The following is a 57,671-nucleotide window of genomic DNA, read 5'->3' as shown; positions in this document are numbered from 1 at the left end:
TTGCAGACGGGTTGTGTAAAAGACCTGCTGGACAGGGAGCCGGCTACAGAACTGGGTACCGGCGCTTTCTGGAAATCAGAGGCAGATGCGACGTATGCCCTGATGGGCGCTTACGCAGATATCCGCCCGCTGTTTGACCGTGACTATTACTTCGACGGACAAGCAGAATACCTGCGCGTTAGAGGTACCAGTACCGCCAGTGGTAACCTGCAGAAAGGAGATGCGTATAACGGTGGTGATTATAGTCCGTCGGGATATGGCGACAACTTCGACAAAATGTATGAACGCCTGTATGGCGGTGTACACCGTGCTAATTATGTTATCGAAAACGTCCGTAAGATGTTGCCTGCTGCCAGTGGTACCGCGCTGATACAACTGGAACGCATTGTTGGCGAAGCGAGTCTGTTGAGGGCCATGGTGTATTTCCGGCTGATCTCGATGTGGGGAGATGTGCCCTATATTGATCATGTCATTTTTGACAATGCGGAGGTAGCCAACCTTACGCGTACGCCTATTAGCGAGGTAAAAGATTCCATTATAGCTGACCTGACCTATGCCTTTGAAAAACTCCCGGTGAAGGCCCCCGAGATTGGCCGTGCCTCCAAACCGGCGGCACTGGCCTTCCGGGGCAAAGTACAATTGTACTGGGCCTGCTGGAATACCTACGGATGGCCTGAACTGGATACTTTCCAGCCGGATGCGGCCCAGGGTACAGATGCATACAGAGCAGCGGCGGCTGACTTAAAGAAGGTCATCAATGATTATGGCCTGAACCTCTTCAGAGGCGGTGAACCGGGTGAGTGTGACGTATTGGGGAAAGCAGATAAACTGCCGAACTACTATTACCTGTTTACGCCGGTGGCGAATGGAGATCCTGAAATGATCATGGCTTTCAGTCATGGAGGCACCGGTACGAACCAGGGAGAAGAACTGATGCGCGATATCGCTGGTCGTTCTCATGAAGGTTCACAATGCTGGGTATCCCCCCGTTATGAGATCGCAGATCGTTATCAGTCGACGATCACAGGTGATTTCGCAGATAAGATGATCCCTATGAATCCAGCGAATAATGCTGCTGCCAGGACTACCTTGAATTCAGCTGTCAATCCACAGACTTATACCAACCGCGATTATCGTATGAAGTCTTCTATCATGTGGGACTATGAGATCAGTGTGGGCATGATCTCATTGAAATCAACCGGGTGGGTACCTTTTATCTACCGTACCTGGAATCAGCCGGTAACGATCGATGGGGCGAGTTATATCACCTATAATACGGATGGTTGTAATTCCGGTTATGTATTGCGCAAGTTCCTGCGAAATACTGCCGGACTGGGACGTAGCGACGGTACCTATAATTACCCGGTAATGCGGTTGGCCGATGTATTCCTGATGTATGCAGAGGCGACGAATGCAGTGGATGGTCCGCAGGGAGATGCCATCGCACTGCTGAACAGGATACGGCATAGAGGTAATCTGCCGCCATTGGCTGCGGACAAAACGGCCAGTAAAGAAGCATTCTTTAATGCGATCGAGCAGGAGCGTATCGTAGAACTGTTTGGCGAAGGCCACCGTGCTTTTGACCTGCGCCGATGGAGAGCGATCGAACGGGTATGGAACCCGCCTTATGGTAACGGCGTATGGCGTATCGATACTTATGGCGCACAGATGACGCGTTACTTCCAGAATGTATCGGAAAGGGAATACCAGCAATGTTACATCTTCCGCATTCCGCCGGGAGAGCGTAACAGAAATCCTAATCTTACACAAAACACACCATGGCTCTAACTTTTCAATCCACAACAATGAAATACTGTTTAACAATCCTATTACTCCTGACTATAGGCAGCTGGATGGGCTGCCGCAAAGAAGCGCCTGTTGATGAAGATGGGCTGCTGATCACTAGCCGTGCGGAGTGTTATGTCAGCAATTTTGAATTACTGGGCGCCGATTTTCAGACGGTGCGTACCAAAAATGCGGTGATAGATACGATAGCCTGTACAGTGGATGTGACAGTCTTTTATGGCACAGACCTGAAACATTTGTATCCGCAGTTTACGCTAGTGACGGATGCGAAGCTGGATCCAAAGATCACCGGGTTTACTGATTTTTCAGACCTGGGGAATCCGAAGACTTACAGCGTGATATCGGGTAACAGACAGGTAAGAAAGACTTATAAGGTAAATGTTACCGTACAGCCCAGATAGTATTTACACTTAAACACTACACAAATGAAAAGTTATATCATGTCATTACTGGGGCTGTGTCTGCTGATGACCGCCTGTAAGGACAAGCAATATGCCATCCCGGAAGCAAAGAATGAGCTGCAGAACGATTGTATCAAGCGTACGCTGGGACCGAATGTGGCGGGACTGAATATTGAATTTGCATACGCGATCGCGTTGCCGGCGGCAAGAGGAAAGATTGTGTCCGCACAGGTGGAAGCCTCTATTGCGGGGGAAGCAGCTACCTACCTGGAACACCGGTCTTATTATACCAATGGCAGCGGGGAAGATGTCGGTGTACAGATAGGCGATCCTGCTGTTAATGAAGGCAACGCCACAAAAGTGACTTTTACCAAAGACACTAATGCGGTGACACTCCGTTATTTCTATGTGATTCCGAAGTCGGCACAGGGCAAGGAAGTCCGCTTTACCTTCTCTGCAAAAAGCAGTAACGGAGAAACCATCTCCTATGCCATGGGACCTTACAAAATCTCTAAAATGGATATGGTGCTGGACCTGCCGGTGAAGAATGCGGAAGCATGTTTTATTTCTGTGGCAGATATGGCCGTGTATACCGAAAAGGATGTTCCTGCGAATGCAGACAAGATCGACCTGGTATATCTTTATCGTTCCATTACTGGGATTTCTTTTAATCATGCCCTGGTATCACCAGGAGCGAATGCGGAATATCTCCCGGATGTAACGATGCCACCAGGATTGAACAGGGTGACAAAGATCCGGAAGACCTGGAATTTGCGGGATTTTCACCTGGCGCGGCTGCAATATGGGGTGTATATCGATGACCTGGATTTCGAGCAGCTGGATATGACAGGATCTCCTGATTATGTTATCAATCTGAAATCGGAGGCAGGCGCCTGGGTGGAGACGGCAGACAGGAAGTATCGTGCTTATATTTACATGAATAAAGTGGAGGATAGTAAGAAGAGCGCGACTATCAGTATGAAACGTTATACCCTTAAATAATAAAGTCGTTATGAAAATGCCTGTTTTTTATGCCGGGACCTTGTTGCTGCTGGGGATGATCATCTGCCTGTATACAGCAGCGGCACAGTTGCCCCCACAAACCTATCTGCTCAAAGGGCAGCAGTTGCTGGATGCGAAAGAGAAGATTGCAAAGAAAGACCCCGCCATGCAGCAGGCTTTGGCTGCCTTGCTGAAAATAGCAGACCAGTCGCTGGAGAATGGCCCTTACTCGGTTGTCTACAAAACCAAAGTGCCGCCCAGTGGTAACAAACACGACTATATGAGCGTAGGGCCTTACTGGTGGCCTGATTCTACCAAGGCCAACGGATTGCCCTATATCCGTAAGGATGGGCAGGTCAATCCGGAACGGTATGCCATTAAAGATGACGAGTACCAGAATGCCATTTCACGCGACGTATATTACCTCGGACTCGCCTGGTTTTATACCGGGAAGGAGCAATATGCGAAACATGCGGCTGGTCTGCTCCGGACCTGGTTCCTTGACACGGCCACGAGTATGCATCCGCACCTGAATTATAGTCAGGCGATACCGGGCATTACGGATGGCAGGGGCATAGGACTGATCGATACCCATAATGTGACCATGCTGCTGGATGGTATTCAGTTGCTGAAAGCGTCAAAGGCCCTTTTGGCAGCAGAATACAAAAGAATACAAGACTGGTACCGGGCATTCCTGCAATGGATGCGTACGAGTCCGATCGGACAGGATGAAGCAGATGAAGGGAATAACCACGGTACCTGGTATGATGTACAGCAGGTAGCGATCGCTTTATTTACCGAACAGCCGGCGCTGGCCAGACAGATACTGGAACAGCAGACGAAAAAGCGGATAGAGGTACAGCTGGAAACAGATGGCCGTCAGCCGAAAGAGCTGGCCCGGACCTTATCCTGGAACTATTCCCTTTTTAACCTGCGGGCCTTCTTTGAACTGGCCCTGCTGGCAGAAAATGTACAGGTGGACCTCTGGCATTATGAGACGCCGGCGGGTAAAAGTCTGCAGAGCGCCTACCGCTGGCTACTGCCGTTTGCTACCGGGGCCAGCCAGTGGGCTTATCAGCAGATCAAGCCCAAACATGACGAGGAATTCCTGGAACTATCGGAGGTGGCTGCCCGAAAGTACCCGGATCTGGACCTCAGCGCCCTGAAAGTGCAGCACAAAGACTACCAAAATGACTTATTATTGCTGACGCACTGGGCGTACTAAAAAAACAGCGTTATGAAAAGATGGATTGTTTTAACCTGTATGCTGGCAGTCTGTTATTGCAGACTGTCGGCCCAGCATCTCTTAAGTGGTCACTATACGCAGGCTGAACTGGCAGCTAAGCTGATCCCGCAGGCACAATGGATGCCGTTTCCGCGCACAACAGACAGGGAGGGCTGGGAAAAGGCAGATACTGCTATCGGAGAGGCGGTCATTAAAAAGGCGGAGAGCTATATGGACTATGACTGGCCTTCTATCCCCGCTACCAAATCCCTGCTGATCATCCGTACGGGCAACCGTAGTGAATACCAGGATATTGCCAATAAAAGAAGGGAAGTGCTGGGTACTTTGCTGATGGCAGAACTCTATGAGAATGAAGGACGTTTTATCGACCCTATTATCAATGGCGTCTGGTCTGTTTGTGAAGAGTCCTTTTGGGGCGTACCTGCACATTTACCGGGTTCTTTTAAAGGACTGATGGATGTGTCGCAGCCATTCGTAGAGCTATTCTCCGCAGAAACAGCCACATTGCTGGCCTGGGTGGATTATTTCCTTGGGCCACAGCTGGATGCGGCCTCTCCACAAATCAGAAAACGGATCTACTATGAGACGAACAAACGCATCTTTGAACCGCTGATGAATAAACCCCATGGCTGGATGCACGCTACCGCAAATGGCAGGAGACCTAATAACTGGAATCCCTGGATCTGTTCCAACTGGCTGAATGCCGTGTTGTTGCTGGAGAAGGATGATAGTAAAAGAATCACCGCCGTTGACAAGATACTGGGTGTACTGGATGAATTCCTGGACCCTTATCCTGCGGATGGTGGTTGCGATGAAGGACCGGGCTACTGGGGCGCAGCAGCGGCCTCTTTATATGATAATGTGGCGATGCTGAACCTGGCGACCAACAATGCTTTTGACTATGTATATAATGATAAGAAAGTAGGGGAAATGGGTAAGTTTATTTACCGTGCCCAGATCAGTGAACGTTACTTCCTGGACTTTGCAGACGCTGATCCGCAACCCAGGATGGCGGCAGGTATGATCTATCGTTTCGGAAAGGATATTAAGGATCCTGCGATGATGCGTTTTGGCGCATGGTACCTGAAAGATGAGAACCAGGCCGCTGTAGGTGGTTATCATTTCTTCCGGCACCTGTTTGCCATCTTTATGCAGGATGAATTCAGACAGGCGGAAAAGGGACTGGCTTTACCAGCAGATGTATGGTGGCCGGATCTGCAAGTAATGGTAGCAAGAGATAAGGAAGGAAGTACAAATGGCTTCTTTGTGGCGGCAAAAGGTGGTAACAATGACGAAAGCCATAACCATAATGATATAGGCAACTATGTGGTGTATTATGATGGGTTACCGGTATTGATTGATATCGGGCGGGGGACCTATACGGCCAAGACGTTCAGCAGTAAACGCTATGACATCTGGTATAATCGTTCTGACTATCACAATGTGCCCAGCGTAAACGGGTATCAGCAGTCGGCCGGACCACAGTTCAAAGCCACGGAAGTCATGTATAAGCGGAGTCTGACTTCGGCGAGTATGATGATGAATATCAGCGCTTCCTATCCGGAGGCGGCAGGTATCGAGAGATGGCAGCGTAATATCCGGCTGGCCAGGGGGAAGCAGGTGTATATAGATGATGTTTTACAGCTGAAGAAAAACGGTATTGTTACGGAACACCTGATGACCTGTTATCCGGTGGAGGTATTGAAACCCGGCGTACTGGTTATTCATAGAAAAGAAGGGAATGTACAGAAGGATTTCTATCTGCGTTATCCGGCGGATGAGCTGGAGGCCAGTATAGAAAAGGTGCCCTTGCTGACAGAGGAAGATGGCGGTGTAAAACAGAAGTGGGGAGAGAATATTTACCGGATCAATCTGAATGGCGCCAGTATTAAGGCAAAGACGAAGCTGGGTTTTACGATAGGGTTACAATAAGCACATTTTTTTGTATGGAGATTATCTCATTGAGATCCATGGATGGTTTATTTAAGATCTTAGATTAGCAAATGAATATTATCAGACCTTGAATATAGAAACTTTTCTGATCGAAAATAATTTTAGCGTTTCGATGGAATAAACAGTTAGGTTTAATAACAAATGCCCCCGACGATCAGGGGCAAAAAAAAGCCGGCAGGTTTTGGTGAAATATAGACATATTTCACGTGCCCCACCGGGTTGCATTAATTCACTATGACTACTTGTTATGATTACACTCTTTACTTATTTATTTACCAATTATTCCGGCTAATTTCTCGGATAATTGTGTCCCTTTGATATTCCTTGCAACAATATTGCCTGATGCATCGATTAATACGTTTTGCGGAACAGCATTTATATTATAAAGTTCAGCGACTTCATTTCTCAGGAACTTCAGATCGGATACATTGTAACCGCTCATTTTGTCATCTGCTATTGCCTGTAACCATTGCTCTTTACGTTCGTCGAGAGAGACATTGATCACTACCAGGTCTTTCTGGTTGTAAGGCTTCACGATCTGTTTCAGTTCCTGGTTGTCCATTCTGGAGGTAGCTGACCAGCTGGCCCAGAAGTTCAGAATAACTACTTTTCCTTTGAAAGAAGACAGGGTGATTCTGTTACCATCGGAATCTTTCTGTCCGAAGTCAGGAGCCGGTGCACCGATAGCGGTACGTTTGGATGCCTGTATCTTCTTTTCGAAAGCTTTACCTTTTGAAGAGGCTCTTGTTTTCTCGTTCAGTGCGTTGAACATCGGTTCAATCTCACGGAAGTCGACAAAGTTACCAGCATATTCTTCCAGGAGGTCCAGGTTGATATACATATCATTGTGCTGCTGGATGAATTCTTTCATGCGCTGTTTCCGGTATGCCATTGCAGCACGGAAATGCTCCATATAAGCTCTCTTTGCAGCCAATCCTTTATCTGTTACGTCATTCTGAAGCGTGTTGGAAGATTCTGCGGTCAGTAATGACAGCTTTTCTTCTGCATCTTCCATGAACTTCAGATATACATCATAGTCATCCTGTGACTTCGATCCATTCGAAGTGAAATTAGCAATGCTTTCATCAGATGTCACCCACACAATTGATCCTGGTTCTACATACAGGTGTGCAATGTCACTTGCATTAAAAAAAGTCTGTGGTTCGCCGCTTCTGCTTACTGTCAGCAAAGCGTTCGTCGGATAGGCAACAGGTTTGTCGAACGCAAAATTCCCATTCTCTACATCGGCAGAATCGTAAACAGTCTTACCATCATAAGTATAGCCGATATATACTTTCGCTGGTGCTTTTAATCTTCCTAGTTTTCCCTTGATCTGAAACGATTGCGACATCGCTGGCATCGCCATGCAGCAGGCCGCGAGAACCGTTAAGCATCTGTTCATCTGTTTTACCTTTATTATTGGTTACACGAATTATCTAAAGTCTATCCAAAATTTAAACGCGAACTATCTTGAATGAACCTCTGCATATAAGACAACTTTTAAATCACGATATGCGTACAAGGGTTAAAAATTTTTTTAAAGTATATGATTTGGGATTTTGCTCTCCCAGATATTAAATGTATCCGAAATGCAGTGTGTAGTTATGTCTAATTGATTTATTTTATGTGTGTTATGAAAAGCATGAAGACGAGGTAGAAGACAGAAAGGAATTTTTAGGGCGAAACCACATTTCTCGTAATTAACTGGTTATCAGCTTTAAAAAATTTTAGAAATATTTTTCTAAGCCGCTGGTTTCAGGCGCGCGGATCTTAATAAATTAAAATTGGTTTTAAATATAAAAAATTGTTAAATTGTATCAAGAACGCGAACCATTTTTAATTATCTAAAGCATCTATCCCTATGAACAAGCGTGCATTATACCTTGTACTGACGGTATTTTTTGTAATGACATCTCTGGGTCATCTCATCGCCAGCCCGGAGAACGGCAAAAAAGGATTTACAGAAATCGGTCATCAGACAGACGGTAACTACTACTACACTTTTTATGCAGATCTTTCCAAAGATCCCAATGCAATAGCTTATATACAGGTGCAAAAAAATTCCACCGGAGAAATACTGCAACTTGATAACTTTAAAGGCAAGGTGCTTTTCGGTAAACCGCTATTCAGCATCCAGGAGAAAGCAACTGTATCCTTTTACGACGGTTCCAAACTGATTTCAAAAGATCTTACCGGTGTGATCGAAGGAGGTGTTAAGCCCTGATCACTTTTCCGCGGGCATATATACTGTCTTGAGCTCTGTTAAACGATAACAGGGCTCAGGGTATTTTCAGGCATTACCGCTACGGCGGTAACGGATTGTCATGGCTTGTTATGAGTATTGCTGCTACTGTTGTAAACATGCAGTAATCAAATTATTGATCGTGTAGTACGAATAGTATCCGGTGCTGATTGGTTGCCGGTGCAGGAGATCGTCTGCGGAAAGCGTAATAGAGTTTGTGAGTAGAACAGCTCAAAAGCGATCATAATCAATGCATGAAGGGTTGAAAAATATAACATAATTCGACCAAACAAAAAAAAGTTAAATGCATTGGGATTTTCGTAATCTGCCGAACCAAATTCGACGTTATAACAGAACGGCTTCTGAGAAACCCCGCTTAAGAGAAAAAATGTATCTGACACCCAGTAGTTGACCTCCGTGACAGGGAACCACAACGAACATTTATCTGTTAAGTTAACAGAAAGGAATTCACACGTATCGACCAAAACTGAAAAACAGGCCATGACTCTGTAGCTTTTTTAACTATCATATCTAAATCGCACAAGCTATGCTTCTACCCAAAACCGGCTTGCTTGTATTGCTGTTCTTATGCAGTACACTGGCCTTATTCGCGCAGCAAAACATCTCTGGTAAGATCAAAGATGCTGTGAGCGGGAAGCCCATTCCCGGCGTCACAGTCAGAATACAGGGCACTAACAGAGGAACTATCTCGGATGCCACCGGCGTCTATTCTTTGTCCGTTCCCTCCGGAAACGCCACCTTACTCGTAACCTTTACAGGTTACAAGACACAGACCATTAAAGTAAGTCCGGGCGCCAATGTTGGTGATATCACCATGGAAGAGGACTTCGCAAAACTGGATGAAATTGTGGTAACAGGTCTCGCTACCAGCGTAAAACGTAGTAACCTGGCTAATACCGTGGTAACCATCAATGCCAATCAACTGGCCGGTACCGCTCCGGCACAGACCTTTGACGCCGCCCTGAGCGGTAAGGTGCCTGGCGCCCTGATCACCGCTAACTCCGGTGCGCCGGGTGGAGGTATCTCCGTTAAAATGAGAGGTATCACTTCCGTATTTGGTAACTCCCAGCCCCTCTACGTAGTAGACGGTATCTTCTTCAATAACAGCAGTATCCCTGCTGGTTTGAATGATGTTACCGGCGCCGCTACAGCGGGTAACCCCAACAACCAGGATAATCCTTCCAGCCGTATCGCTGACCTGAACCCCGCAGATATTGAGAATATAGAAATCCTCAAAGGCGCCTCCGCTGCCGCATTGTATGGTGCGAAAGCAGCAGCTGGTGTGGTCATCGTAACGACTAAAAAAGGTCGTGCCGGTAAAACAAAAGTGAGCGTCAACCAGGAAACCGGCTTTGCCAAAGTAAGACACCTTATGGGCGTTCGTACTTTTGATGCAGAAAAAGCAGCTGATCTTGCCGGTGCAGCCAGTAACACTGATCCGGTTGTACAACAACGCCGTCAGGCATACAGAGACCAGTTCAATGCCGCCGCCGCAGCTGGTAAGATCTATGACTACGAAAAAGAAATGTATGGCGAAACCGGTCTGATACTCAATACCGGTCTCTCTATCAGTGGCGGTAATGAAAAAACGACATTCTATATGTCCGGTAACCGCAGACAGGAACATGGTATCGTGAAGAATACCGGCTATTTCAACAACTCCGCCCGACTGAATATTGATCATAAACTGTCAGATCGTATCTCCCTGGGTGTTACGATGAGTTATATTCACTCTGATGCAGACAGGGGACTGACCAATAACGATAACAACGGTGTCACCTACGGTGTCGCCCTGTCATCTACACCTACTTTCGTGGACCTGTTCCCGAATGCATTAGGTGAATATCCGCGTAATCCTTTTGCGGCTTCCAATCCGCTGGAAACACGCGATAAAATGACCAATAATGAGGTGACCAACCGTTTTGTAGGTGGTGCTAACCTGGAGGTGCGTTTACAGCAAAGCGAGCATTCTTCGACTAAGTTTATTGGTCGTGGTGGTGTGGACTATTTCAACTATAAGACCGCTGCCTTATTCCCCCGCGATCTTCAGTTTGAAGAAAATGCCCTGCAGGGACACTCCATCCAGGGTAATACCAATAACACCAATACAAACCTCGGTGGTTTCCTGACCAATACATTTACACCGAATGAAAATATAGGTCTTACCAGTACCCTGGGCGCTACCCTGGAAACCGGTTACATGGATAACATCGTCACTGCGGCTACTAACCTGGTATCCGGACAAAGCAACCTGGACGCCAGTGCCAATACTACCACCCGTCAGTTCAGACAGAAATACCGCGATAACGGTATCTTCCTGCAGGAAGACCTCTCTTTACTGGATGCGATCACCTTGAGTGGTGGTGTGCGTTTTGACCGTTCTACCAATAACGGCGACTATAAGAAATACTATGTATTCCCTAAAGGCGCTGTTTCCTGGAACATTGCCCGTATGAAATTCTGGGATGTGAAAAGTATCCAGAGTCTGAAACTGCGTGCCGCCTATGGTCAGTCAGGTAACGTACCGCCTTACGGCAGTAAGTTCACCGCCATGTTGGGTAGCAATATCGGTGGATTACCAGGTGTACTCGTAGACAACCTGCTGGGTAACTCAGATATCAAACCGGAACGTCAGTCAGAGTTTGAAGCAGGTCTGGATCTGAGTGTGCTGGACGGTCGTGTTACCCTGGAAGCAACCTATTACAATAAACAGATCCAGGACGTATTACTGCGCCATGCATTACCTGGTTCTTCCGGTTATGCGAATGAGTGGAAGAACAGTGGCGACCTGAGAAACAAGGGTATTGAGCTGGGGCTGACAGTGATTCCTGTCAACACCAAAACAGTGAAATGGAGCTCTACTATCAACTGGTGGCGTAACCGCTCCAGAGTAACCAAATTGCTGATCCCTCCATATGCGATCGGTGCGTTTGGTAACTCACTGGGTACTTTCTACCTGGAAGAAAACGAGCCGGCTACGCAGATCAAAGGAACTGTGGGTAGCGAACTGAAACTGATCGGTAACTCTGAGCCGAAATTCCAGATGAGTTTCTTCGATGAACTGACCATCCTGAAAAATATCTCTATCCGCTTCCTGATACACTGGAAGAAAGGCGGAGATAATATCAACCTGACGCAGTTGCTGACTGACCTCGGTCAGACTTCATTTGACTATGACGATATCCTCCATGGACAGAAAGCAGGCATGTACCGTACAGGTGCAGGCGATGCGTCTATCTATGTACAGGATGCCTCTTATGTACGTATCCGTGAGATCGGTGTTTATTACAACGTGCCGCTGCGGAATACCAATATCATCAAAGGCATTCGTCTGGGTGTGTCAGCCAATAATTTTTTCACCTGGACAAGTTATGTAGGATATGATCCGGAAGTGTCCAACTTCGGTAGTAACACGATTACGACCTCTACCAGCCGCGGTAGTAACGGTCTGTCTACCGGTGTGGACGTAACGCCTTTCCCTGCTTCCAAAAGAGGTAGTTTCCATATAGGCGTTGATTTCTGATCATTTTTCCATCTGTTAAAAATTATTTCATATGAAGAATTATTGCTCAATTATAACTGCCGCTCTTGTACTCTTCCTGATGGGCGCTTGCCAGAAGGGACCGATCGACAGTCTGAATACGCCGGTCGTAGGTACTATCTCCGGCAATCCTACCAGGAGCGATCTGTTTAACCTGGTAACCGGTATTGAATCAGGGATGCGTATCAACTATGCAGGGTATCTCGACGGCGTTGGCGTAATAGGCCGTGAGATCTATCGTTTCTCCGGTTCGGAACCTCGCTATACAACTGACCTTTTAGGCGGTGGTAGCAGGATACTGGACAATAACACCTTTTATCTGACAAATCCGTGGGGTTCCCGTTACCAGGTAATGAGACAGTGTTTCATCCTGCTGGATGCCACCAGGAATGCACGTCCTGAAATAGCTTCAGACGTACAGAAGAAAGCATTTTCCGGTTTTGCGAAAACCGTTATCGGCTATCAGCTGCTGCTGAATATCAATATGACTGATTCCAGCGGCGCCCGCATTCCCGTGCCGAATGGTGCGGCTCTCGGCGCTGTCATTACAGATCCGGCAATCGTACTGGATTCCGTACTGAAGTTCCTGGACGAGGGACAGACTGACCTGACCGGATCAAGTGTTATGTTTCCTTTGTCAGATGGATTTGCTGGTTTTAAAGATGCGGCGGGACTGTTGAAATTCAACCGTGCATTAGCGGCCAGGGTCCATATTTACAGAAAGGAATGGGGAGAGGCGCTGACTGCCCTGAACGGCTCTTTCTTTGATCTGAACGGTGCGTTGAATACAGGCGTGTTCCATTACTTTTCTACCAATGGCGGCGACATTGCAAATACGATGTACCTGGCGCCGAACACCAATGGTGAGGTGAGGGTGTCACATCCGTCTTATGCGGCCAATATCGTGTCTGGTGATGACCGTCTGGCAAAAACAGCCCTGCGTAATTCACCCATCAGCCAGAATGGTCTGACAGGTACACGCGACGTGGTGATCTGGAGTTCGCTGAACGCACCGATCAGTATTATCCGCAATGAGGAACTGATCCTGATCTATGCGGAAGCCAAGATACAGAGTGGTTCTTTACCGGACGCCATTGTGGCGCTGAACCGTATCAGGTCACTACATAACATGACGCCTTATGCAGGTGGGATCACACCTGCTGCCCTGATTACAGAATTACTGTATCAGCGCCGTTACTCTTTATTTATGGAAGGACATCGCTGGGTTGACCTGCGACGCTATAACTTACTCGGGACCCTGCCCAAAGACAGGCCTGATGATGATGTGTGGACGCGGTACCCATTGCCGCAGAATGAGAGCAATCTTTGATGTTTTGTTTAGTCAAAAAGGGTACTCGCAAGAGTACCCTTTTATATTTCGGAAATAAAGAAATGACAATTCTTATTTCGGATAATTGGTCGTGATATGATATTTGTCTTCCATATCCCATAGTCTGGCGCCGCCTTTGATGCCATCCTTGTTGGTAAAAATATGGATGTTATCGTCCAGCGGAAAAGTCAGTTCGTCGGCACTGCCGCCACCTATATACAAACGATCGTAATTAAACACCGTTTTAAGGATCTGTAGTACCTTTTCCATCCTCTTGTTCCACTTCTCCTTACCTTCTTCTTCCAGGGCCTTATTACCGATGTATTCGTCGTAATCATGCTCTTTGGTGACAGGATGGTGTGCCAGCTCCAGATGCGGCAACAGGTAACCGTCGATCAGCAGGGCGGTACCGAACCCCGTACCCAGGGTTACTGCCAGTTCATAGCCTTTGCCGGAAACGACACCCAGTCCCAGCTGGTCTGCATCATTGACCAGGCGGACGGGTTTCTTAAGCAGGTCGGCGATCTGTTGACCAAGGTCGATATCCTTCCAGTTGGGATTCCCCAGGTTGGGGGCGGTATATACAATACCGTTGCGCACATAACCGGGAAAACCGACGGAGATCTTGTCATAAGCCGGCATGTCTTTTACCAGCGCGCTGATCGTTTCTAAAACGTCTTTGGGCTTCGCGCCCTTGGGAGTAGGCAGTCTTTTATAGTCCATCTGCCATTCGCCTTTGCTGTTGAGGATAGTGCCTTTGATATGGGAACCACCAACATCTATAGCCAGTATGTGATCGGATGATGCCATTGTGTTGCGTTTGTTTGGTGATGCCCGTATTGTCACAAATACTGGGCCTGTCTTTTGCTACTCATGGTTAAGCGACGGAAAATCATTATATTAACTAAAAGAAAATGCAATATGACAACAAACAAGCAAACCGTGACCCGTTATATGGAAGGGTTCAGGAAAAAAGATCATGAGATGGTCATGTCCTGTCTGACAGATGATGTGCTCTGGGAGATGCCGGGATTTTACCAGCTGGCAGGTAAAGGTGCTTTTGACAGGGAGATGGAGGATGATGCTTTTGAACCGGATCCGGAGATCTTCGTAACAAGACTGATTGAGGAGGACAATATTGTGGTAGCGGAAGGGAAGGTACTGTCAAAAAGAAAAGACGGCAGCACGCTGGAGGCAGCCTTTTGTGATGTGTTTCATATGGAGGACGGGAAGATCAGACAGCTGACCAATTACCTGATGGAGAAGAAACAGGAACTGGCTGCTGATCATTAAAATAGGTATCATTTATTCGTTGTAAAAGTCCACTTTTTACAGACCTTATCTTATTGTTTTTAACACGGGATTAACCGGGGAAAAATCCCCTTTTAACAGCGCATTAACTAATTTAACATCCTTTATCCTTATCATTGTGCCCGTTATCTCAGTAGAGAAATTTCATGTAAATCATTAAAAGCACCTCCTGTGTAGCAACCCCGGTGTTTTATCATGTGATTTTTGCTATTGAACAATTTGTGTGTATCCCTTATTTATGGTACCCCTTCTATTTCTGTGTTAAAAATCCACTTCATGAGTAAGTATGCTATTGCTTTACTATCGCTGTTATTGATTGCCGTAATCATTGTGGGCTGTGGTGGCGGTGATCCTCCAAAAGGCAAAAATGAACCACATCAGGCGAAGAAGAAAATAGTTAAAATCAATTTTTTTATGGAAACATCCGGCAGTATGGCCGGTTACTTACAGGGCTCAACTGATTTCAGAAAGCGCATTCCTAACCTGCTGGTAAACATCGAGGGAAAAGTAGATTCCGGAAAGCTGAAACTACATAACTATTATATAGCGGATTCTATCGTTCCCTTTAGTGGTAGCACACAGCAATTTATTAATGCCATTTCAACAGGGCATCCTACAAAGAGCAAAAGTTCGGAAATGCACAAGATCTTTGAAATGATCGCGCAGCATACTGATTCCAATGATATCTCCATCTTTGTGTCGGATTGTATATTGTCTTACCCGGACGCGGTACTGCGTCAGAAAGGCAATGAAAATATCAACAGGGACAATGCCGAAGGGGAACTGAAGGCGACCATGACAAAGTCTTTCCTTGATCTCAAGCAGCATAAGCACATGTGTGCAATGGTATATGGTTTTAATTCCAGCTTCGTCGGGAACTATTATACTTATCAGAATAAAGTCATTCCCATAAAGGGGAATGTATCCCGTCCCTACTATATGTGGGTGATTGGCAACAGGGAACTGCTTTCGCATTTCAATAACCAGCTGAATGACCTGGAAAGCCTGCAACCTTACACGATGGCGATGGATTTTGGTCTGTTCGGAGAGCCCGTAAAAGGAGGGAATATTCTCTTTAATTATCTGAGAGAGGGCGATTGGGCTGTAGGTGAGGATGGTCTTAAAGACGTAAGCGCGTCGGCTAAAAAACCTTGTGTGTTTGCCATCGCGACAGACCTGTCTTCTTTGCCGGCATATGCAAAAGATACCACTTATCTCAGGCAGCATCTGAAGAAGCAGGCCGATAACCTGGATTATAGTATTGAAAAGATCCTCCTCGCAAAGAATATCGACATCGGAAAACTCAAGAAGTCGGAGCGCGCCGGGGTGCAGAAAGGAACGCACGTCTTTGTATTAAGAATCAATAACGTTTACCAGTCGGGTAATGTTACGCTTCATCTTCCCTTACAATATGATACCTCTTACAGGGCCTTATCGATCATGGATGATTCAAAAGTTACGGACATCGACGGCAAAACATTTGCACTGCAACATTTAATTGACGGTGTCAGAGAAGCATACCAAAACAACAACCAGGACTATATTGATATTTCCATACCCATAAAAAAATAATCTGTCATGTTTAGTTTATTGTACGAGCTACTTGGTGGTAAGAATAGTAACCCCGTCTATGCAACAACCATCTTTCCATCCGTAGGTCTTTTTACCATTATTTTGTCTGTCATATTTGCACTTATATTTTACCTGCTGCTGGGTCGATGGAGACCTGTATGGGATAAACAGAAACACTGGCTGATCACGATGGTCTTACTGGCCCTGATCGCCTCCGGACTGGCTTATAGTCAGGCGAGAAACGGTACGGAGGATGATGCGGACGCTTATATGTTCGCTTTCTCCATGATCAATGCCCTGTATGCAGTGGTCTATTTTGTACTCCTTTCGCTGCTTTTTAAACGCGCGTCCATATTCGCTAAAAGAACTCCATTTTAATACCTGTATAAACTGTCGTATATGACAAGGAACATATTTGTTTTCGGTGTTGGCGGCACCGGAGCCAGGGTACTGCGCTCCCTGACTATGCTGCTGGCATCGGGTGTGAAGCTGAATAATACGAATAAAATCATTCCCATCATCATAGATGTGGATGCAAAGAATGCGGATACCTCCCGTACTTTGAAAGCGCTTGAGTCGTATAAACTGATCCGTACAAAAGGTTATGGTGACCGTGAAGATACCCGCGAAGGTTTCTTCAACGCCAACCTGAATACCCTGAGTTCCATCAAACCGGAAAGCGGGACTACAGAGCGACTGGAAGACTCTTTCCAGTTACAGTTTGACAACCTGGAGACCTCTTTCATCAAATACATCGATCCTGACGAAGAACTGGTCGGGGATATCAATATGGACTTCCTGGAGGCGCTGTATGATAACACGCCTGCCGGTCACCCGGACTATAGCCATACAGAACTGAATCTGCGCCTGGATATGGGCTTCAAAGGCAATCCCAATATCGGCTGTGTGGTATTTAACAATCTGGCCTCCACCAAGGAGTTCAAGTTTGTCATGAAAAGCATTGGGGAGCATGACAGGATCTTTATCATCAGTTCCATTTTCGGTGGTACCGGATCTTCCGGTTTTCCACAACTGGTCAGACTTTTGCAGGAAGAAGAACGCCTGCGGAATAATGTATTTGGCGCACTGACCGTGATGCCGTATTACAAGGTATCGGATGATAAAAAGAGCGCGATTAACTCTGACCGTTTTGACTCTAAAACAGAGGCAGCCCTGACCTATTACTCCAAATACCTGAAGGGAAAGATCAACTGTTTTTACCAGCTATGGGACCATCCCCTGAAACAATACGAAAACAAGGAGGGAGGAGAAGAACAGAAGAACAATGCCCATCTGCTCGAACTATTGGGCGCTACGGCAATCGTCGATTTTGTGAACAGGTCAGATGATTCGTTTAACGCACGTGATAAAACGGAGTATTACGACTTCGGTATTAAACAGGAAGACCAGGTCATAGATGTGCGTCATTTCTTCGATAAAACAAGGTCGACCATCATGGAGCCGCTGACCCTGTTTACATATGCAAAAAAGCTATTTCTGGAAGTGATTCCACGGTTCAGCAATGAATCTTTCTACAAGGAGCTGGAACTGGGAACGAGAATGAAGAATGATATCTTCTTTCAGCACCTGAATACCTTCTTCCGCGAACATTATATGTCCTGGCTGAAAGAAATGATGGACAATGAGCGCAAATTTCAGCCTTTCAACGTAGGGGAAGACCTTGACTTCAATTCCATGGTAAGAGGGAAACCCATTGAAGTGGTGAAGATTCTCGGTATCGTAAAGAATGGCGGTATCACAGAGTCGTTTTTGAAAACTAAGTTTGGCGTGATCGAAGACGAACTGAAGAAAAGCATCCCCGACACAGAAAAGGAGAAACGTTTCCTGAAGCTGATGAACAGGGTAGCCGCCGAGTGTTTTTCTAAACTGGAATCCCTGCCATCCATGAACTAAATTGAGCTATTATGACGCCGCATATCTTTAGAAAATATAAGGGATATAACCCTAACGAAATTAAATGCTGGACGCCCAGTACCGGTATCAATACCGAAAGTTTTGAAGTAGAGAATATTACGGCCTCCAAGGGATCTTCCAAGGCAGGCACCGCTATTCCTTCTCCACTCGCGAGAATGGAGCTGTTTGACACGGCTTTTAATATCCTCGCTGCTGATAATATCAGTCTTGAAGGCAACACCATCTACCACCAGCTGGTATCCGACTGCCTGGATGTCCTGCAGCTTATTTTCAGCAGTCGTCCGGAGGATATCGGTCCTGGTAAAAAGATCTGGTTCAAGGAATGGCTGGTAACGGAGAACATAGACAAGCTGAAGCAAAAAGGGGAGAAACATCCAAATTACCTGCTGGGTAAGTCCCTGGAACAGATCTTCTTTGATAAAGACAACGGCGCCTTCACCAACACCGGCAGCATTTTTCTTATTTTTTATGAGAATACGTTGCTGGGCGGGACTTCTCCCTTAACCCTGTTCTTTACCAGTCCTAACTGGAGCCGTAAGATCAGGGACGGTGCCATCATCAATATCCCACAGAGTGCTGACGGAGACGTCTTTTTTGATAAGGATACCCGTGCCTTGCACCTGCGGGATGAAGAGTTTGTGACTTATCTCTTCACATTATGCAGACAGCAACCGGAAGCCTTCAGGAAAGCAGCTGGTTTGAGGAAATATATTAATAAGGCAGTTGCCGGCAGTAAGCGTTTTTCGCATCTTTTACAGCAGGACAGGATCATCAGTCCGTCTGCTGTGCTGGATGACGAATACAGTACGATTATGACGAATATTGATAACAAACACCTGACTATCGGTGGATTGCATTATCATCGTCTGAAAGAAGGAAAGGAGCAGGAAAAAGTACAGAAATACAGCGACTTTATCATCAATGCGACTGTTGACAAATACAACAGGCAGTTCAACGAAAAGAATGAGGAAGTACAGGTCTATCCGCCACTGGTACTGATCAATGGAATGAACATCAGCGGGGACTATCTGGAACAAAACATACCCTGGAATCCCAGTACGATCATCCGTGATCTGTATCATCGTTCCATACCGCTGTATGAACGTAAATTGCCACAGGGTAGTGGTACCGCTGTGAGCTATCCTTTTATCACTACAGAAGATCTGCTGGAGGATTACCTGCTGGAAGTTCCTTTCAATATAAATAATAACAGGTTTTTCTCTGGTTTCCGGGGTGATTTCAAATACCTGCTTCCCATCAAGAAAGCGTATTTCAACTTCTTTACCTTTTCGGATCTGAAGAATGCGCTGACTATTACCGTGACGAGTGGGGTGGTAAAGGTGACGCTGAAAATACCGATCAAAAATAAGAAAGGCGCTAAAGAGATCCTTTTTGTAAAGGAGTATGCCAAACCCAAAGGAACGATTGTAGAGTGTCGTATGGGGCTTGGTATTTATCCTTTCTACAAGGTGGAAAGCGATGCGCCCGCGTTAAAGGCTTTAAAGAATTATGATGTCCTGCTGGCTAACCGTATAGAGCAGGAGGGACCGGAACGCGTATCCCTGCATTTCTATACCTACAATACGCTTAGTCATGCCCGCAATGAACTGCCGCAGAAGATGCTGCCGAGGTCTGTTTTTGATAAAGGAGGAGCAACGGCCAGTTCCAAATACTACAAATTAAAAGACTCCTTCGATTATATCGAATTGTCTTATAAAGACCTTTCCGGTATTAACTGTGAGGGCCTGATTATCCCTGATTTTGAGAACAGGATCATCAGTCTGAACCAGCATAAGGCTTACACCTTTGCGATAGATTTTGGTACCTCTAATACGCATGTGTCCTATATGGATAATGCCACCGAGTTGCCGCAGCCTTTTACGATTGAGGAGGCAGATCAGCAGATGGTACTCCTGAATGCACCGGGTAATGATTCGCATCCGGGTGTACGTTTTGCTTTTTATGGACAGTTCCCGGCAATAGACCAGACTTTAAGACGCGAATTCCTGCCGGCCGTCATCACGGAGAAGGGGCGTAGTCCTGTTTCTTTCCCTTTTAAGACTGCCACCTGTGAAATTAGCAGTTTTGCGAAAGAAGACGATTCTAAATACGATCTTTTTAGCCATATTAATATCGGTTATTACATTGATCAGGAGGAAACCCAGGGAGATGTGATTTACACGACCAATCTGAAATGGCTATTGGAAAATAATGATGGCCATGCGAATAAGAACAGAGTGAAGTTCTTTCTGAAACAGTTGTTTGCACAGATCAAGATAAAAACGGTATTGAACAATGGCGATCTGGGTAAGATGCAATTGGGCTGGTCGTTGCCATCGAGTATGAATAAGGGTAACAAACTGAAACTGAGGAATCTGATGGAGGCTGCTTTCAATGAGGTTTTTGATGGGAGTGGAGCGCTGTTATTGCCTGCTATACCGGAGTCTGTAGCGCCTTATTTCTTCCTGACCAAAACTGAAAATGCCCTGCACGATATGGCCAATATTGTCAACGTGGATATCGGTGGCGGTACGACAGACGTGATGATGTTCATGGAGTCATCCGGTCAGCGGAGCGACAAGTATATCAGTACGTCTTTCCGTTTTGCAGGAAATGACCTATGGGGAAGCGGATTTAATGGCAAGTTGAAAGATAATGGATTTATCACCAATTACTTTGAATACCAGCGTGCCAATAATATCTATCCACCAAATGAGGCGCGGTTTCTGACGAAAGCAAAAGAAGATGGCACCCTGCGTTCAGATGACCTGGTCAGCTTATTATTCAGATATGATCAGGAGTTCCGTTTCAGTGATTCTATCGCTACTGGCCGGCCGGATATGCTGACGGTGCTGTATTTACACTATAGCGCTATCGTCTATCATATCATAGAGATTATGGAACTGAAAGGATATCCATTACCAAGATATCTGTCTTTTACCGGGAAGGGAAGCCAGTATATTTCCCTGTTGTGCGGCGGAGGTAAAGAAGAGCTGGCAGAATTCACGCGCCTGCTGATCAATACTTATTCCGACAAGCAGTTACAGCGTTCATTTGAGGTGATATTAAACGCCAATCCCAAGGAGGTGACTGCCAATGGTTCTATCCTATATGCAAGGGCCGATAAGTCAGAAACGGAGCGGTATAGTAGTCTGGCGGAGTTTGTACATCCCGGCTTTAATCCGCTGAAAGAAGCTGCTTTTGCAGAGAAAGTGAGAACGACAGAAAAAGGTGCTTTCCAGCTGCTCGATGTACAGAATATTGCCAGTCCATTGAATGTAGCCGTGTTGGAAAATCTCAATAATTTCCTGGAGAAAACCCTGAACAACCGTGTTGTGATCGATTTCCTGGGTGAGTTCAATATCAAAAATCTCAAAGAAACGTATGAACTGCTGCGCTGGAACGGTGATATCGATAATGGAGAAGGGCTGATCTATGATAGTTACAGGAAGGTACTGAATGACCTGCGTTCACGCGATAAGGAAGAGCCGCTGCCGCAATCACTTTTCTTCTTTGCATTCAAAGAGTCCTTGTACAGATTGTCTAAACAAATTGTTGCTAAAAAATCCGCCTGACATGAAGAGATACTTATTCATCCTACCCCTGTTTATTTGTAGCATAGTGTTGGCACAGACCCCGCATGGTCCTGTCAGTACAATGAAGTTTAATATTATCAAACGTACAGTGGAGTTTTTGTCCACTGATACGGTAAGTTTCAAAGGTATCACTGTAAATACCTGTGATGGGTGTGCTAATTATGAGGCCCTTAAGAAGTTTGCCGTAAAAATGACCAAGGTCGATAGCCTGATTGACAAATGGGTGAAAATTGAAGTCGGCCCTGATAAGGCTGAGATGATAAAATTCAGTGAGACTGTGCTGAATAATATTTCTACCGGAAATGCCCGGAGAGAAAACCGCCGGAAGTTACCTGGGTTTAAAGAATATCAGAAAGCAGTAGCAGATATTATCGCCGGCAATGTTACCACGCCGCCAGCTCCGATACCGGATACCCAGGAACCGGTTATGACAACGACACCTCCAACTGCTCGTCAAAGTGACGCCCGTCAGGTAGGGGCAGCTCCGGCAGCAGAGGCACCGGCAGAAGAATCAGCAGACGATCTGACAGCGATATCCATTAGAAATGAAACTGAAAAACTCCCCTGGGTCTTTATTGGGGGCACAATTCTGGGCATATTACTGGCATTATATTTTTATGCTGCGCTGTTGAAGGAGAAGAAGAAGAAAGAGGACCTGAAGAAACTATTTGAGAAGCAAAAGGACAAGGCTACCGCACTTGAAGCCGAGAAAAATAAGTTGTGGGAAGATGTAAAAGCCCTGGATAACAAGTTACGCGAGGCACAGGATAAATTCATCAAACTGGAGGAAAGCCAGGCTACTGAACGTAAACAGTATCAGCAGAAAGTCAGGGAAGCCCGGGATACGCCGGCTGAAACACCACCGCCTGCAATCAATGTGTCAAAGGAGTTTGTACCTATTGTAAAATATGCGCGCTACGCAGATAAAATCGATGGTTTTTCTGCTGAGGAATTGCTGGATAAAGATGATAATGAGACCATTTTTGAGATTACAATCACTTCTCCGGCTACTGGCGCGTTCCGCGTCAGCAATAACAGACAGGCGCAGCGCTATGCCTTGTCCAATGCCTCCTTCTTCTTTGGTAAGACGTGTCAGTATGAGGCTTTTCCTGTAGCTGACAGCGTGATTGTAACGGATAAACCGGGTGAACTGGTCCTGAGTGGTGACAAATGGATGATTCGTCATCCGGCAAAGATCCGCTTCAATTAGTGCTGTAAAAATTGTTATTATGAGAACACCAGACGAACTGGAAGAATATATCAGAAAGCTGCTGGTCAGGAATAACCTGGATATCAATATCAATCAGCATCCTGAACTGATCAGTGCAGGCAGGGATCTGGGATATGATACCGGAGAACTGGCGGCAGTAGTAGGACGTGTGTATGAAAGTACAGACTGGCGTCCCTACAAACTGATCGAAGATCAGGTGATCAATAGTTCTTCTTTTTCACAGGGCCGGTTTTTTAATGAACATGCCCGTCCCATCGTGGAAAAAGTAAAGGACGACTTGTCGGCTGGCGAAGCGATTGCATATATCATTCATATCATCAGTAATCAACCTAATCCTTTTAGTCCGAGACTGCATCCTGCGCCTGATACAGGTTCTTTCCGGGATCCCTGGATGACGGACGATGCATGGGACATTTATAAAAAGCAGCAGGTAGTCGAATGGTGCGGCGTAGAGGTCATCACACTGGAACAACTGGGAGAAGTATGTTTCAGCAAACGGGAAGATACCTTGCAGCTGATCCAGAACAAACTGTATCTGCCGCCGACTATTATGTTGCTGACAAGAAGTGCGGCCCGTACACAGCCTTTTGAAAAGATCTTTGACGATATAAAGGATGTGGAGAAACGCTACCTCACCATTATCTATCGTCTCTATAATGAACTGCCTTTCCGCTTCAGAGGGGCTATGTATAAAACGCTGGCAGATCTGATGACGGAAGCCTGTCAGTCGTATGAGCTGCTTGGCCAGTTACACGATGTTTATTCCAAAGGATACATACATATCTGGCAGCAGGAGGCGCAAACAGCGCTCGCCGGACACTTACCCTCAAACTTGGGTAAAAACGGCTTCCTGGAACTCCTGTATACGGTTAATCCGCAATATCCTTTCTATCTCAACGGACAGCGATATGATTCACCGACACACCTGGTGACTGTCGCCAGAACCAGTGGGGCCGTCTGGAAAGATATTTTCCAGGCCATTGACCATAGAGAACTGCATGTCTGGCTGGAGAAACTGGGACAAGAGCCGTGGTGTAAAGGTATTGATCAGCAGAATACCGCTATTTCGGACTCCGGTTTTTATAACGACGAGGAAAGAAAGCTGGCGTCTGTACAGGCATTTATCAACCTGGTGGACGAAACAGCTACTTTGCCTGTTATCGTAGCTGCGCCAAAGGAATTGTCTTTTATCAATTCAGAAGCCAGTCATGTGATTGAATCAAACCTTCGTTTACAACTATCCACTGACGGATTTGTAAAGGCAAGTCTGCGGCTGGAACCTGCTATTCCAGGTGTCAGTCTGGACCGGACGACGGTCAAGTTCTATGGACTGGTAGACAACAAACAGACGGATATCAAACTGACCATCGATCCTGTGCAGTTGCAGAAGGATACACGTTATGATTTTCAGATAGTAATAAGTTCTGTCTACCAGGACCTGCGCATACCGGTGGCTGTCTCTGTGGTGTTTCCGCAGAAAGCCTATATCATTGAATTACTGAAATGGGGCGGTATGTCCGCCGCTTTCTTTCTGGTGATTGGTTGGCTGGCTGGCGCATTTCAGGCTGCTTCCTTTTACATGGCGATGCGGCAGTATCTGCCCTGGGGGTTGCCCTGGAAATACGTGGAACCGGTGAGTATTGCTTATCTGCTGCTACTCGTTATGTTGGGCGCAGGATTATTTCTTTCGATCCGGTACATCCGCCGGAAATATAAAACGCATGCGAATGACTGATACAACTTCACCCAAAAAGAACACTGGCGGCTGGGTTGCCGTCGGGATATTCATTTTGATTATTATCATAACAAAGCCTATACTCATTCTCACTATGAACTTTTTCATCTTTCTGCGCAGGCTACTGTATGCGGGAGATGTTATTCCATTTGAAGTCTTATGGACGATTACCGGTTTGCTGACCGGCGCTATATTGGGCGCATGGGTAGCAAAACGCAGGTATCGCCTGGCTGACAAATGGGTATGGTATCCGGTAGGCGGACTGGCGTTTTTCTTGATGGTCTTCCTGCTGGTAAACAAAGTGTAATCTTGTTTTGGTTTTTATAGTTAAGAAGAAGAACAAAAGGACTGCTTTCGCGGTCCTTTTTTCTTGATGTCGTGTTTGCTGTTTGCGGGAATAATTGCTACACTGCTTTTTAAGCTGCGTGTACACCCAACAACATAGTGAATGCTTTTGACCTACAGACTCCACCTGGCACAATGTTTTGCACAGTTAGCCTAAAACATCTTTATGAAAAACAACTTTATTGCCGCTGTGCTGGCTGTTACTATGACGGGGATGATCGCCTGTTCCAAAGATGATGATCACGGAGAACGTAAGCTGGAGCTGATGTTTGAGGACAATACCTATCAACTGACAGGTGTAGCGAAAGAAGAGAACGGGCGTTTGCTGGTGAATTATCCACGCTGGTCTGATATTTATCAATACGCCGTTGTCATAACGAATGGCAAAACCGGAAAGACGCCTTATCCTGATGTAGCAACGAATCAATGGAGCCATGGATTATCAGGTCTTAATAAATGGGTGTGTGTGCAATCTGTTTATTTTGACAAAGCAGGAACGCTCTGGATATTAGACCCGGCAGCTCCGAAATTGGAAACGATCCAGGGAAATGGCGCCAAGCTGGTGAGGATGGATAAGCAGTCGAATACAATCGCACGTACTTATTCTTTTACGCCTATCCTGGCTGATACTTCCTATGTCAACGATGTACGTGTTGACGTGGAAAGACAATATGCTTACCTGACTGAATCGAAAGGAGGGGGCATTATTGTGGTGAACCTGGCTGACGGACAAATGCGTCGTGTATTGCAGGCGCACTATTCCACGATTTCTGATCCTTCTTATAAATTCATTATTGATGGCCGGGAGCTGATGAAAGATGGTAAACCTGCCAAATTCAATTCGGACGGTATTGCATTGACACCTGATGGGAACTGGTTGTATTATAAGCCATTATCGGATGATAAGCTTTACCGCATTAAAACAGAACATCTGCGTAACCCAGGTATGACGGCTATGGATCTGGAATCGCAGGTGGAGGACCTGGGACATTTTACAACAACCGACGGAATGATCTTCGATGAAAAAGGCAACCTTTACATGGGAGATCTCCAGGGATACCGGATCGTTAAACTGGATAGTGCGCTGCGGATGACGACACTTGTCAAAGATGACAGATTGATCTGGCCTGATAGCTATTCTATAGCAGATGGCTATTTATACATCAGTTGTTCCCAGATCCAGAAACAACCTGAATATAATAATGGCGTTGACAAACGTACCTCTCCTTATACTGTATACAGGATAAAAATATAGACAAATATCAGTTTGGTTTTTAGCCACGAGGGATGCTATGCATGCCTCATGGCTTTTTTATGCAAGGCAGTATTTATTATACTATATTGGGTGACGGGTAAAGAAGAACAGGATATTGATGCAACATTTCACGCACCCGGTCGTCTTTTAATAAACCAACAATGAGTAAGACACTTTTATGCACCGCCGCCCTGGTGGCATCGTCCTCTTTGTGCCAGGCCCAGGACCAGACAGCTGCGCTGCAGGCATTAATGACCCGTGCCCATGTGCCGGGTCTTTCACTGGCTTATGTGAAAAATGGAAAGGTCGCGCAGACCTATTATCTCGGTACCCGGAGTAATGACACGGGTGGAAAAGTAGACACACAGACTGTTTTTCAGGCGGCTTCACTCACGAAGGTCGCTTTTGCCTATGGTGTGATGCACCTGGTGGAACAGGGCAAGCTGGATCTTGACAAGCCTTTGTCTTCCTATTACAGCTATCCCGATCTGCAATACGATGCCCGTGCCGCAAAGGTGACAGCCAGAGAAGTGCTGAGCCATACAAGCGGATTACCCAACTGGCGGAACGGAGATACCCTGAAATTCAAATATAATCCTGGTGAGCGCTGGAATTATTCCGGGGAAGGATTCGTGTGGTTGGGGAAAGTTGTGGAACATATCACCGGAAAGGAACTCGAACCCTGGTTAGAAGAAACTGTTTTACAGCCCCTGGGTATGGAACGGAGCGGTTTTATCTGGAAGAATGAGTTTGATCAGAACTATGCATGGCCCCATACAGAAACCGGTACGACTTCAGGACGCTGGACGCCCGATAAAGTAAATACAGCCGCTTCACTGCATACAACGGCGGACAGCTATGCAAAACTGCTTTGTGCACTGCTGGATAAGAAAGGACTGAAGCCGGCGACCTTTAAGACCATGTTGCAGCCACAGGCCCATAGTCAGGTAGAACAGGGTAAAACGACCCTTTCCTGGAGCCTGGGTGTTGGCCGGCAGGAAACAGCTGCGGGTCCTGCCTTCTGGCAATGGGGCGATAATGGCACTTTTAAGGCGTTTCTGATTGGTTATCCGGAGAAGAAGGAGGGATTGGTCTACTTTGCCAATAGTGCCGCAGGATTGACGATTGCAGGCGATATTCTGCAACTCTTTTTTGGCGGAGCACAACCCGCTATTGCCTGGGTAACAAATGAAGATCCCGATATCAGGCATATAGCGCTGCTGAATGACCTGCTGCATGAACCTTTCACAACAGCGATGGCTCCTTTTATGAAAGGTAGTATACAGGATACGGCTGCCTTACCGGAATCTAAAATGAACTGGGTGGCATATCGTTTACTGGAGAATCGTCGTCCGGAGTTAGCAGAACAGCTGTTCCGCCTGAATACTCAGACTTACCCTGATTCCGTGGATGCATATGCCGGACTGGCGGAGGCGGCACTGAGAAGCGGTCGTCCGAAAGAAGCGGAGCAATGGTATACAAAGGCTGCCACCCTGAAACCGGCAAAGACAAATTATAAACAAATGGCCCTGAAGCTGGACAGCACATTTGTGGAGCCACCGGTAGCTGCCGACAGCTCATTGACGTTTTTCAGACTGGGTGATTTCCCAGGTGCGAAACTGGTAAGTCTGGCCGGGACATTTAACGGCTGGAATGACCTGGAAGTACCTATGCGCTGGAAGAACGGCGCCTGGGAAGCGGCATTACGGCTGGCCCCGGGTACTTATCAGTATAAGTTTGTCATAGACGGCGTCTGGCTGTCTGACCCTCGTAATCCAAAGACACACGAAGGAGACATGAACTCCATTCTCGTTGTGACAGCTAAATAATCCGGTGAGTATCCAGCCTTAATAAGATTAGATGCAATAATTCATCCGGGCTGGATCTTACATTGTCTAAGGCAATTTGTGCCAGAGAACCATAGTGGTTCAGATTGCGTCGTATGATCAGCCGTCTCAGCGGATTTTTGTTCACGCGAGATATATTCCTGCGGATCTTTCAGTAGATCGTCAGGAGGGGCTGCCCCCATATTTTCTTTTTTTCCACGTTAATGATCTCTTCTCATCTGATCGGGGCGCTGCCAGCCAGGCTGGATTTGTCCGTAATACCTGCTGCTGTGATAAAGAGTCCGTAGGTTGGACGAAATAATCTCACTACAACTAACAGGGCCGATGTGCCAAAAAGCAATACTCCCATGTTTTTTAGATAAATAATGGCTATTGGCAGAAAACTGCTGTCATTTTGTGTCAGGCTGAAACCGATCAGCAGTAAAGAGATGCTACAAAGGACGAGTACGAGTAGAAGACGGGTGTTGCTCAATGGAATCCGGATAGTATGAACGTCGGGCATTAATTTACGTTTGTGTCTGATTCTAAAATAACAAAAAAAACTAAATTGCGGTTAGTAAACAGATTGTTACCCCGGCTACCTGTAGCTATAAAATGAGAAATATGCTTAGAAGTAATGACGCTGCCAAGTTCTGGAAATGGTTCGCAGAAAGAAACGACGATTTCCGCTTTTTCAGAGAGATGGAACAGGACGAAATTGTGGCCCTGTTTGACGAGCTGACAGAGAAACTCCACCTTTATTGCACCAGCCTGTATTTTGAAATGCGTGTTGACGAATTGAATGGCGGCGAACTGGTCATCACTGCCAATTGCGATGAGTCTTTTTTTGATGATGCAGAATACCTGGTAACACAGGCGCCTGAACTCGAACGCTGGAGATTTACCGCATTGATACAAGCCGATCCGGAGAGTGCCCGTATTGAATATGCAGACCTGGAATTATCCGCAGAAGATATGTGGTTTTCCGCAGTAGAAGATCCGGAATACCCGGCAAAACTGGACGTAGTTGTACATATTGACGACTATGAATATCTAAAGCAGAATGAGAACCTGGATGATGCGGTTTTTATTTTGCTGCAAAGTCTTCTCGGAGAAAAATCATTCGCAGAAAATATCAATGTTTATCTGGTAAGAGAACTGCCGAAAGGGATGGCGGCGTCCGATTTCCCTACCTTAGATACCCTCCCGGCCTATATTGCGTATCTGAAATCTGAAAGAAATACTGCGCTTGGAAATATGTCCTGACGGTAAGTATCGCTTCTTTATTTTAGAATTGTATATTTACGTCCGGAACCATCTTGTTAAAAACCTGGAATGAAAACCTGTGCCCTCGACCCGTACCGTTGACAGTCAGCTATTGCTGCTATGAAACCCGTCAACTCCTTATGTCTGCCGTCTTTTCCCACTTAAAAGCTATATATGAAACACTCTCTATTACTATTTGCATGCCTGCTATCGGCGTGCATATTAAAAGCAGGTAATATCACCCTGCCGGCAGCATCCGCGTGGATCAGATACACGAATCCTATACAATCCGGCAGCCTGACACTCGGTCTGGAAACAAACGCTGCAGGCGAAGGTTACACAGAAATCGCCACGATCGATGGTGTGCCTTGCCGAAAGATCCCTGCCGGAAAATTTATGTACGTCCGAGCTGAACGCACAGCAGTTCCTTCCACTGCAAAAAAGGTCATCCTGTCTATTACCTATTATGACAACAGCATGAACTTTGTCTGGCTCAATTACACCCGTGCAGGCACTAACTGGGGTGGCGCCGATTTTAAGAAGTCCAATACCGGTAAATGGATCACCCGTCTGGTATTCCTGGAAGATGCAGGACTGGACGGTAGTATGGGTTATGGTGGCGATATCCGCCTTGGCTATGGTTCCGAAGATACCTATATCAAAGACATTACCATGTATGTGGGTTCGCTGAATCCCTCAGCAGAACCTATTCCTGCCAGACCTAACAACCCAGGTTCCGAATTCGTCGGTAAATCTTTTGCCGGTTACCAGTTATGGCATGAAGCAGGCCCGAAACCGGAGGACTGGAGTCATTGGTCTTACGACAAAGTTCCTGCCGCAGGCAGAGGCAACCATAACACGGAAACGTTCCCGAACCTGGCTGATTATGAGAACAATCCCAACGTTCCTATGTACGCTACTAATTTTGCCAATCTGGGCAATGGCAAGCCAGCCAGGCTGTATAATTCTACAGACAAAGGCGTGATTGATGTGCAGATGGCATTGCTGCAAAGGACGGGATTTGACGGCGTGGCAATACAACGTAATGCACCTGTCGGCAGAAACATAAAATATACTTCAACAGACGATTACTACGTTAATATCAAAAATGCCTGCGAAGCAAACGGGAGGTTGTTTTATGTGATGTACTGTATGCCCGATCAGAATAATGGAGAAGTGAACTCAGTTGATCTTGTGGAGGGTATAAAACGCGATTGGGTGTACCAGATGGAACAGATCTATGAACTGACGAAATCAGGCGCTTATGCGACAGTAAATGGTAAGCCGGTCGTTGAGTTGTGGGGGCTGGGATATTCCACGATCCTGGTTGACAGAATACAGGCGCTGGAACTGGCGCAGTTCTTTAAAGACCGTGGTTGTTATGTGATTGCAGGTGTGCCGCGGGACTGGCGTTTACGTAATGGCGGTTCCCGTACTGACTTTGAAGATGTGTACAAGGCTTACAACATGATCTCTCCCTGGACAGTGGGGGTGTATAACGATACGACCGGTGCAGACAATTTCCGTACGGAATCCCTGATCCCTGACAAGCAATATTGCGATCAGAATGGTATGGGCTTCTATCCTGTTATATTCCCGGGTAGTGCGTGGTCGCAACATGTACATGGTTATCCTAATGATACCCGCAGACTGGGCGGAAAATTCCTGTGGAAACAAGCCCGTAACATTAAAAGCGTTGGCGTGAAATCCATGTATTTCGCCATGCTTGACGAGTTTGAGGAATCTACTAATATTATCAGTTCGGCAGTCGATTATTTCGATATTCCTACGGACCAGTACTTTGGTACTTTGTCGATGGATGGGATATGGACCTCGTCGGACTTTTACCTGCGACTCGCAGGACAGGCGGCCCGTTTACTGACCAGTACAGGTACGCCTGCGGATGTACCGATTCCACATTCACTGGGTCCTGTTTATTACAGGAACAGCTTTGAAAGCAGGGTGGCGAGCTGTATCATCAATGAGGTGCCGCAGAATATCGTATCACCGATTGATGCCTGTTTTTATAAGAACGCATTGTTGTCGTCAACCGGCGTAAGTAATACCAGTGTAGCAATAGAGAATACACCTGCATTTTCTAAAAGCGGCGTATACACCGTGAAAATTAATGGTACTGCGAATGGTGCTTCCAGTTATTATTATAAGATCGCGGAAACTAAAATTACCGTAAAAGCCAATATGCAATTGAGTTTCTGGAAATATACCGTTAACAATCAGGGACGTAATACTTCAGTAGACCTGACGTTTAAATCAGGCAAGGTACTGCATAACCTGAGTGCTTATAAAGACAATAACGGCAGTGTGATGCATCCGAATGTGGCCAGAGGTACTGTGGGGGGCTGGTCGAAATTCAGTTGCCAGATAGGGAAGGGAGAGCTGATAGGCGATGAGATCACCGGTATCAGTATCGCTTATGATAATGCCTCACAGACAGGTACTTTCACCGCCTGTTTTGATGATATTATCATTGAAGATGCACAGGATACAACCGTAACGAATCCTTCTCCTGCACCGGTAGGCAGCATTATCTACCTGTATCACGATACCTTGCTGGTATGTTCTGAGAATGGAACGCAGGCGATGAACTGTAACCGTACAGGTCTGGGACCATGGGAGAAATTTGAAGTAGTAGACGCAGGCAACAATACGGTTGCACTGAAGGGCAATAACGGGCTGTATGTAAAAGCAGGCAACCCGGTATTCTGTACAGGTACTGCCCTGGATAGTTCCACCTGTTTTAACTGGATAAGCCTGAGCAGCAATACAGTAGCCCTGCAAAGTGGGAAGGGGCTGTATATGTCTTCTGAAAACGGCACACAAGCTATGAACTGGAACCGTACTGCCATTGGCGGCTGGGAAACGTTCAGATGGGGTACTACGACGGCTGCAAGACAGGCATATGTGGCAGCAGCTGCAACGGAAGTGAAAGTAACGAAGGCTGGTCTGCGTATCTATCCGAATCCGGCCAGGGAACAGGCTACGTTGTATTACAGGCTGCCAACAGCAACCAATGTATTGATAACAATATACAATGCAAACGGTGTGCTGGTGAAGACGGTACGTCAGCAGATGCCGGCAGGGGAGCAGCGTATCCAGCTGGCTACGGACAAGCTCGTGCCTGGTATTTATTTCATAAAGACAATCTCTGATATAAAGATTGACACAAAGAAGCTGGTGGTGGAATAGTTTATTTCATCCCCGCTGTGGTTAAAGCAGGCCGGATACTTCTGTATCCGGCTATTTTGTTTAAAAGGGACGTTGACCAATATTTTCTGCCAAAATTTCCTGTTTGCCCAAGCATATGATAGTTAAGTTCTTGTGTCCTGAAATGCCCGTCTGACGGCAAGAATCTTTATAACAATTGTCTGATTTATATTATATTCTTGATAAATATGTGTATTTTTCAGCCCGGTAGCATAAATCAAACTGCCAAAATATCCCGAATACTGATAAAATATGAAACCTACAGGTGTTAAACTCCTGCTTATTACCATATCTTTCTTTTGTGTTTTTTCCTCTGCCAGCGCAGCCATATTTACTGTCACTACGCAGGCAGACAGCGGCCCCGGATCACTAAGAGATGCAATTACCAAAGCTAACAGCAACGGTACAACTGAGAAAGATTATATCTATTTTAATATTTCGGTGACATCGCCGTTAAGACCTGTTATTGTCATTAACAGCGACCTGCCGGCGCTGAGTAGTAACATCGTGGTAGATGCATCTACACAGGCATCCACCGTATACGGTGTCAGTACTGCCAGGGTACAGCTGCTACGTAATAATGACCAGGCGACATTTTATGGCCTTAGAATAGACAACGCTTCAGATGTGGAGATCTACGGACTCGTAATCGCCACTGGCGGAGTGGCTGGTGAAAGCTATGGTATTCAGATCAGTGGAACCTGTTCGGATATTATTATCGGAGGGAATGCTAAAGGCAATGTGATTTATGGGTTTAAGTTCGGGATCTATGGTGTAGCGCCCAATACGGACCCTAAAACCATCAGCAATCTGACTATACAGAATAACATTATCGGTATGCGGGAAGACGGCGTAATTGCAGCTGACGCATATTCCTGTTATCAGCCTGTGCTGGTAACACACCTGAATGGTGTAACATTTGGTGGTAACAGGGCTGATCTGGGAAATATTATTGCCGGTACTACTTATGGTGTTTATCTTTCTGCGGATGCAGGGGATGTGGCAGCTACTTTTAATAAGATCGGGACGGATGTCAGTGGAACTGCTGGGACAGCGTCTTATCTTTTCAGAGACGATTATATAGCGATTGCCGGTGCTACAAACGGGATCGTTACAGTGGCAGATAACCTGATAGCAGGACAGAGTGTTTACGGACTGGGATTGTATGGTTTGCGCAATGGCACTTTCCGGGTGCAACGCAATAAAATAGGGACGGAAATTACTGGTACAGCGGTACTCGGACAACGTTCTTCCGGCATCCGGCTGACCGATTGTATGAGGGGCGTAATCGGCGGTACACTATTGGATAAAAACATCATTGCCGGCTGTTATGATGTGCCGGTGGTCGTTGTGTCTACTTATCAGGCGACAATATCGCAGAATGAGATGTTCTGTAACAATAATACTTCTATTGTAACAGGACCTGCTAATAGTATACAATTACTGAACTGGAATCCTGCTGATGGGAAAGCAAAGCCTTTTGTACGGGTGCTGACCTGTAATGCTACCACCATCACCGGGATAGCTACGCCAAATGCTAAAATGGAGGCTTTTATTCCTTACAGATGTGGTAACGGACGTAAGTGTGATGGCCGTAATTATATTGAAACATTTTTAGCCGGTGCAGATGGTAAATGGACCTATGCACTGAAAGGCCGTGACGGTGTAATCTTCTCCGCCACTGATGCTACCGGCGCTACCTCCGATTACAGTAATCCGGTATGGAGTGATGATATTGAAAATAATATTGTACATACGGCCTGTGGAGAAAGTACCGGACGTATTATCAACAAGATTTTATACAACGCAACACCTTTTCACTGGGAAGATGAAAACGGAAATACAGTTGGTACAGATACTTCTTTGCTGAATGTGCCGGCAGGTAGATACCGCCTGGTAATGTATGGCGCGGGATGTAACAAACCGGAGTGCGTTGAGTATTCACCTTTCTTTGAGGTAAAAGATATAAGTCCTGTGATTCAGACAGGTACTATGACGATCATTCCTGCCAGATGTGGCGTTAATAACGGCAGCATCACAGGCCTCCAGTTCCAGGGTATTAACCTGAAATACAACTGGTATAATGTCAATATGCCCGCTGTAAGTATTGGCGCTGGCCCGACTATTAATAACCTTGCCCCCGGCAACTATAATATCACCATTACAGACACGATTAACGGTTGTACGGCAACCGGCGGACCTTTTGAAATTAGCGCTGTAAATGCACCGGTGCTCAACCTGAGCACCGTGCAATTGCAGAACGCAGTTTGTAGTCAGCCGACAGGTAGTATCACCGGACTAGTCGTAAACGGTACCGGTACGATCACCTATACCTGGACCGATGCCACCGGACAAACCGTAGGGAATACCGCGCAGCTGACCAATGTTCCTGCTGGTACCTATACACTTGCTTTTTCTGATCAATCTGGCTGTCCGGCAGCAGGACCTTCACAGCCATTTGTCATCACCGCACCGGGAGAGATCCTGATTGACCGTAGTACGGCTATCATCGGAGAAGCATCCTGTACGGTGAATGATGGTAGTATCACAGGCTTACAGGCCACTAATGCGGAAACTACCCGCTGGATGGACGATAATGGTACCGTGATCGGTACTGGTCTTAATCTGACGAATCTGGCCCCTGGCAATTATCGCCTGGAGATTTCAAATACCTATGGCTGTAACGTTACAACAGATTTTGATGTACCGCAGCATGAACCTGACCTGATCACGGTTTCACAGTTAAATACGCAGAATCCGGTTTGTAACCTGAACAATGGTAGTGTCACAGGTATGATCCTGGCAGGAGGGACGCCCGCCAGTTACCGTTGGCTGAATATGAATGATATGGAAGTGAGCACGGTAAAAGACCTGACCAATGCAGGCGATGGTATTTACAGATTGTATGTAAAAGATATTGAACAATGTGAGCAGCTGGTTGCTACCATTATCCTGAAAACACCCAATCTGCCGCGTATAGATGCTACTTATCTGTCTATTATCGATGACGTTTGCAGTATGACCTCCGGTGCTATTGCCGGTCTGGGTGTCAATGGGAAGGAACCGCTGTCTTATGCATGGCTGACTCCTGACAGTACGGTTATTTCTACCTCTTTACAGGCACAATCGTTGCCTGGAGGATATGACTATACGTTGCGGGTAACAGACGCCTATGGTTGCGTCGTATACAGTGATCCTTTACCTGTAAACGCAGTGGACATTTTGCTGCTGGCTCCGACGGTAAAAGATGTCGTGATCATGAAGGGAATGACCGCCGATATCAAAGTAACCAACCTGCACCAGGGTAGTTATAATCTCTTCCGTCCGGGCACAGAATGGTCTGAAACAAATACAACAGGAGAATTCAGCGTAACAGATATCACGGGTAGTACGACTTTTGGTATTAATTATCAGTTTGGGGAATGTGTGAGTCCGACGACCTACTTCAAGGTCGATATCATCGATGCGGTGAAAGTATACGCGCCTACCGCTTTCTCTCCTAATGGCGACGGGCATAACGACATCTTCAGACCCAAAGGGATAGGAGTGGCTACTTATAGTCTGTTTACCGTAATGGACCGCTGGGGCAACAGTGTATATACCGCTAAAGATGTCAGCACCGGATGGGATGGCACCTTCCGTGGTAAAAAAGTAGATGCCGGGGCTTATGTGTGGTTGCTGCAGGGAATTGATATTCTGGGGCAGCCCGTACAGGAGAAAGGAGCTGTTCTGGTGGTCTACTAGCCGGTGGACCAAATAAAAAAATGCGCCTGGGGATTGTTCAATACAACTTAATATCGTTTTTTTGTTTAAGTATGTATCGATCTTTCCTTACTATATTTTTGTTACTCATTTTTAGTACTATAGGACAGGCGCAATCTTATTTATCCTATGGGCTGGCGTTCAACGGACATGAAGCGGTTGCCGAGAAAAGGACTTCCTTTGAAATTGGTAGCGGCAGGCCCATATGTCTATCAGGCGTAGTAAGGCTGGAATTTGATCTGAACTTTGTTTCCTATAATCATATTTATTTTGGTTACATCCTGCGTATCATCAACGAGAACCAGAATATTGACCTGATCTATGATCAGCGGGCATCTCTTTTCCGCATCATCTCCGGACAAAAATTCTTCAACATCTCTTTTGCGGCAGACGCATACAGGCTGTACAATGACTGGAACAAACTGGCTATCACGCTGGACCTCAACAAACAGCTGATATCGCTTTCTCTCAATGACCGTCAGGCAGGAAGTACTGCTTTCAACTTCAAAGGCAATTGCTTTCGTTTTCTCTATGGCGCCAATGACGACGAGCGCTTTCATACCCGTGACATTCCTCCCATGCGTATCAAGGATATCCGCATCTTCAATAATGATCGCCTGCATAATCACTGGCCGCTGGAAGAAGTATCCGATACCCTTTGTTATGATATCAGTGCCCGTGAGCCCGCCAGGGTCAAAAATGGTGTATGGCTGAAGCCGGGGCATCAGTACTGGAAAATGGCCGGCGCCTTTCAGTTGAATGGTAATGCCGTAACAGGCTTTGATAGCAGAAATGAACAACTACTGATTGCCGGCATCGACTCTATCATTACCTACGATCTGCGGCAGAATCAGCATCCACGTACTGCAAAGAGCGCTAAACAGGAGAACATCCTGATCGGTTGTCAGGGTATCTATGATACGCTGACCAACCGTTTCTATAATTTCTATATCGACCACCGGAAGCTGGCCACTTATGATCCTTCTTCCTCGCAATGGAACAAGACTTTCCCCGATACCATTCTAACCGAATACTGGCACGCTAATAAGTTTGTTTCTCCGCTGGATACTTCGTTATATATCATCGGAGGATACGGTCAGCTGAAGTACAAGAACCAGGTGCAACGTTATCAGCTGCGTACCGGCAACTGGGATACCTTGTCGGTCAGCGGTCATTTCTTTCCTCCCCGTTATCTGGCAGGGCTTGGTCTCAACGCTACCGGAGATACAGCTTTCATTGTGGGTGGTTATGGTAGTATAACCGGCGATCAGATGCTGGATCCGGGAGGTTACTACGATCTCTTTTCCTTTGATATTCGTTCCGGAACATTCACTAAACGTTTCAACCTGGATTCTGTCTATGGCAGATTCACATTTGCGAACAGTCTGGTGATAGATGCCAAAAGACGCCAGTACTACGGACTTGTATTCCCCAAAGACAGTTTTAATTCCAAATTGCAACTGATCCAGGGTTCATTGGATAAACCGGTCTATAAACTGACAGGTACTCCGATCCCTTATTCTTTTTACGATGTACAGTCCTTTGCAGATCTTTACTATGCTCCTGGAGCGGGTAAATTAGTAGCCGTCACATTGTTGTATGCAGACCAGGAATTGCATCAACGCGAAACCAGTGTGAAAGTCTATACGATCGATTTCCCACCACTGGATCCGGTGATAGAAACTGCCGCTGCTGCTCCTCAAAAAGGCTTCCATAAATGGCTTTTATTCATAGGACTATTTTTGCTGACGTGCATACTTGTCTTGTGGCGGTACAGTAGAAAACGAAATAAGCAGCTTGTTACCCCAATGCAAACCAGTTCACCGGATACGGCTCCTGTTATCGCAGTGCCCGAAGAAGCACCTGAAACCGACTTCATCGAAGCACAACCTTTGGCTGTGGAGGATGATCCCAATCTACCACCAGCTTCCGTAGAAGACCCTGTTGTTGTTCCTTTGCAGCCTGTGCTACCTGCCCGTTCGTCTATTCGTCTGTTCGGTCCTTTTCAGGCATTTAGTGAAGATGGTACGGAGCTGACGGGGCTGTTCACGCCATTGATGAAAGAACTGCTCTTATTGATCCTGATTTATACTGTCAGAACGGGACAGGGGATTACTTCGGATGAACTGACAGAGATTCTCTGGAATGGTAAATCGGCTAAAGACGCTAAAAATAATCGCTCTGTTAACCTGGCGAAGCTGAAAAGCATTCTGGAGAAGATTGGTAACTGCATGATTAACAAGAAATCTGTGTATTGGCAGTTTCAGTTCAATGAAGGACAGTTTTCGCTTGATTATGAGCAGTTTGTTCATCTCACGAAGGCACATAGCTTCGTTGATCGTCCTGTAATGACTGCTTTGCTGAAAGTGATTGAATCTGGTGCATTTCTGGCGAAGACTGAATATGACTGGTTAGATGACGTTAAGGCTGAAGTGAGTAATGTGGTTATTGATATGAGTCTGGCTTATCTCAAGCAGGAGTCTGAAGATCCTGAGTTTGTGATCCGGGTGGCTAATGCGATCTTCTTTTTTGACCGGCTTAATGAAGAAGCATTGGAGTTCAAGTGTAAAAGTCTTGTTTTATTGCGGCGATATTCTCTGGCTAATAATACTTATGAGAAGTTCGTCAAGGACTATCGGGATATTTATGGCGAGGAGTTTTATAAGTCCTTCAACGATGTGATTAAAGCATAGTGGTCTCCTTTCTCTAATTTATTGATTTTTTTGAGTAATCGTCTTGGGGGCATTGCTATGGTTTCAGATAGGGCCACTGGCTGATGCTCTCTGAAGTATCTATGTATTCAGCGTTGGTGCTTGGGTAGGCATTTGGGTGGTATGAAGCGGTGTTGCAAGGCGTCGGCCTACTTCAGATAGCTAAGGCCAGCGTCTCCTACCTGAAACCGCCGCTGCCTGGAGGCTGACTATTAACTAATTCGCTGTTGGCTGCTGTCTATCTTACGTTCCTGTTTATTGGTTTTTTGTGGGTACTCGTCTTGTAAGTACTGCTATGGAGAGTACAATTAATCAAGATCGCATATTATAAATTTGCTTCTTTAACGGCTCTATTCTGTACTTGTCATTCGTTGATCTTTCATTGGAAAACGAGGCATTAACGTAGCATGACTATAGTCAAACCATTGGCATAAGCATTTGGCAAAGGGAGATGGAAGGGGAAAAATATTAGAAGTTAGATATTTGAGCTAAAGGTTTGCTTTGTTGACGAAAGCAAATACCTGTTACTTATACAAAATCAATTTGTTAGGGAACAGTCAGTAAAAAGGATGTCTTCAAGATACTTAGATTATTTGATTTAGGCAAGTATTAAAACTGGCTAAAATTGTGCAACCTACTATCTTAGGAGACAGGACCGTTCAGCGGGAGGTTTCAGGAGGAGACCAGGGGCCCTCGTTGTTTGATGCGCAGCTGACCGACCTCCCCCAACGTTTAATCATCCCCCCACCACCAAATACGCCCCAAACTGCATCATCGCGCGAACGCTTCAAAGAATACAGCCCGGGTCCCTCCTGAAACCGCACGCAGTGTCCCCAAGCCCCAATTCCTCTAGACCAGATCACTCAACTACCATCCATGTCAAAACCAATCCATCCACAAACAAATACACAATCTCAACTAACAACTCCCGCAGTATAGGAACGAATCATCACTATCCCCCTAATCCACGCATTCAAAATCGATGAAACGTATCCCACACACTTAAACCGTCATGAAATTTTCACAAATTTGAAAAATAGTCAGCCATTAACCCCCTCATTAACCCTTTTGTTAAACCTTTTTTAACCTCCCGGATAGTTTCTTACACCTTGATCGCCAATAGAAGAATCTATGTCATGAGTGAATCAGCATAAAACTCTTTAATCCAGTTATGAAACCAGAATTCTACAGACCTCCTTGTTAAAAGGACAAAAGCAAAGCCGCAAATATGAAAAGATCCACGTATGACGCACGCGTCCATGTTATGAAAAGCAAGGGCGGAAATTTCCTGTTCTTCCAGCTATTATTCATCGGCGCTATTATTTTATCCCGACCGGGACAAACCACAGCACAAAAACGAGACAACGAGGGGGCATTGACAAAAACGATCAGCGGACAGGTCATTGACTCCGCTAACGGCAATGTACTGGAGGGGGTGACTATCGGTATTGCCGGGACGCAATCGGGGACCATCTCAGGGAAAGATGGTCGCTTTTCAGTCAAAGCACCAGAAGGACAGACACTGTCATTGTACATCCGCCTGGTCGGTTACCGGGAGATCAGAGTGCCTTATACAGGCTCCGGTACACTGCTGATACGCTTACCGGCAACGACCGCAGGTCTGAACCAGGTAATTGTAACCGGGTATAGTACCCAAAAGAAAGCAACCGTGACAGGTGCAGTTTCCGTGATCAAAGCCAGTGAGCTGGTGACGACCAAGAATGAGAACGTCATCAATATGATGACAGGTAAACTACCTGGACTCAGGGTGGTGCAGAAAAGTAGTGAACCGGGGGCATACGACAACGTCTTTGACATCAGAGGGATGGGAAACCCGCTGGTCGTTATTGATGGAGTGCCCAGGAGTGGGAGTGATCTGTCAAGAATGGACCCGAATGAGATAGAGAGTATTTCTATTCTGAAGGACGCCTCGGCAGCTATTTATGGGGTACAGGCAGCCAATGGGGTGATCGTGGTGACCAGTAAGAAAGGCTCCCGTAATCCGAATGGCAAGTTTGATATCACGTATTCGGTGAACCAAAGCTGGCAGCAGTTCCTGAATGTACCACAGGGTGTGGATGCTTTGCAGTATATGATGCTGAAGAATGAAAAGCAGAAGCGGGATTTCGGGAATAATTTCTATAATCAGATGCCGCCGTCGTTCTCAGATGCAGATATGGAACTGTATAAAAACGGGACATTAAAGTCATCGGACTGGGTAGGCGCCACAATGCGGGAATTTGCACCGGAAACGCAACATACCTTGAGTGTGAACGGTGGGAATGACAGGGCGAATTACTTCTTCAACCTGGGCTATTTCAACCAGGATGGTCTGTTTCGTACCAACGATATGAATTATGACCGCTGGAACTTCCGCTCCAATATTAACGCAAAGATCAATGACCGGATGCGTGCACAGTTGCTCTTGTCTGGTTATACGGATACTAAAAATCAACCGGGCGGCAGGGGCGTATGGGAGATGTTTAAATACACCTGGAACCAGCTGCCGACGGATCAGATCTATGCAAATGGTAATCCGCTGTATCCGCACCTGGAGCCGGACAATGCCAATCCGGTGGTAATGACGAATTCAGCTATTGTAGGATCGCAGGCGTTTAAGAATAAGAACTTTCAGGGACAACTGGCACTGGAATACGATATACCAGGCATCCAGGGACTGATGGCGCGAGGTATGTACAACTACGGTTTTAATATCGTAGACAATACCATGGTCAGAAAGTCTTATAGCCTGTATGAATACGACCGGCAGAATGATAAATATATTCCTACGCTGGTGAATTCACCTTCTACGGTGAATCGTAATTATGGTAATAATACCGCCTCATTGTATCAGCTGTCGCTGAATTATAACCGCCTGTTCGCTGCGAAACACAATGTAACAGGACTGTTATTGTATGAAGAAAATCATGCTACGGCGGACAACTTCTTTGCACAGCGGGAATTTTCACTAGGCTTACCTTACCTGTTTGCAGGTGACCAGACTAACCAGCTGGGTAATATGGATGGAAACGGATTATGGGAAACGGTGAATAAGGGGCTTGTCGGTAAAATGAACTACGATTTCAAAAGCAAATACCTGTTTGACTTCAGTTTCCGATATGGCGGTTCCAGCAAGTTTAAACCGGGCGCACAATGGGGTTTCTTCCCGGCCGTATCTGTGGGTTGGAGACTGAGTGAAGAGCGATTCATACAGTCCATCCTTTCTCCGACCTTGCTGAATAACCTGAAAGTCCGCGCTTCCTATGGTAAAACAGGGGATGATAGCGCTACAGGCTTCCAGTACATTTCAGGTTATAATTATCCATCACCAGGATACTTCTTCGGCGGTAATTATGTAAACGGAATGGCCTCCAGAGGTGTTGTGAATCCTGATCTGACCTGGTATACAGCGAAAACGCTGAATCTGGGTGTGGACTTTGATCTGCTGAAAGGATTACTGGGTGGTTCGGTAGATTACTTCATCCGTAACAGATCTGGTTTATTGGCTACCAGGACGACTACACTACCTGGTACCGTAGGAACTAACCTGCCGCAGGAAAACCTGAACAGCGACAGAACAAGGGGGTATGAGATCGTGCTGACACATCGGAATACTCTGGGTGATTTCAGTTATAACATTACTGCGAATGTGGCATCTACGCGTAGAATGATGCGTACGGTGCAGCAGACGAAAGCCGGTAACTCCTATGAGAACTGGAAAAACTCACAGGCGGATCGTTATACGAATATCTGGTGGGGAAAGCAGTACGGCGGGCAATTTACATCCTACGATCAGATCTATAATCATACTGTCAATGCAGGTGGTGGGAACCAGGGAATTGTACCGGGCGACTATTACTACATCGACTGGAACAATGATGGTGTGATTGATGGAAAAGACGAATCGCCTATTGCTACAAGAGATATTCCTCTGGTGAACTTCGGTATGACCATAGGCGCTGCCTGGAAAGGATTTGACTTCAATATGCTCCTGCAAGGCGCGACTGATTTCTATGTACAGTATGCAGAACAGATGGCAGAGCCGCTGATGTATGGCCGTAGTGCACTTACACCATTCCTGGACAGATGGCATACAGCCGATCCGGGAGCAGATGTTTTTGATCCTAACACCGTATGGGTGCCGGGTAGATATCCAGCTATGGGATCAGCATCCGCAGAAGGCACAAAAGCAGTACAGGATGCCAGCTATATGAGGATTAAAAGTCTGGAGTTCGGCTATACGATTCCGAAAAAACTGCTGAGCCGTGTCGGTATAACGAATCTGCGCGCCTTTATTAACAGTTATAATCTGGCCACTATCACCGGATTGAAAAACAGCGATCCTGAACACCCGGGTACTGTTGCCACCGGGGCAGACTGGAACTATTCCCAGGGCGGTTACAAATATCCTATGAACAGAACGTTCAGCGTAGGAGCCGGCATTACTTTCTAAACTGAAACCACATGAAGAGTAAGATATATTTAAGCATCATCATAATATTCACCCTGCTGATACAACCCGCCTGTCATGACCTGAATGTAGAACCCCTGAATGTGATCCAGGATAAGGACGTTTTTGGCACAGAGGCTGGTGTGGCAGGTTACATGGCAACGATCTATAAAGCATTGCCGATTGAAGACTTCTTTTATCAGCAGGCAAATTCCGGATTTAACCGTGGATGGGAACAATTCTATCATCCTGGTGCACTCTGTGGCGAAATGGTAGGTCCATATGGTAGTACATATGATGGCGCCGGAGGATTTGGTTACTGGCCCTACGGAGATATCCGCACGGTGAATTATTTCCTGGAAAACCTGCCGGTATTTGGTGCGGGATTTTCCAAAGAACAGATAGACGCCTGGATGGGGGAAGCCTATTTCTGCCGTGCTTATTTCTACTTCGCACTGGTGAAACGCTACGGGGGTATTCCTATCATTAAACAGGTACAGCATTATCCGGAGCAAAGTCTGGAAGAATTGCAGGTACACCGCGATAAGGAAGTAGACGTCTGGAATTTTGTGGCAGCTGATCTGGACAGCGCTTATAAGAAGATGCCGGAGACCAGTCCCAGAGGACGGGCCAACCGTTATGTAGCAGCGGCATTGAAATCAAGAGCCATGTTATATGCTGGTACAATTGCGAAATATGGTTCGGCGAACTTTGTTGAGGGAGAAGCCAGAACACTGGGTTATGTAGGTATTCCGGCGTCTGCGGCACAGGGTTTCTTTCAGCGTGCATGGGATGCTGCGAAGCTGTTGGAAGGACACTATAGCCTGTATCGTAAAAAGTCAGATAAAGAACAAAACTACGTAGATCTTTTCCTGGATAAGGAAAGCACAGAAAATATACTCGTACGCGACTATTCCCTCACCAGCAACACCGCACATAGCTGGGACGCTACAATGACCTGCCGCTTTATGACCGCTGATGGTTTGTCCCGTGCTTATCCAACACTGGAACTGATCGAGCGTTTTAACGGACAATTACCGGTCGTAAATGCAGATGGTACACCCCGTCGTTTTGATAATACGGCTCAGCTGATGCAGGGCGTAGAACCAAGGTTACTGGCAACCGTTTATTTCCCCGGTGCTTCGCTGAGAGGAAAACAATTTGATATGCAGCGGGGTATCTATGAGCATTTCCAGGGTACTGCCCAGGATGAAGCAGGACAGAACCCGCCGAACCGCCAATACAGACACCTGGCAGGTAAAACGGAAACCCTCTACGATGGTATGCGCATTATTGGTTTTACCGGTATCAGTACGGATGATGATAACCTGACCCGTACCGGTTTTTATGTAAGGAAATATATCGACTATAACCGTGCACAATCTGCCTGCGGATTGTACATGAGTACACAAAGCTGGATCGATATGCGCTACGCGGAAGTACTGCTGAACAGGGCAGAGGCGGCAGTAGAATTGAATAACCTCTCTGATGCAAGAACGGTGGTGAATGACCTGAGAGACAGGGCGGGCGCTCCGCAGTTGACGGCAGATCCTGACATAGATACTGTCAGGAATGAGCGCTGTAAAGAACTGGCTTTTGAAAAACAATACTGGTGGGACCTGAGAAGATGGCGTATTGCGGACAGAATGCTGGATAATACCAAATACCACGCATTGATGCCTTATTATGTGGCAGATGAAAAGAAGTACATCTTCCTGCGTGAAATGGAGCCCTTCCAGCGTTCTTACAACTTTGAGAAAAAGTTCTATTACGAGCCGATCCCTGGCGGAGAACTGGGTAAGAACCCCAATCTGTTCCCCAACAATCCTAACCATTAATTAAAAACTGAGTACCATGCGCAAGATTATAACAGGATTATTTATCTTACTGTCCGCCACGTTCGTGTCTTCCTGCTCCAAGGAGGACAATTATGAGGGACCGGATGCCGCATTTAAAGGCCGGCTGCTGGACAACGATTCCAAGGAGAATTTTATGACAGAAACCGGTGGTGTACAGGTGAAGCTGGAAGAGCTGAGCTGGAGTGCAACACCAACACCACAATACATCCCGTCAAAAAGTGACGGTACATTTGAAGATACAAAACTGTTCAGTGGTCACTATAGGGTAACGCCCGCAAATGGCGCTTTCTGGCCGGTAGAAGGAATAGAGATCGATATTAACGGCACGACCACGCAGGATTTTACACTGACGCCGTATCTTCGTATCACACAGTTTGAACACGAACTGCAGGGTACCACGTTAATCATGCGTTGTAAATTGTCAGCGCCGAAAGAAGCGGGATTGCCCCGTTTACTCGATATCAAACCATTTGTAAACATCAGCGATTATGTAGGTAGCGGCGCTACGATCAGCCAGTATACAGATCCGAATAAAGTGGATATTAATGCCAGCTGGTCAGACGAGATTGCAGCAAAGACGTACGAAATAAAGGTGCCGAACCTGAAATCCGGCAGAACATTTTATGCCAGACTGGGTGCACGTGTAGATGATAGTTACAAACAATTTAATTATTCACAAATCATAGTAATTAAAGTTCCATAACAGTAAATCAAAAGTAACAGGTATGCAGCAATTGAAGATCAGTCAGATGAAGGGAATGATCATGCGTTCGTTCTCCATCGCATGTATGGCATTGTCGGCGCTTTCATCCAGTGCACAAAAGAACCCGTTTATTACAGATATATACACTGCAGATCCTTCGGCGCATGTATGGTCAGATGGCAGATTATACGTATACGCTTCTCATGATATAGCACCGCCCCGTGGATGCGATCTGATGGACCAGTATCATGTTTTCTCTACAGATGATATGGTAAACTGGAAAGATCATGGAGAGATCCTGCGTGCCAGCCAGGTTCCCTGGGGAAGAAAGGATGGTGGTTTTATGTGGGCGCCTGATTGTGTATTCAGAAAAGGTACCTATTATTTCTATTTCCCGCATCCAAGCGGCGATGAATGGAATAAGACCTGGAAGATAGGCGTGGCGACGAGCAACAGTCCTGCTGAAGGATTTAAGGTACAGGGTTTCCTGCCTGATCTGGAACCCATGATCGATCCATGTGTATTCATCGATGACGACGGTCTGGCCTATTTCTATTATGGCGGTGGCGGTGTCTGTAAAGGTGGTAAACTGATGGATAATATGCTGGAAATAGACGGCACTATGCAACCAATGGAAGGGCTGGTAGATTTTCATGAAGCTACCTGGGTACACAAACGCGATGGCGTGTATTACCTGTCTTATGCTGATAATAACGACAAAGACGGTAAGCACAACCAGATGCGTTATGCGACCAGTGACAGTCCGCTGGGACCATGGACTTACCGTGGCATCTATATGGATCCGACAGACAGTTATACCAATCACGGTTCTATTGTAGAATACAAAGGACAGTGGTATTCTTTCTATCATAATAGTGCATTGTCACATCATGACTGGTTAAGGTCTATTTGCGTGGACAAACTGTTTTATAACACTGATGGCACCATCCAGAAAGTAGTACAAACGAAATAAGAAATTAAGAATTAATAGTTAAGAATTAAGAATTTAACTGGAAGAGGCTGCATCAAACTTTGGTGCAGCCTCTTATTATTTGGATACTGGTACTAGTTTATAATGTAGTAGTGGTTTTCAAACAATCTCCGCTGCATTCGAATTGTTAATTCTTAATTGTTAATTCTTAATTTTTTTTGACTGTTCTGCCCCGCAAGAATGTCGTAAGCGCACCGCCTCCCGAACCTAAAAGAATTCCATCTTTGTTACAGCGAACAAAGTTTCCATTATTCATCCATTTAGAAACACATAAAAACACTTATTATGGAAAAACAGGAATTCAGGATCATGATTAATGGTCCACGCGAAAAGGTGTGGCAGATATTGTGGGATGACGCTTCTTACAGGGAATGGACATCCGTATTTGCGCCAGGATCATGGGCTAAAACTGACTGGAAAAAAGGCAGTAAGGTACTGTTCCTGGATGCTGAAAATTGTGGTATGGTATCCTCCATTGCAGAAAACATTCCTAACAAGTATATGTCCATAGAACACCTGGGTTATGTCAAGGAAGGGAAAGAGGATTTTGACAGTCCGGAGGTAAAACAATGGGCCGGTGCGCATGAAAACTATACATTAAAGAATGTAGATGGTCACACCGAACTTGTGGTTGATATGGACATTGCAGAAAGCCATAAGGAGTATTTTGTAAATACCTGGCCGAAGGCATTGGAGAAAGTCAAAGAATTGGCAGAAAAGAACTAATTATCGTATTGGAGAATATCTTTATGGGTTGCTCATTACATGAGCAACCCATAATATTTATGCATATGTATTAATATTTGCCGCCAATCGTTATAAAACCATTCCATAGCGGTAAAAGAGGCAATTTGTCGTCTTTCTGATTGGTAATTCCTGATTCCTCATTGTAAAAAACACTGCTTTTTACTTACTTTAGCGCCCTATTCTACCAAATCAGTGGAGAATGAAAGTAGCATGTCAGGAATGTTAGATAACGAAACAGCTTTACTGGAAAAGATGGCGGCAGGTGACAGAGATGCCTTTCAGGCGATCTATTATCATTATGCACCCCGTATTTATGGTAAGCTGCTGAAGTTATTACATTCTGAAGACCTCGCTACTGAACTGCTCCAGGAGGTGTTCATTGTCGTATGGCAGAAACATACCGTTATTGACCCCAATCGCTCATTCAGGTCCTATTTATTCAAAATAGCAGACAATCTGGCCATAGATCTCTTCAGAAAGGCTAACCGCAGTACCCAGCTGCTGAACCGGCTCCTGGAAGCCAGTATTGACCATTACACGCACACAGAAGAAAGACTGGAACAGAAAGAGAATGCATTTCTGCTCCAGCAGGCCGTAGACGCCTTACCCCCGCAACGTAAACTGGTATTTACCCTCTGTAAACTGGAGGGGAAGAGTCATGATGAAGTTAGTCTGTTACTGGGCATTTCTCCATCTACCGTTAATAATCATATAGTTAAGGCCACCAGATTCCTGCGGGAATACCTGGCGGACCACCCGGATATCGCCGGTATTATCCTGCTCTATTTTATTTTAAAATAATTTTCAAGGAGAGTAGTTATTTATTTCTCCTTGTTCGTATTAGCTATTATGGAAGATGTTTTTCATGAGGAAGAACTGCGAGGTCTGTTCGATAAATTTCTGCAAAAAGCCTGTACGGAAACGGAGGTCAGGAAACTGGCCACTTATGCTGCCGATCAGCAGTTTGCGCGCATATGGCAGGAAATGATAGAACAGGTGGACGTAGAAGGTACAGCGGAGGAACTGTATTCCAGACACCAGCAGCCGATAGATAAGGTGTTTAATAAGCTGTCCTTTCTTGCAGAGGAACAGCCGGAAACACAGACATCATTGCGTATCCATCCGTTGAGACGTTACTGGTGGGCAGCTGCGGCTATTGTATTACTGGCAGCGTCCGGTACCTGGGTACTGGTACAGCGTAAGCCTGCACAGCAGATCGCTGCTATATATGATAAAGCCCCCGGAACGGATAAAGCCGTCCTGACACTGGCGGACGGTAGCGTTGTGTCCCTTGACAGTATGGGGAAACAACAACTCGTACAGGGAAATAGCACCGTACAACAGCAAGGGGGAACCTTACAATATAAGGCGGATGCCCGTGCAGCAGGCACCAGCTTTAATACACTCACTACGCCGCGTGGCGGTCAGTTCAGGGTCGTATTACCGGATGGTACAGCCGTATGGCTGAATGCCGCTACATCCCTTCGTTATCCGACCGCCTTCAATGGCAATGAAAGAGTGGTGACCTTAAGGGGAGAGGCTTATTTCGAAGTCGCTAAAGATCCACAGCAACCTTTCCGTGTACAGGTCGATGATCGTGCAACGGTAGAGGTACTCGGGACCAACTTTAATATACATGCCTATTCCGATGAAAGCCCAATCAGCACGACGTTGCTGGATGGTAAAGTAGTGATGAAAACAGGGGATGATCCTGACCGGCGCGTTGTGCTGAATCCTCTTCAGCAGGCAGTGGCTGACAACGGAAAGGTAGTACTGAACAGAACAGTGAACATTGATCAGGTAATGGCCTGGAAGAACGGTATGTTCAATTTTGACGGGCTTGATCTGCGACAGGTGCTTCAGCAGATCGCCAGATGGTATGATGTAGAGATCGTATTTGAAGGAAAAATCCCTACCAGGAAATTTGGTGGGGAAATACAGCGGGATCTTTCCCTGCAACAGGTCTTACGCATCCTTGAGAAAATGGATGTGAAATGCCGCATCGGGAATGGCAACAAACTGATAGTAATGTAAAACAGTGACATAGAAACGTAAAACAGCTTATAAGCAGCATTCAGAAGGGACTTCAGCCAGGAATTGAATGGCCGCTCTACGGGGAGGTAGAACGGCCATGAGTCAGGGCCTTTAAACAAAACAGCGTCTAGCCAGACACTTATTTTATTTATCAACCACAACGAGTACAAAAGTATGATTTTTCAAGCTTCTTGTAACCGGCAGGGGATGCCTATGCCTATCCAAAAGGGTAGCCGGTTAGTGAATCAAACGCTACGTATTATGCGATTATCAACCATTTTGTTGCTGGCATTTATTATGCAGGCAAGCGCCAAAATCAGTTATTCGCAGAACATCACGTATACCTGCAAGGATGTGCCATTGGAACAGGTATTCAGAATTATCAAGCAGCAAACGGGCTATGTGGTGTTCTACGATCAGGATCTGTTGGGAAAAACAAAACCAGTCTCTATCAGCGCTAAAGAAGTACCGCTGGAGCATTTCCTGAAAAAAGCTTTAGACAATCAGCCATTGGATTATTCGATCGAAAACAAAACGATCGTTATATCCCGCAGAACGGCGCCCGTACCAATGCCTTATACAGCACCGCAGAAACTGCCGCTTGTATCAGGGAAAATCATTGATGAAAGAGGGGTGCCGGTACCAGGGGCAATCGTACGATTGATGCCTACTGAAGACAGGGGTGCAACCACACAGAATGACGGTACCTTTATGATGGCCGCCGTACCTGCTGGTAACTATACCCTGGAAGTAAGACACCTGGCTTACCTCACTGCTCATAAAAAGATTACGGTAACGGACGGTGATGTCAATGTAAAGATCACCCTGACACCGCAGCAAAGAGAACTTAGAGGTGTTGTCGTAAGTACCGGTTTTCAGAAGATCGAGAAAGCATCCACACCTGGATCATATACGGTGATCACTTCCAAAGAACTGGAAGAGACACCTGATATCAACCTGGCCAGACGCCTGGAAGGTAAAGTACCTGGCGTACGCTTTGACCCTGTAAATAATACCATACAGATCAGAAGCGCCAATAACTTCCTGCAAAGTGCACCATTGATCATCATTGATGGTTTTCCGGCAATAGATCAGAACCTGAACCTTCGTCCGGGTTATACGCCTTTGTTCGGAGATCAGTCAGGTACCAATAACGCGGTACTGAGTGCCTTCAACCCGAATGATATTGAAAGCATCACTTTCCTGAAAGATGCCGCTGCCACCTCTATATGGGGTTCCAGTGCCGCAAATGGTGTGATTGTGATTGAAACCAAGAAAGGTAAAAGAGGCGAAGCGACTACCGTGAACGCAGGTGCTACCCTGAGTGTTTCGGCTCCTGTCAGTCTGTCAAAACTGAAAACGATGAACAGTGCGCAGTACATCGACATGGAAAAGGAAATGTTTGACGCGAACTTCTACCAGGACCCTTTCACACACTGGCGTTTCAGTAATCCCAGTCAGGCAGTAAGATATATGTTCCTGGCGAAACGTGGCGAGATCACTGATCAGCAGCGGGATGCACAACTGGAAAGACTGGCGGCTACCAATAACCAGTCGCAGATCCGTGAAAACCTGCTACAACCAGCGGTGACACAGCAATATAACCTGTCGCTGTCCGGTGGAGGCAGAACCAGCAGCTACCATGTATCTGGTAACTATTCCAAAGATCAGCCTTCCTATAAAAGCAACAGCGCCACCAACTACTTTATCAATAGTAGCCTTACTTCTGATATCCTTGGCGGTCGTGCGAAAATCACCGCAGGTCTGACTCATAACTACTCTACCAGTTTTGTGAATCAGGCCGCCATACGCGCATTACAACCTGGTTCCTACGGATTAAGACCTTACGATCAGCTGATAGATCAGAATGGTCAATCTATCGACAATAGCTTCCTGTTGAAGCCGGAGATCGAGGATAGTCTTCATAATAAACTGGGCCTGCTCCCATGGACATATAACGCGATCAACGAACTGAATTACTCAAAAACCCGCTTTGAAAAACAGGCCACCCGTATGCAGCTGTCGCTGACTACACGTCTGACTCCCTGGGCGGATTTCCAGGTATCTGGTATGTATCAGCGTAGTTCCCAGGAAATCACCCTGCTGAATGAACTGGGTAGTTATTTTACCAGGGATTTCCTGAATAGCGCCACTACCATCCAGAACGGTAAACTGGTGTATGGCGTGCCTGTCGGCGGCATCATGACCAATACTAACAGCTGGTCAACTGACTACGGCACAAGAGCACAGCTGAATATTAATAAACAGTGGAACCTGATTCACAAACTGACTTTCCTCGCAGGTACAGATATCCGTGAGTCCAAGTCGAAAGGCTACAGACAGATCCGCTATGGATATGACGAAAATACAGGTACTTCCCAGGCATTTAATCCAACGGTGAATTACAGTCTGTTCTTCGGTGGTACCAGACAACTGGGCTACCAGGATGGCGCTTATGTAACAAACATCCAGCGTTACCTGTCTTATTTCTCTACTGCGAACTACTCCTTATTCGATAAGTATTTTGTATCCGGTAGCATTCGTTTTGACGATGTAAGCATGTATGGCATCGATCGTCGCAACAGGGCGATTCCTTTATGGTCAGCTGGTCTGAAATGGGATCTCTTTAAAGAGAAATTCATGGCTGGTCAGAAATGGCTGGATGCATTGGCCTTACGTGCAACCTATGGTACTGCCGGTACAGCGCCGACAGGCGGGTCTAATTTTACTGTCGTGAATGTATATGCACCAAACTCTCAGACCGGCCTGGGTTATGGTAGTCTGGGTTCTCCGGGCAATCAGGATCTGGGATGGGAAACAACTTCCACACTGAACGGTGGACTGGACGCATCTGTGTTACGTGGTTTGCTGAATATCACCTTTGATTACTACAGCAAACGTTCCCGTGGCATCGTGGTAAATCTGCCGTTTAATTCTACCTACGGCTGGACCAGCGTAGCATACAACACTGCTACGATGAAGAGCCATGGTCTTGAACTTGGTCTGAATGCGAATATTATCCGTCGTGCCAGCTGGGGGTATACAGCGAGTCTGAACCTGGCTTATAATACCAATAAGGTTACGGATGCCCGCTTCCCGGCTACTACGACTTCTGTTTCCCAGGGTTCTCCTATTGTTGATCTCCCGGTAGGCTATGTAATGGCCCTCGAATGGGCAGGTCTGGATGATAAAGGACAGACCCAGATCCGCAATGCGGAAGGAAAGATCCTGAGTTCTACTGACGGTACTGCACTGACAGCTGCTGACTGGCATTATAAAGGTCGTAAAGATCCGGTTGTATTCGGTGGTTTCATGCACACTATTCGCTATAAACAACTCAGCCTCTCTGCAAGAGCGACGTACTACCTGGGACATAAAGTACTGAAGCAGGATATCCTGCCAGGTCTGTATCCATCGTTCGGACAGGCGCCAGGCTTTATCGGTAATTCCCAGGCGATGGTGAACCGCTGGCGTAAAGCTGGTGATGAAGCAACTACTAATATTCCTGGTCTGCTGAACGCCAACTCTACCAGCATCATCAGATATACGCAGTCTGATATCAACGTTATCAGCGCTTCACACGCACGACTGGATCAGGTGACACTGAGCTATATCCTGGCGGCAAAGCTCCTGAAGAGAATGCCTGCTATCAAGAGCGTGACAATGGGCGCCACTGCCAGCAATCTGGGTGTAATCTGGCGCAGGAACAAGGACGGCATCGATCCGATATACCTGACCACAAGCAGCTATTCCAGTCTTGCACCAGCGCCGACCTATACTTTCAACGTAAATGTCTCATTCTAATCGTTACTGATCATGTCTACTATAAAACAACTTTTATATATCACATTGGGCAGTGCGTCCCTGCTCTGGAATACAGGATGCCGCAGTTATGTGGAGGTGAATCCGCAGGGTAAAAGAGCATTGGTGAATACAACCGATTATCAGCTCCTTTTGCAAAGCGACAATGATATGGCGCCTTCTTTCAGCTTCCCTGTTTATGCAGCGGATGACTATGGCGTGAGCTATGATCCTTTTGAAAACAGTATGCTGACCGCACAGGCGAATGCCTATATCTGGGCAGAAACGATCGTCGCCGAGGCAGATGATCCGGACTGGACCCGTTTTTATAAACAGATCTATACCTGTAATACGATCATAGAGGGTGTACGTAGCAGCCAGGGTGGTACCACACAACAAAAAGAAGTGGTGCGCAGTCAGGCCCTTGTACACCGCGCCTATGCTTACCTGATGCTGGTAAATGGGTACGCCCGTCAGTATGAAAAGGCGACGGCAGCAACAGCGCCGGGAGTGCCTTTACTGCTGAAGCCCGATCTTTTTGCGTCACTGAACAGGGCTTCTGTACAGGCAGTATATGATCAGATCATGGCGGATCTGAAAGAGGCAGCGCCGGTTTTACCAACACAGGCGACTATTACATTACTACCATCCTCCACAGCCGCATATGCCCTGATGGCCCGTGCATCGCTTTATATGGGAGCGTATGCAAACGCAGCTGCCTATGCTGACAGCGCGTTAAGCAGGCAATCAACCTTACTGGATCTGAAGGTCTATGCCGGTAGTCCGTCTACCATGCCGACCGTATACAAAGATCCTGAAATCATGCTGGTGAAAAATGTCGGCGCTTCCGTAACCTATGCATTGAATCCTGACCTGGTAAAACTGTTCGAAACCGGTGACCTGCGTTACGATCTGTATACGGCAGATGGCTCCAGTTTCCAATGGTCTTCTTTCCCTGGTCGTGGTTACTGGCGTACCAGACTGACACTGGCTTCCGGCGCTTATACCGGTCCGGGTGTAGGTGAAATGATGCTGACGCTGGCGGAATGTGATGCACGTACAGGTAAGACAGCGGAAGCAGTTTCCCTCTTGAATAAACTGAGAGAGAAGCGTTTTACGGCGGCTGACTATGTCGCACTGGATACGAATGACGCTGAGGAAGCGCTTCGCCTTGTGCTGACAGAACGTCGTCGTGAACTGATGGCCAGTGGTCTGCGTTGGTTTGATCAGAAGCGGCTGAACCTGGATCCAAAGTATACGGTAACGGTTAGTCGTACCTACCGCGGACAAACCTATACTTTAACGCCTAACAGCAATCGTTACGTTTTTCCGATTCCGGCAAAAAATATCCAATTTAACCCGGAGCTCGCACAGAATCCGAGATAACAACATCAGCTAACCACATATGTTAAGATTGAAACTAAGCCCAGGCGTATGGCTTTTGTCATGCGTCCTGCTGGCCGCATCTGTACAGGCTACAGCACAGCGGAAAAAGAAGAAAGATAAAGAAACCACGCCTGCTGAGATAAAGGCGGACACCACTGTTGGTAAAAAGCCCGCACCCTCGAAGCTAAAGAAGTATAGTGACGTGATCACCAAAGACATGCGCACGGATACCGGTTTCATTATTGTTCACGCCAAAGAAGACGAGTATTATTTTGAAGTGCCATTGTCTGTCATGGGCAAGGACATCCTGATCGTTAACCGTGTAGCAGAAGCTTCTGTAGACATGCGTAACGGTAACTGGGGCCTTACCGGCGACCAGATAGGAGAGGCGGTATACCGCTTTGAAAAGGCGCGTAATAACAACCTCTATCTCCGCAGACTCTCTTTCTCCGAATACAGCGGCGATACTTCTAAACCCATGTACACCAGTGTGCAGCGTAACAACGTACAGGCAATTGCAGCTGTATTCCCGATTGTTGCCTATAACGCTGATTCCAGTGCAGTCGTACTGAACATGAGCGAATTCCTGAGCAGTGATAACGACATCACTTACTTCAGTAAGCCGTTGTTTAAAACGCGTGCAGGTATGGGCGCTCAGCAGAACGACAGGAGTTATGTGAAATATGTACACGCTTATCCCACCAACGTAGAGGTACGTGCATTCAAAACATATGCAGCTGGTCTTAACCCAACATCTGCTAACTATAGCGTGGAATTGAACTCTTCTATGGTGCTGCTGCCTGAGAAGATGGCCCGTCCGCGTTTACAGGACAAACGCGTGGGTTATTTCACCATCTCACATAAAGACTTTGACGCTAATCCGCAGGGTGTAACCAATACCACCTATGCTGTACGCTGGAGACTGGAGCCTAAACCGGAAGACGTAGAAAAATACAAACGTGGTGAGCTGGTAGAACCGGTAAAGCCGATCGTATTTTATATCGATCCATCTACCCCAAAGAAATGGATCCCTTACCTGATACAGGGTGTAAATGACTGGCAGGCTGCTTTTGAGCGCGCTGGTTTTAAAAATGCCATTTATGCACGAGAAGCGCCTTCCCGTCAGGAAGACAGCACCTGGAGCCTGGAAGATGCGCGTCACTCCGCCATCATCTACCGTCCTTCATCCATAGCCAATGCCATGGGCCCCAATGTAAACGACCCGCGTACCGGCGAGATCCTGGAGAGTCACATCTTCTGGTACCACAATGTGATGTCACTGCTGCAGAAATGGTATTTCGTACAGTGTGCGGCTGTTGATACCGGTGCGAGAAAGCTGGTATTTGACGATAAACTGATGGGGGATCTGATCCGTTTTGTGTCTTCTCATGAGGTAGGTCACACACTCGGTCTGATGCACAACTTCGGTTCCAGTTCCACCGTTCCGGTAGAAAACCTGCGTAACAAGGCATGGGTAGAGAAATATGGCCATACACCTTCCATTATGGACTACGCACGTTTCAACTATGTAGCGCAACCGGAAGATAATATCAGCCGTGCAGGCTTGTATCCCCGCATCAATGACTATGATAAATGGGCAATTGAATGGGGGTACAAATGGCGCGATAACGTGAAAGATGAATATGAAGAGCAGAAATTACTGACGCCGATTGTTACTGATAGTCTGAAGAACCAACGTCTCTGGTTTGGCAGTGAAATGGAGCCACTGGATCCACGCTGTCAGAACGAAGACCTGGGGGATGATGCGATGAAAGCGGGTACCTATGGTATCATGAACCTGAAGCGTATTATCAAAAACCTCGGTCAGTGGACTTACGAGCCGGAGAAGGATTATACCAATATGCGTAACATGCTGACAGCAGTGTACGACCAGTATGGTACCTACATCGGACACGTGGTACGTAATATCGGCGGAGAATACCACACCGAAAAAATTGCGGGGCAGCCGGGTGCTACTTACGAAGTGGTAGAATACAAACGTCAGAAAGAAGCAGTGGCTTTCCTGGATAAGGAACTGTTCACAACGCCTGAGTGGCTGAACGAGAAATCGCTGATGGATAAGATACCTGATAAATTCGGCATTGACCTGAGCGAGGTGCAGAGAGGGGTGTTAAATGGTATTTTAAACCGTTTCCGTATGACCTCTATGCTGGCAGCACAGCATGATGGTAAAGGTACCGGCAAGGTGTATACAGCTGACGAGCTGATGCTGGACCTGGACAAGATCGTCTTCAGAGAATTGTATGAAGGCAAAAGTGTAAGTTTCTACAGACGCAACTTACAGAAGATCTATATCAACAAACTGCTGGATATGGTATATCCTACCGATAATATGGATCAGATGATTTCCGGTATGAGCCAGATGTA

General features: G+C 46.4%; 35 protein-coding genes (2 of these 35 only partly in view). 32 read left to right on the top strand and 3 right to left on the bottom strand.

Translation table 11 applies throughout. From position 1 onward, the window contains the following. The 5 genes in view from CPIN_RS22465 to CPIN_RS22445 are tightly spaced (at most 24 nt apart) and all read left to right on the top strand, a layout consistent with a single transcriptional unit that may run on beyond the window. Positions 1–1,788: the 3' portion of a RagB/SusD family nutrient uptake outer membrane protein gene (locus CPIN_RS22465; RefSeq protein ID WP_012792141.1), read on the top strand. 57 nt of this gene lie to the left of the window's left edge; the window shows 1,788 of its 1,845 coding nt (coding positions 58–1,845); the start codon falls outside the window, past its left edge; its stop codon occupies positions 1,786–1,788. A 17-nt stretch (positions 1,789–1,805) separates the two neighbouring features. Continuing rightward, positions 1,806–2,207 carry an SGBP N-terminal domain-containing protein gene (locus CPIN_RS22460; RefSeq protein WP_044219459.1) on the top strand — a complete coding sequence of 134 codons (402 nt, stop codon included), beginning with the start codon at positions 1,806–1,808 and terminating at the stop codon, positions 2,205–2,207. Positions 2,208–2,231: 24 nt separating this feature from the next. Then, positions 2,232–3,209, top strand: coding sequence for a DUF4466 family protein (locus CPIN_RS22455; RefSeq protein ID WP_012792139.1), 978 nt, complete (start codon positions 2,232–2,234; stop codon positions 3,207–3,209). Between the two features lie 10 nt (positions 3,210–3,219). Then, the gene (locus CPIN_RS22450; RefSeq protein WP_222838144.1) at positions 3,220–4,434 is read left to right on the top strand and encodes an alginate lyase family protein; all 1,215 of its coding nucleotides are present in this window, start codon (positions 3,220–3,222) and stop codon (positions 4,432–4,434) included. Between the two features lie 12 nt (positions 4,435–4,446). After that, positions 4,447–6,387 carry a heparinase II/III domain-containing protein gene (locus tag CPIN_RS22445; RefSeq protein ID WP_012792137.1) on the top strand — a complete coding sequence of 647 codons (1,941 nt, stop codon included), beginning with the start codon at positions 4,447–4,449 and terminating at the stop codon, positions 6,385–6,387. A 289-nt stretch (positions 6,388–6,676) separates the two neighbouring features. Here CPIN_RS22445 and CPIN_RS22440 read toward each other — a convergent pair whose 3' ends face one another. Continuing rightward, the gene (locus CPIN_RS22440; protein ID WP_012792136.1) at positions 6,677–7,810 is read right to left on the bottom strand and encodes a TlpA disulfide reductase family protein; all 1,134 of its coding nucleotides are present in this window, start codon (positions 7,808–7,810) and stop codon (positions 6,677–6,679) included. Between the two features lie 459 nt (positions 7,811–8,269). Here CPIN_RS22440 and CPIN_RS22435 point away from each other — a divergent pair, with 459 nt between their 5' ends. From CPIN_RS22435 to CPIN_RS22425, 3 genes are all read left to right on the top strand, one after another. Then, complete coding sequence (locus CPIN_RS22435) at positions 8,270–8,632, top strand: hypothetical protein (RefSeq protein ID WP_012792135.1); 363 nt, start codon at positions 8,270–8,272, stop codon at positions 8,630–8,632. 565 nt (positions 8,633–9,197) lie between these two features. Then, positions 9,198–12,194 (top strand): SusC/RagA family TonB-linked outer membrane protein, encoded by a 2,997-nt coding sequence (locus CPIN_RS22430; protein ID WP_012792133.1) that lies wholly within the window; start codon positions 9,198–9,200, stop codon positions 12,192–12,194. Positions 12,195–12,225: 31 nt separating this feature from the next. Beyond that, complete coding sequence (locus tag CPIN_RS22425) at positions 12,226–13,542, top strand: RagB/SusD family nutrient uptake outer membrane protein (RefSeq protein WP_012792132.1); 1,317 nt, start codon at positions 12,226–12,228, stop codon at positions 13,540–13,542. A gap of 72 nt (positions 13,543–13,614) precedes the next feature. On the opposite strand, the gene CPIN_RS22420 is transcribed toward CPIN_RS22425, so the two are convergent. Beyond that, entirely contained in the window at positions 13,615–14,352 is a 738-nt protein-coding gene (locus CPIN_RS22420; protein ID WP_012792131.1) for an ROK family protein, read from the bottom strand. Positions 14,353–14,463: 111 nt separating this feature from the next. Here CPIN_RS22420 and CPIN_RS22415 point away from each other — a divergent pair, with 111 nt between their 5' ends. The 10 genes from CPIN_RS22415 (at position 14,464) to CPIN_RS36915 (ending at position 28,351) form a co-directional block, all read left to right on the top strand. After that, complete coding sequence (locus CPIN_RS22415; RefSeq protein ID WP_012792130.1) at positions 14,464–14,835, top strand: nuclear transport factor 2 family protein; 372 nt, start codon at positions 14,464–14,466, stop codon at positions 14,833–14,835. 294 nt (positions 14,836–15,129) lie between these two features. Beyond that, positions 15,130–16,425, top strand: coding sequence for a hypothetical protein (locus CPIN_RS22410; protein ID WP_012792129.1), 1,296 nt, complete (start codon positions 15,130–15,132; stop codon positions 16,423–16,425). 6 nt (positions 16,426–16,431) lie between these two features. After that, positions 16,432–16,803 (top strand): hypothetical protein, encoded by a 372-nt coding sequence (locus CPIN_RS22405; protein ID WP_012792128.1) that lies wholly within the window; start codon positions 16,432–16,434, stop codon positions 16,801–16,803. A gap of 21 nt (positions 16,804–16,824) precedes the next feature. After that, complete coding sequence (locus CPIN_RS22400) at positions 16,825–18,339, top strand: hypothetical protein (protein ID WP_012792127.1); 1,515 nt, start codon at positions 16,825–16,827, stop codon at positions 18,337–18,339. Between the two features lie 11 nt (positions 18,340–18,350). Beyond that, positions 18,351–21,935: a hypothetical protein gene (locus CPIN_RS22395; RefSeq protein WP_012792126.1), complete on the top strand. Its 3,585-nt coding sequence runs from the start codon at positions 18,351–18,353 to the stop codon at positions 21,933–21,935. Position 21,936: 1 nt separating this feature from the next. After that, on the top strand, positions 21,937–23,166 hold the full coding sequence (locus tag CPIN_RS22390) for a hypothetical protein (protein WP_012792125.1): 1,230 nt from the start codon (positions 21,937–21,939) through the stop codon (positions 23,164–23,166). A 19-nt stretch (positions 23,167–23,185) separates the two neighbouring features. After that, positions 23,186–24,922, top strand: a complete 1,737-nt coding sequence (locus tag CPIN_RS22385; RefSeq protein ID WP_012792124.1) for a hypothetical protein — start codon at positions 23,186–23,188, stop codon at positions 24,920–24,922. A 94-nt stretch (positions 24,923–25,016) separates the two neighbouring features. Then, positions 25,017–25,229, top strand: a complete 213-nt coding sequence (locus CPIN_RS22380; RefSeq protein WP_044219450.1) for a hypothetical protein — start codon at positions 25,017–25,019, stop codon at positions 25,227–25,229. Between the two features lie 204 nt (positions 25,230–25,433). Next, positions 25,434–26,522, top strand: coding sequence for an L-dopachrome tautomerase-related protein (locus CPIN_RS22375; RefSeq protein WP_012792122.1), 1,089 nt, complete (start codon positions 25,434–25,436; stop codon positions 26,520–26,522). Positions 26,523–26,683: 161 nt separating this feature from the next. Then, complete coding sequence (locus CPIN_RS36915) at positions 26,684–28,351, top strand: serine hydrolase (protein ID WP_012792121.1); 1,668 nt, start codon at positions 26,684–26,686, stop codon at positions 28,349–28,351. Positions 28,352–28,583: 232 nt separating this feature from the next. Here CPIN_RS36915 and CPIN_RS22365 read toward each other — a convergent pair whose 3' ends face one another. Beyond that, complete coding sequence (locus CPIN_RS22365; protein ID WP_012792119.1) at positions 28,584–28,871, bottom strand: hypothetical protein; 288 nt, start codon at positions 28,869–28,871, stop codon at positions 28,584–28,586. A gap of 101 nt (positions 28,872–28,972) precedes the next feature. Between CPIN_RS22365 and CPIN_RS22360 the strand changes: the two genes are divergently transcribed. The 14 genes from CPIN_RS22360 to CPIN_RS22295 all read left to right on the top strand — a co-directional run. After that, positions 28,973–29,614: a hypothetical protein gene (locus tag CPIN_RS22360; RefSeq protein ID WP_012792118.1), complete on the top strand. Its 642-nt coding sequence runs from the start codon at positions 28,973–28,975 to the stop codon at positions 29,612–29,614. 174 nt (positions 29,615–29,788) lie between these two features. Next, positions 29,789–32,821: a T9SS type A sorting domain-containing protein gene (locus CPIN_RS36910; protein ID WP_012792117.1), complete on the top strand. Its 3,033-nt coding sequence runs from the start codon at positions 29,789–29,791 to the stop codon at positions 32,819–32,821. A gap of 270 nt (positions 32,822–33,091) precedes the next feature. Next, the gene (locus CPIN_RS22350) at positions 33,092–36,583 is read left to right on the top strand and encodes a T9SS C-terminal target domain-containing protein (RefSeq protein WP_012792116.1); all 3,492 of its coding nucleotides are present in this window, start codon (positions 33,092–33,094) and stop codon (positions 36,581–36,583) included. A gap of 98 nt (positions 36,584–36,681) precedes the next feature. Beyond that, entirely contained in the window at positions 36,682–39,294 is a 2,613-nt protein-coding gene (locus CPIN_RS22345; protein ID WP_044219443.1) for a Kelch repeat-containing protein, read from the top strand. A 1,246-nt stretch (positions 39,295–40,540) separates the two neighbouring features. Beyond that, the gene (locus CPIN_RS22340; RefSeq protein ID WP_012792114.1) at positions 40,541–43,765 is read left to right on the top strand and encodes a SusC/RagA family TonB-linked outer membrane protein; all 3,225 of its coding nucleotides are present in this window, start codon (positions 40,541–40,543) and stop codon (positions 43,763–43,765) included. Between the two features lie 11 nt (positions 43,766–43,776). Then, positions 43,777–45,600, top strand: a complete 1,824-nt coding sequence (locus CPIN_RS22335; protein WP_012792113.1) for a RagB/SusD family nutrient uptake outer membrane protein — start codon at positions 43,777–43,779, stop codon at positions 45,598–45,600. Positions 45,601–45,616: 16 nt separating this feature from the next. Then, positions 45,617–46,324, top strand: coding sequence for a DUF3823 domain-containing protein (locus CPIN_RS22330; protein ID WP_012792112.1), 708 nt, complete (start codon positions 45,617–45,619; stop codon positions 46,322–46,324). 22 nt (positions 46,325–46,346) lie between these two features. Next, positions 46,347–47,297, top strand: a complete 951-nt coding sequence (locus CPIN_RS22325) for a family 43 glycosylhydrolase (protein WP_012792111.1) — start codon at positions 46,347–46,349, stop codon at positions 47,295–47,297. A gap of 303 nt (positions 47,298–47,600) precedes the next feature. Next, positions 47,601–48,041 (top strand): SRPBCC domain-containing protein, encoded by a 441-nt coding sequence (locus CPIN_RS22320; protein ID WP_012792110.1) that lies wholly within the window; start codon positions 47,601–47,603, stop codon positions 48,039–48,041. Between the two features lie 231 nt (positions 48,042–48,272). Beyond that, positions 48,273–48,863 carry an RNA polymerase sigma factor gene (locus CPIN_RS22315; protein WP_012792109.1) on the top strand — a complete coding sequence of 197 codons (591 nt, stop codon included), beginning with the start codon at positions 48,273–48,275 and terminating at the stop codon, positions 48,861–48,863. Positions 48,864–48,911: 48 nt separating this feature from the next. Continuing rightward, positions 48,912–50,096, top strand: coding sequence for a FecR family protein (locus tag CPIN_RS22310; RefSeq protein WP_012792108.1), 1,185 nt, complete (start codon positions 48,912–48,914; stop codon positions 50,094–50,096). Positions 50,097–50,357: 261 nt separating this feature from the next. Further along, complete coding sequence (locus tag CPIN_RS22305) at positions 50,358–53,900, top strand: SusC/RagA family TonB-linked outer membrane protein (RefSeq protein ID WP_187294678.1); 3,543 nt, start codon at positions 50,358–50,360, stop codon at positions 53,898–53,900. Positions 53,901–53,912: 12 nt separating this feature from the next. Further along, positions 53,913–55,283 carry a RagB/SusD family nutrient uptake outer membrane protein gene (locus CPIN_RS22300; protein ID WP_012792106.1) on the top strand — a complete coding sequence of 457 codons (1,371 nt, stop codon included), beginning with the start codon at positions 53,913–53,915 and terminating at the stop codon, positions 55,281–55,283. Positions 55,284–55,302: 19 nt separating this feature from the next. Then, positions 55,303–57,671, top strand: the 5' portion of a protein-coding gene (locus CPIN_RS22295; protein WP_012792105.1) for a zinc-dependent metalloprotease. Its footprint extends 172 nt past the window's final position; only the first 2,369 of its 2,541 coding nucleotides appear in the window; the start codon lies at positions 55,303–55,305; its stop codon lies off the right edge, out of view.

The sequence above is a fragment of the Chitinophaga pinensis DSM 2588 genome, from assembly GCF_000024005.1.
GTDB classification, from domain to species: domain Bacteria; phylum Bacteroidota; class Bacteroidia; order Chitinophagales; family Chitinophagaceae; genus Chitinophaga; species Chitinophaga pinensis.
This window is presented reverse-complemented; position numbering and strand designations above follow the sequence as displayed.

Excerpts from the sequence above, each read along its gene's own strand:
- CPIN_RS22320 (WP_012792110.1), top strand. The coding sequence starts at position 47,601 with ATGGAAAAACAGGAATTCAGGATCATGATTAATGGTCCACGCGAAAAG.
- CPIN_RS22440 (WP_012792136.1), bottom strand. The coding sequence starts at position 7,810 with ATGAACAGATGCTTAACGGTTCTCGCGGCCTGCTGCATGGCGATGCCA.
- CPIN_RS22405 (WP_012792128.1), top strand. The coding sequence starts at position 16,432 with ATGTTTAGTTTATTGTACGAGCTACTTGGTGGTAAGAATAGTAACCCC.
- CPIN_RS22300 (WP_012792106.1), top strand. The coding sequence starts at position 53,913 with ATGTCTACTATAAAACAACTTTTATATATCACATTGGGCAGTGCGTCC.
- CPIN_RS22410 (WP_012792129.1), top strand. The coding sequence starts at position 15,130 with ATGAGTAAGTATGCTATTGCTTTACTATCGCTGTTATTGATTGCCGTA.
- CPIN_RS22425 (WP_012792132.1), top strand. The coding sequence starts at position 12,226 with ATGAAGAATTATTGCTCAATTATAACTGCCGCTCTTGTACTCTTCCTG.
- CPIN_RS22335 (WP_012792113.1), top strand. The coding sequence starts at position 43,777 with ATGAAGAGTAAGATATATTTAAGCATCATCATAATATTCACCCTGCTG.
- CPIN_RS22305 (WP_187294678.1), top strand. The coding sequence starts at position 50,358 with ATGCGATTATCAACCATTTTGTTGCTGGCATTTATTATGCAGGCAAGC.
- CPIN_RS22420 (WP_012792131.1), bottom strand. The coding sequence starts at position 14,352 with ATGGCATCATCCGATCACATACTGGCTATAGATGTTGGTGGTTCCCAT.
- CPIN_RS22330 (WP_012792112.1), top strand. The coding sequence starts at position 45,617 with ATGCGCAAGATTATAACAGGATTATTTATCTTACTGTCCGCCACGTTC.
- CPIN_RS36910 (WP_012792117.1), top strand. The coding sequence starts at position 29,789 with ATGAAACACTCTCTATTACTATTTGCATGCCTGCTATCGGCGTGCATA.
- CPIN_RS22325 (WP_012792111.1), top strand. The coding sequence starts at position 46,347 with ATGCAGCAATTGAAGATCAGTCAGATGAAGGGAATGATCATGCGTTCG.
- CPIN_RS22315 (WP_012792109.1), top strand. The coding sequence starts at position 48,273 with ATGTCAGGAATGTTAGATAACGAAACAGCTTTACTGGAAAAGATGGCG.
- CPIN_RS22360 (WP_012792118.1), top strand. The coding sequence starts at position 28,973 with ATGCTTAGAAGTAATGACGCTGCCAAGTTCTGGAAATGGTTCGCAGAA.
- CPIN_RS22430 (WP_012792133.1), top strand. The coding sequence starts at position 9,198 with ATGCTTCTACCCAAAACCGGCTTGCTTGTATTGCTGTTCTTATGCAGT.
- CPIN_RS22385 (WP_012792124.1), top strand. The coding sequence starts at position 23,186 with ATGAGAACACCAGACGAACTGGAAGAATATATCAGAAAGCTGCTGGTC.
- CPIN_RS22435 (WP_012792135.1), top strand. The coding sequence starts at position 8,270 with ATGAACAAGCGTGCATTATACCTTGTACTGACGGTATTTTTTGTAATG.
- CPIN_RS22395 (WP_012792126.1), top strand. The coding sequence starts at position 18,351 with ATGACGCCGCATATCTTTAGAAAATATAAGGGATATAACCCTAACGAA.
- CPIN_RS22415 (WP_012792130.1), top strand. The coding sequence starts at position 14,464 with ATGACAACAAACAAGCAAACCGTGACCCGTTATATGGAAGGGTTCAGG.
- CPIN_RS22350 (WP_012792116.1), top strand. The coding sequence starts at position 33,092 with ATGAAACCTACAGGTGTTAAACTCCTGCTTATTACCATATCTTTCTTT.
- CPIN_RS22310 (WP_012792108.1), top strand. The coding sequence starts at position 48,912 with ATGGAAGATGTTTTTCATGAGGAAGAACTGCGAGGTCTGTTCGATAAA.
- CPIN_RS22455 (WP_012792139.1), top strand. The coding sequence starts at position 2,232 with ATGAAAAGTTATATCATGTCATTACTGGGGCTGTGTCTGCTGATGACC.
- CPIN_RS22365 (WP_012792119.1), bottom strand. The coding sequence starts at position 28,871 with ATGCCCGACGTTCATACTATCCGGATTCCATTGAGCAACACCCGTCTT.
- CPIN_RS22460 (WP_044219459.1), top strand. The coding sequence starts at position 1,806 with ATGAAATACTGTTTAACAATCCTATTACTCCTGACTATAGGCAGCTGG.
- CPIN_RS36915 (WP_012792121.1), top strand. The coding sequence starts at position 26,684 with ATGAGTAAGACACTTTTATGCACCGCCGCCCTGGTGGCATCGTCCTCT.
- CPIN_RS22380 (WP_044219450.1), top strand. The coding sequence starts at position 25,017 with ATGAACTTTTTCATCTTTCTGCGCAGGCTACTGTATGCGGGAGATGTT.
- CPIN_RS22390 (WP_012792125.1), top strand. The coding sequence starts at position 21,937 with ATGAAGAGATACTTATTCATCCTACCCCTGTTTATTTGTAGCATAGTG.
- CPIN_RS22450 (WP_222838144.1), top strand. The coding sequence starts at position 3,220 with ATGAAAATGCCTGTTTTTTATGCCGGGACCTTGTTGCTGCTGGGGATG.
- CPIN_RS22445 (WP_012792137.1), top strand. The coding sequence starts at position 4,447 with ATGAAAAGATGGATTGTTTTAACCTGTATGCTGGCAGTCTGTTATTGC.
- CPIN_RS22375 (WP_012792122.1), top strand. The coding sequence starts at position 25,434 with ATGAAAAACAACTTTATTGCCGCTGTGCTGGCTGTTACTATGACGGGG.
- CPIN_RS22400 (WP_012792127.1), top strand. The coding sequence starts at position 16,825 with ATGACAAGGAACATATTTGTTTTCGGTGTTGGCGGCACCGGAGCCAGG.
- CPIN_RS22340 (WP_012792114.1), top strand. The coding sequence starts at position 40,541 with ATGAAAAGATCCACGTATGACGCACGCGTCCATGTTATGAAAAGCAAG.